52 protein-coding genes and 1 pseudogene are annotated in these 56,919 nt (G+C 56.8%); 27 read left to right on the forward strand and 26 right to left on the reverse strand.

The features are described 5' to 3' along the window. From ACN08V_RS06485 to ACN08V_RS06500, 4 genes are all read right to left on the reverse strand, one after another. Window positions 1-1,064: lysostaphin resistance A-like protein (locus ACN08V_RS06485; protein ID WP_419104942.1), on the reverse strand; the 1,064-nt coding region annotated here is incomplete at its 3' end. A 46-nt stretch (window positions 1,065-1,110) separates the two neighbouring features. After that, complete coding sequence (locus ACN08V_RS06490; RefSeq protein ID WP_419104943.1) at window positions 1,111-2,403, reverse strand: glycosyltransferase 87 family protein; 1,293 nt, start codon at window positions 2,401-2,403, stop codon at window positions 1,111-1,113. A 6-nt stretch (window positions 2,404-2,409) separates the two neighbouring features. Continuing rightward, window positions 2,410-2,892 (reverse strand): hypothetical protein, encoded by a 483-nt coding sequence (locus tag ACN08V_RS06495; protein ID WP_419104944.1) that lies wholly within the window; start codon window positions 2,890-2,892, stop codon window positions 2,410-2,412. 21 nt (window positions 2,893-2,913) lie between these two features. Beyond that, window positions 2,914-3,417, reverse strand: coding sequence for a DUF456 domain-containing protein (locus ACN08V_RS06500; protein ID WP_419104945.1), 504 nt, complete (start codon window positions 3,415-3,417; stop codon window positions 2,914-2,916). 193 nt (window positions 3,418-3,610) lie between these two features. Between ACN08V_RS06500 and ACN08V_RS06505 the strand changes: the two genes are divergently transcribed. The 4 genes from ACN08V_RS06505 to ACN08V_RS06520 all read left to right on the forward strand — a co-directional run bounded on the left by ACN08V_RS06505 (window position 3,611) and on the right by ACN08V_RS06520 (window position 9,090). Then, a complete protein-coding gene (locus tag ACN08V_RS06505; RefSeq protein WP_419104946.1) occupies window positions 3,611-4,885 on the forward strand; it encodes a hypothetical protein in 1,275 nt (424 codons plus the stop codon). Between the two features lie 97 nt (window positions 4,886-4,982). Beyond that, a complete protein-coding gene (locus ACN08V_RS06510; protein WP_419104947.1) occupies window positions 4,983-7,847 on the forward strand; it encodes a multicopper oxidase domain-containing protein in 2,865 nt (954 codons plus the stop codon). 137 nt (window positions 7,848-7,984) lie between these two features. Continuing rightward, window positions 7,985-8,602 (forward strand): lytic transglycosylase domain-containing protein, encoded by a 618-nt coding sequence (locus tag ACN08V_RS06515; protein ID WP_419100291.1) that lies wholly within the window; start codon window positions 7,985-7,987, stop codon window positions 8,600-8,602. Between the two features lie 104 nt (window positions 8,603-8,706). Continuing rightward, window positions 8,707-9,090 carry a cupin domain-containing protein gene (locus tag ACN08V_RS06520; RefSeq protein ID WP_419100292.1) on the forward strand — a complete coding sequence of 128 codons (384 nt, stop codon included), beginning with the start codon at window positions 8,707-8,709 and terminating at the stop codon, window positions 9,088-9,090. A gap of 90 nt (window positions 9,091-9,180) precedes the next feature. Here ACN08V_RS06520 and ACN08V_RS06525 read toward each other — a convergent pair whose 3' ends face one another. Together ACN08V_RS06525 and ACN08V_RS06530 are read right to left on the reverse strand one after the other, a co-directional pair. Then, window positions 9,181-10,674 carry a DUF1846 domain-containing protein gene (locus ACN08V_RS06525; protein ID WP_419104948.1) on the reverse strand — a complete coding sequence of 498 codons (1,494 nt, stop codon included), beginning with the start codon at window positions 10,672-10,674 and terminating at the stop codon, window positions 9,181-9,183. 112 nt (window positions 10,675-10,786) lie between these two features. Further along, the gene (locus ACN08V_RS06530) at window positions 10,787-11,518 is read right to left on the reverse strand and encodes a glycerophosphodiester phosphodiesterase family protein (protein WP_419104949.1); all 732 of its coding nucleotides are present in this window, start codon (window positions 11,516-11,518) and stop codon (window positions 10,787-10,789) included. A gap of 317 nt (window positions 11,519-11,835) precedes the next feature. Between ACN08V_RS06530 and ACN08V_RS06535 the strand changes: the two genes are divergently transcribed. From ACN08V_RS06535 to ACN08V_RS06560, 6 genes are all read left to right on the forward strand, one after another. Then, complete coding sequence (locus ACN08V_RS06535) at window positions 11,836-12,042, forward strand: hypothetical protein (RefSeq protein ID WP_419104950.1); 207 nt, start codon at window positions 11,836-11,838, stop codon at window positions 12,040-12,042. 47 nt (window positions 12,043-12,089) lie between these two features. Then, window positions 12,090-12,311 carry a hypothetical protein gene (locus ACN08V_RS06540; RefSeq protein ID WP_419104951.1) on the forward strand — a complete coding sequence of 74 codons (222 nt, stop codon included), beginning with the start codon at window positions 12,090-12,092 and terminating at the stop codon, window positions 12,309-12,311. A 24-nt stretch (window positions 12,312-12,335) separates the two neighbouring features. Beyond that, the gene (locus ACN08V_RS06545; protein ID WP_419104952.1) at window positions 12,336-12,524 is read left to right on the forward strand and encodes a hypothetical protein; all 189 of its coding nucleotides are present in this window, start codon (window positions 12,336-12,338) and stop codon (window positions 12,522-12,524) included. A 223-nt stretch (window positions 12,525-12,747) separates the two neighbouring features. Next, window positions 12,748-12,939 carry a hypothetical protein gene (locus tag ACN08V_RS06550; protein WP_419104953.1) on the forward strand — a complete coding sequence of 64 codons (192 nt, stop codon included), beginning with the start codon at window positions 12,748-12,750 and terminating at the stop codon, window positions 12,937-12,939. A gap of 72 nt (window positions 12,940-13,011) precedes the next feature. Next, complete coding sequence (locus tag ACN08V_RS06555) at window positions 13,012-14,238, forward strand: MFS transporter (RefSeq protein WP_419104954.1); 1,227 nt, start codon at window positions 13,012-13,014, stop codon at window positions 14,236-14,238. A gap of 5 nt (window positions 14,239-14,243) precedes the next feature. Beyond that, window positions 14,244-14,741: a hypothetical protein gene (locus ACN08V_RS06560; RefSeq protein WP_419104955.1), complete on the forward strand. Its 498-nt coding sequence runs from the start codon at window positions 14,244-14,246 to the stop codon at window positions 14,739-14,741. Between the two features lie 15 nt (window positions 14,742-14,756). Here the strand turns inward: ACN08V_RS06560 and ACN08V_RS06565 are convergent, their stop codons facing one another. The 3 genes from ACN08V_RS06565 to speB form a co-directional block, all read right to left on the reverse strand. After that, window positions 14,757-15,332, reverse strand: a complete 576-nt coding sequence (locus tag ACN08V_RS06565; RefSeq protein ID WP_419104956.1) for a hypothetical protein — start codon at window positions 15,330-15,332, stop codon at window positions 14,757-14,759. Between the two features lie 94 nt (window positions 15,333-15,426). Then, a complete protein-coding gene (locus ACN08V_RS06570) occupies window positions 15,427-16,695 on the reverse strand; it encodes a PLP-dependent aminotransferase family protein (protein WP_419104957.1) in 1,269 nt (422 codons plus the stop codon). Window positions 16,696-16,707: 12 nt separating this feature from the next. Further along, window positions 16,708-17,760 (reverse strand): agmatinase, encoded by a 1,053-nt coding sequence (gene speB / locus ACN08V_RS06575; RefSeq protein ID WP_419104958.1) that lies wholly within the window; start codon window positions 17,758-17,760, stop codon window positions 16,708-16,710. Between the two features lie 300 nt (window positions 17,761-18,060). On the opposite strand from speB, the gene ACN08V_RS06580 reads away from it, so the two are divergent. Then, the gene (locus tag ACN08V_RS06580; RefSeq protein WP_419104959.1) at window positions 18,061-18,594 is read left to right on the forward strand and encodes an HXXEE domain-containing protein; all 534 of its coding nucleotides are present in this window, start codon (window positions 18,061-18,063) and stop codon (window positions 18,592-18,594) included. A gap of 173 nt (window positions 18,595-18,767) precedes the next feature. Continuing rightward, the gene (locus ACN08V_RS06585; RefSeq protein WP_419104960.1) at window positions 18,768-20,189 is read left to right on the forward strand and encodes a sodium:solute symporter; all 1,422 of its coding nucleotides are present in this window, start codon (window positions 18,768-18,770) and stop codon (window positions 20,187-20,189) included. Between the two features lie 100 nt (window positions 20,190-20,289). Here ACN08V_RS06585 and ACN08V_RS06590 read toward each other — a convergent pair whose 3' ends face one another. Next, entirely contained in the window at window positions 20,290-21,258 is a 969-nt protein-coding gene (locus ACN08V_RS06590; protein WP_419104961.1) for a hypothetical protein, read from the reverse strand. 225 nt (window positions 21,259-21,483) lie between these two features. Here ACN08V_RS06590 and ACN08V_RS06595 point away from each other — a divergent pair, with 225 nt between their 5' ends. Continuing rightward, entirely contained in the window at window positions 21,484-23,133 is a 1,650-nt protein-coding gene (locus tag ACN08V_RS06595) for a thiamine pyrophosphate-binding protein (RefSeq protein ID WP_419104962.1), read from the forward strand. A gap of 92 nt (window positions 23,134-23,225) precedes the next feature. Here ACN08V_RS06595 and ACN08V_RS06600 read toward each other — a convergent pair whose 3' ends face one another. From ACN08V_RS06600 to ACN08V_RS06615, 4 genes are all read right to left on the reverse strand, one after another. Next, entirely contained in the window at window positions 23,226-24,524 is a 1,299-nt protein-coding gene (locus ACN08V_RS06600; protein WP_419104963.1) for an ABC transporter permease, read from the reverse strand. After that, window positions 24,521-25,363, reverse strand: coding sequence for an ABC transporter ATP-binding protein (locus tag ACN08V_RS06605; protein WP_419104964.1), 843 nt, complete (start codon window positions 25,361-25,363; stop codon window positions 24,521-24,523). Before ACN08V_RS06605 ends, ACN08V_RS06600 begins: the two co-directional genes overlap by 4 nt. A 4-nt stretch (window positions 25,364-25,367) precedes the next feature. Next, a complete protein-coding gene (locus ACN08V_RS06610; RefSeq protein ID WP_419104965.1) occupies window positions 25,368-26,882 on the reverse strand; it encodes an efflux RND transporter periplasmic adaptor subunit in 1,515 nt (504 codons plus the stop codon). Between the two features lie 385 nt (window positions 26,883-27,267). Continuing rightward, window positions 27,268-28,506 carry an MFS transporter gene (locus tag ACN08V_RS06615; RefSeq protein WP_419100312.1) on the reverse strand — a complete coding sequence of 413 codons (1,239 nt, stop codon included), beginning with the start codon at window positions 28,504-28,506 and terminating at the stop codon, window positions 27,268-27,270. Window positions 28,507-28,594: 88 nt separating this feature from the next. On the opposite strand from ACN08V_RS06615, the gene ACN08V_RS06620 reads away from it, so the two are divergent. Continuing rightward, entirely contained in the window at window positions 28,595-29,356 is a 762-nt protein-coding gene (locus tag ACN08V_RS06620; protein WP_419100313.1) for a LamB/YcsF family protein, read from the forward strand. A gap of 78 nt (window positions 29,357-29,434) precedes the next feature. Here the strand turns inward: ACN08V_RS06620 and ACN08V_RS06625 are convergent, their stop codons facing one another. Further along, on the reverse strand, window positions 29,435-30,331 hold the full coding sequence (locus ACN08V_RS06625; RefSeq protein WP_419100314.1) for a DUF559 domain-containing protein: 897 nt from the start codon (window positions 30,329-30,331) through the stop codon (window positions 29,435-29,437). A gap of 251 nt (window positions 30,332-30,582) precedes the next feature. Here ACN08V_RS06625 and ACN08V_RS06630 point away from each other — a divergent pair, with 251 nt between their 5' ends. Genes ACN08V_RS06630 through ACN08V_RS06640 form a run of 3 tightly spaced genes read left to right on the forward strand, consistent with a single transcriptional unit; the run spans window position 30,583 to window position 34,733 of the window. After that, window positions 30,583-32,256 carry a carboxyltransferase domain-containing protein gene (locus ACN08V_RS06630; RefSeq protein ID WP_419104966.1) on the forward strand — a complete coding sequence of 558 codons (1,674 nt, stop codon included), beginning with the start codon at window positions 30,583-30,585 and terminating at the stop codon, window positions 32,254-32,256. A gap of 8 nt (window positions 32,257-32,264) precedes the next feature. Next, window positions 32,265-34,019 (forward strand): acetyl/propionyl/methylcrotonyl-CoA carboxylase subunit alpha, encoded by a 1,755-nt coding sequence (locus tag ACN08V_RS06635; RefSeq protein WP_419104967.1) that lies wholly within the window; start codon window positions 32,265-32,267, stop codon window positions 34,017-34,019. 21 nt (window positions 34,020-34,040) lie between these two features. After that, a complete protein-coding gene (locus tag ACN08V_RS06640; protein WP_419104968.1) occupies window positions 34,041-34,733 on the forward strand; it encodes a GntR family transcriptional regulator in 693 nt (230 codons plus the stop codon). A 119-nt stretch (window positions 34,734-34,852) separates the two neighbouring features. Here the strand turns inward: ACN08V_RS06640 and ACN08V_RS06645 are convergent, their stop codons facing one another. Together ACN08V_RS06645 and ACN08V_RS06650 are read right to left on the reverse strand one after the other, a co-directional pair. Next, complete coding sequence (locus ACN08V_RS06645; protein ID WP_419104969.1) at window positions 34,853-36,088, reverse strand: NRAMP family divalent metal transporter; 1,236 nt, start codon at window positions 36,086-36,088, stop codon at window positions 34,853-34,855. Window positions 36,089-36,275: 187 nt separating this feature from the next. After that, complete coding sequence (locus ACN08V_RS06650) at window positions 36,276-39,101, reverse strand: choice-of-anchor M domain-containing protein (protein ID WP_419104970.1); 2,826 nt, start codon at window positions 39,099-39,101, stop codon at window positions 36,276-36,278. Between the two features lie 157 nt (window positions 39,102-39,258). Between ACN08V_RS06650 and ACN08V_RS06655 the strand changes: the two genes are divergently transcribed. The 5 genes from ACN08V_RS06655 to ACN08V_RS06675 are packed head-to-tail and all read left to right on the forward strand — an operon-like array spanning window position 39,259 to window position 45,612. Beyond that, on the forward strand, window positions 39,259-41,409 hold the full coding sequence (locus tag ACN08V_RS06655; RefSeq protein ID WP_419104971.1) for a TIGR03773 family transporter-associated surface protein: 2,151 nt from the start codon (window positions 39,259-39,261) through the stop codon (window positions 41,407-41,409). Then, a complete protein-coding gene (locus ACN08V_RS06660) occupies window positions 41,402-42,979 on the forward strand; it encodes an anchored repeat ABC transporter, substrate-binding protein (RefSeq protein ID WP_419104972.1) in 1,578 nt (525 codons plus the stop codon). Before ACN08V_RS06655 ends, ACN08V_RS06660 begins: the two co-directional genes overlap by 8 nt. A gap of 43 nt (window positions 42,980-43,022) precedes the next feature. Further along, window positions 43,023-44,036 (forward strand): choice-of-anchor M domain-containing protein, encoded by a 1,014-nt coding sequence (locus ACN08V_RS06665; RefSeq protein ID WP_419104973.1) that lies wholly within the window; start codon window positions 43,023-43,025, stop codon window positions 44,034-44,036. Next, the gene (locus ACN08V_RS06670; RefSeq protein ID WP_419100323.1) at window positions 44,033-44,755 is read left to right on the forward strand and encodes an anchored repeat-type ABC transporter ATP-binding subunit; all 723 of its coding nucleotides are present in this window, start codon (window positions 44,033-44,035) and stop codon (window positions 44,753-44,755) included. The genes ACN08V_RS06665 and ACN08V_RS06670 overlap by 4 nt, the downstream gene beginning before the upstream one ends. Continuing rightward, window positions 44,752-45,612, forward strand: coding sequence for an anchored repeat-type ABC transporter permease subunit (locus tag ACN08V_RS06675; protein ID WP_419104974.1), 861 nt, complete (start codon window positions 44,752-44,754; stop codon window positions 45,610-45,612). Before ACN08V_RS06670 ends, ACN08V_RS06675 begins: the two co-directional genes overlap by 4 nt. An 82-nt stretch (window positions 45,613-45,694) precedes the next feature. On the opposite strand, the gene ACN08V_RS06680 is transcribed toward ACN08V_RS06675, so the two are convergent. After that, window positions 45,695-46,756 carry a zinc-dependent alcohol dehydrogenase family protein gene (locus ACN08V_RS06680; RefSeq protein ID WP_419100325.1) on the reverse strand — a complete coding sequence of 354 codons (1,062 nt, stop codon included), beginning with the start codon at window positions 46,754-46,756 and terminating at the stop codon, window positions 45,695-45,697. A 513-nt stretch (window positions 46,757-47,269) separates the two neighbouring features. Here ACN08V_RS06680 and ACN08V_RS06685 point away from each other — a divergent pair. Then, window positions 47,270-48,772 (forward strand): hypothetical protein, encoded by a 1,503-nt coding sequence (locus tag ACN08V_RS06685; RefSeq protein WP_419104975.1) that lies wholly within the window; start codon window positions 47,270-47,272, stop codon window positions 48,770-48,772. A gap of 14 nt (window positions 48,773-48,786) precedes the next feature. Here ACN08V_RS06685 and ACN08V_RS06690 read toward each other — a convergent pair whose 3' ends face one another. The 4 genes from ACN08V_RS06690 to ACN08V_RS06705 form a co-directional block, all read right to left on the reverse strand. Next, the gene (locus tag ACN08V_RS06690; RefSeq protein ID WP_419104976.1) at window positions 48,787-49,653 is read right to left on the reverse strand and encodes a hypothetical protein; all 867 of its coding nucleotides are present in this window, start codon (window positions 49,651-49,653) and stop codon (window positions 48,787-48,789) included. A gap of 4 nt (window positions 49,654-49,657) precedes the next feature. After that, window positions 49,658-51,406 carry a hypothetical protein gene (locus tag ACN08V_RS06695; protein WP_419104977.1) on the reverse strand — a complete coding sequence of 583 codons (1,749 nt, stop codon included), beginning with the start codon at window positions 51,404-51,406 and terminating at the stop codon, window positions 49,658-49,660. 125 nt (window positions 51,407-51,531) lie between these two features. Then, entirely contained in the window at window positions 51,532-52,017 is a 486-nt protein-coding gene (locus ACN08V_RS06700; RefSeq protein WP_419104978.1) for a hypothetical protein, read from the reverse strand. A 2-nt stretch (window positions 52,018-52,019) separates the two neighbouring features. Beyond that, window positions 52,020-52,235: a helix-turn-helix transcriptional regulator gene (locus ACN08V_RS06705; protein WP_419100330.1), complete on the reverse strand. Its 216-nt coding sequence runs from the start codon at window positions 52,233-52,235 to the stop codon at window positions 52,020-52,022. Between the two features lie 197 nt (window positions 52,236-52,432). Here ACN08V_RS06705 and ACN08V_RS06710 point away from each other — a divergent pair, with 197 nt between their 5' ends. The 3 genes from ACN08V_RS06710 to ACN08V_RS06720 all read left to right on the forward strand — a co-directional run bounded on the left by ACN08V_RS06710 (window position 52,433) and on the right by ACN08V_RS06720 (window position 54,259). Then, window positions 52,433-52,753, forward strand: coding sequence for a putative quinol monooxygenase (locus tag ACN08V_RS06710; RefSeq protein ID WP_419100331.1), 321 nt, complete (start codon window positions 52,433-52,435; stop codon window positions 52,751-52,753). 461 nt (window positions 52,754-53,214) lie between these two features. Continuing rightward, entirely contained in the window at window positions 53,215-53,814 is a 600-nt protein-coding gene (locus tag ACN08V_RS06715; protein ID WP_419104979.1) for a hypothetical protein, read from the forward strand. After that, a complete protein-coding gene (locus tag ACN08V_RS06720; RefSeq protein ID WP_419100333.1) occupies window positions 53,792-54,259 on the forward strand; it encodes a hypothetical protein in 468 nt (155 codons plus the stop codon). The genes ACN08V_RS06715 and ACN08V_RS06720 overlap by 23 nt, the downstream gene beginning before the upstream one ends. Window positions 54,260-54,283: 24 nt before the next feature. Here the strand turns inward: ACN08V_RS06720 and ACN08V_RS06725 are convergent, their stop codons facing one another. The 3 genes and pseudogenes from ACN08V_RS06725 to ACN08V_RS06735 all read right to left on the reverse strand — a co-directional run. After that, on the reverse strand, window positions 54,284-54,595 hold the full coding sequence (locus ACN08V_RS06725) for a hypothetical protein (protein ID WP_419100334.1): 312 nt from the start codon (window positions 54,593-54,595) through the stop codon (window positions 54,284-54,286). Next, complete coding sequence (locus ACN08V_RS06730; RefSeq protein WP_419105006.1) at window positions 54,592-55,008, reverse strand: primase C-terminal domain-containing protein; 417 nt, start codon at window positions 55,006-55,008, stop codon at window positions 54,592-54,594. The genes ACN08V_RS06725 and ACN08V_RS06730 overlap by 4 nt, the downstream gene beginning before the upstream one ends. Window positions 55,009-55,014: 6 nt before the next feature. Then, window positions 55,015-55,245, reverse strand: a pseudogene (locus ACN08V_RS06735) (replication initiation protein); the annotation flags it as partial. 29 nt (window positions 55,246-55,274) lie between these two features. On the opposite strand from ACN08V_RS06735, the gene ACN08V_RS06740 reads away from it, so the two are divergent. Next, complete coding sequence (locus tag ACN08V_RS06740; RefSeq protein ID WP_419100335.1) at window positions 55,275-55,499, forward strand: putative quinol monooxygenase; 225 nt, start codon at window positions 55,275-55,277, stop codon at window positions 55,497-55,499. 91 nt (window positions 55,500-55,590) lie between these two features. On the opposite strand, the gene ACN08V_RS06745 is transcribed toward ACN08V_RS06740, so the two are convergent. Further along, window positions 55,591-56,502, reverse strand: coding sequence for a hypothetical protein (locus ACN08V_RS06745; RefSeq protein WP_419104980.1), 912 nt, complete (start codon window positions 56,500-56,502; stop codon window positions 55,591-55,593). Window positions 56,503-56,919: the final 417 nt, after the last annotated feature.

Consider the following 56,919-nt stretch of genomic DNA (forward strand, 5'->3'; position numbering starts at 1 on the left):
GCAAGGAGCACAACCACAAGCACGAAAATACCGTTGGTGATCAGTGATGAGGTAAAGCCTGCTAGGTTAGAGCCTTCTTGCAGGAAGGGGTCAGCCAGGCCAAAGACCCCGAAGGTCATAGCGACGAGGTTATTGACCGTGTGCAGGGCGATTGCGGCTTCAAGCCCGCCGGTGCGCCAGGTGATGTAGCCTGCGGCGATCCCCAGTGTCAGGACGGACAGCTGACCCCAGAGGTCGTACATGTGGCCCAGCATGAAGAGTGGGGCGGGCAGGACGATAGCCCAGGCCGGGTGTTTGAGCCAGCGGCCGATGCTTTGCATGAGAAAACCCCGGAAGACCAGTTCTTCGGCATAGGCCTGAAAGGGAACAACGAGGCCAATACAGATCAGGAGCACTATGAGGGTTGTGCCCTGAGCTTGGGGTGCGAGCTGGTAGGTGCTCCCGGTAGCTGCATCAAGGGCCAGGGGGATCAGAACCATGATGAGTGTGGACAGGCCCAGGCATACCATGAGCCAGCCCCAGCGCAGACGGCCCGCAACGGAGTGAATCAGACCCCAGGGCTTGGGGCCCATGATGAGGCGGGCCAACCAGAGGCAGGGGAACATGAGCGCTACCGACCCGAAGAGCACTGTGAAGATAAGGGGGTCTGTAAGGGCCTGGGCTTGGAGCTGGGCGGTCATGTCGCTGGCTGTGGCGGTGGCATCGATGGTCATCTGCCCGGAGGTGGCCTGCTCCTTGAGGGCGCTCATCAGGCTGGGTATGAGCAGGGCTATGCTCAAGATAAGGGCCAGAACAAGGTAGAGGGGAGCACCAATTACTGCCTCAACCAGGGGTTTCCACCAGCGGCTCTTGGGGTCGGTCAGGGCTAGGCGGTGGTAGCCCAGCTCTTGGTGCTCTTGCCGGTAGCCGGGCCGCCAGCCTACCGGGGGTAGGTAGGGTGGCGGCTGGGTGTTCGGGGTCTGCGGAGTGACGGGGGCACACCAAGGCACCGCTTGCTGTGTCTGAGCAGGGGGTGTGGTTTCTTGGGCGGGTCCGTATTGGGGAGGCATCTGCGAACTAGTCATAGTATCTACCCTAGGTATTTTTGGGGAGGCCCGTAGGGGCTTGACCCTAGATTTTGGTTTGGGTGCTCGCTAACTGTTGACGGTAGCGGAAGGCCACCAGAGCCCAGAGCAGCACCAGGGCGCTCAGGCAGATGATGGGCAGGGCGGAGAGGCTCAGCGCCAGGTGGCTGAGCTCGTCCAGGTTGTGGGTGGCCGGGTCCATGCGGATACCGATGCGCATCGGCCCGTAAATCAGACCGGCACAGCCCAGTACCGCTAGACCTGCCGCCAGCCAGCGCACCGGTTTGGTAGCTAGGGCGAAGAAGACGGGGAAGGCGTCCAGCCACAGGCCCGCCATGAGCAGGGGTAGCCAGATGTTGTGGTGGGACCAGGAAATCGGTGACATGGCCAGCATGAGGAAGCCGTTGAGGGCTATCTGTGACAGCACCATGCCCCGGCGGTGAAGAACCGGAATCAGGTAGGCAACCCCCGCCAGTAGGGCCACAATAATGCTGCCGCGCAGGGCGGTCAGCAGGGGGCCTTCGGTCAGACCTAAGTGCAGGAGCCAGCCCAGGGTGGAGATGTTGTCCACGTAGTTGATGTTTCCCACGCGGGAGGGGTCAGAAATGGCGTAGAACCAGAACTCGCGGGCGGCGGCGGGCATAAAGACGAAGCCCGCGGCTACCGTAGCCAGGAAGCTAGCACCCAGGGTGAGCAGGCCCTTGATGTCCCGGCGCATGAGTAGAATCAGCCCAAAAGCCAGCGGGGTGAGTTTGATACCGCCGGCAATACCGATCAGGACACCGCGTGGCAGACGGCTGGCAGGGCGGAGCAGATCAGCCATGACCAAGAGCAGAATCAGGGCGTTAATCTGGGCTAGGCCGATGCTGCGGTCCCAGGGGCTGAACATGGTGATACAGGTAGCCAGAACAAGAACCAGTGAGCGGCTACCGAGGAGGGCCTCACCGGGTACGGTTACCCCGCGTAAGCGGGCGTAGTTGAGCACCAGAACCGAAATCCACAGGGCTGCACTCATGGCCAGGAGCGTCATCACTCCAGCGCCGACGCCCAGGGGCAGGAAAGCAAAGGGGGCAAAGACCATGACCGCAAAGGGCGGGTAGGTAAAGGGCAGGGCAATAGGCTTGCCCTCTTGCAGGTAGTAGTTATAGAGGGTTTTACCCGGGTAAAGGTCGCCAAAGACCACGCCTGCGCCGGTGCGGTAGACCTCGAAGTCCTGGCCGTTGAGAAAGATGGAGTGGCGAATGTGCCACTGCATGACCGCTAGGCAGAAAATAGCGGTCAGGATCGGCCAGATACGGTGGCGAGCCGGTAGCGTGGCGCTCAGGCGAAGAATGTTCACAACTAGCTACTCCTGGGGGTCCGCAGCCGTTCCCCGGTCCCTGGTGGCCGAGTCTTTGCGGACGGCGACCAGCTTGGTTCCCCTGCGGGTTTTGGCTCTACCGGGTAGGCGCTTGTCCACCCCTTCTTTCGTGCTGGTTTCCTTCTTGGGTAGAGCCGCTATGCGCAGGGCTAGTTCTAGCACCAGAAGCCCCAGGGCCGCGTAGAAGACGTAGTAGGAGGGGTAGAAGTAGTAGAGGCTGGCGTTCCAGCCTGCAACCGTTGCGCCCAGGGCAACAACGGCCAGGGCAAGAATAATGATGTGGGCCAGTGAAAACTTACCGGTGCCCTCACGGTTACGCCAGCTGATGTAGATAGACATGAGCGCAAAAAGGACGGGGAAGAAGATTTGGCCAGAAAGCGCCATGGTGTCATCGGTGTACCGGAAGATACCGAGAGCTTGGATGATTGCGGTGGCGGCCAGGATTAGGGAGGCAGGCAGAGTTTTCACGAGAGATTACTTTACCGTTCTTTAGGCAGTGACGAAGTAGATGATGGCGGTAACGGTGAAGATACTGCCGGCGGTGAGGGCGGCGGCTAGTTCGATGAGCATACCTAGACCCATAGATTTGAGGGCGGCCCAGGTGCTTGCCAGCGAGGTAGTAAGGTCACCGCCGCTGCGGGTGGTTTCGCTCAGGAAGAGGGCAAGTGCGAACCCCACGAACAGGCCAACCACGGGGATAAGGAACATGCCGGTTACGGCACCGACCACTCCCCAGAGGATAGATGAGTTGGGGATAGCCCTGCGTTTGAGGGTGCGCCCAGTCAGGAGGGCTTGAGCCATCATACCGGCAAGGACGATGGGTGCGCCCAGCCCTAGAAGCCACCACCCTTCGGGGCTCCGCAGGGTGAGGCTCCAGAGCAGGATTCCTGCCAGGACGGCCAGGGAGCCGGGCAGAACCGGGTAAACAATACCGATACAGCCTAGGGCAATGAGCAGAGCGGCCCCGAGAGTGATAAGGAAAACGAAATACATGCCTCTAGTTTATGGAATTTTTATACAAAAAATCCTAACGTGCGTGGGGTGAGCCCAATTTCCATGATAAAATTGGTGTTTAAAATATACTCCCTCAGCTAGTATTTAAAAAAGATAAAATTAAATTTTTAAGAAATCCCAGCCACCTCCAAACAGCACCTTGAACCCTAAATATAAAACTAAGGATTTTAAATTGAAAAAAACGCTAACAACATTATTCCTCATAACTTCAACTGTCATGGCTACCGGTTGTGGTGCGGAAAATACCAATGTCAACGCAAGCCCTTCAAGCGATCAGAAAATTGGAAAAGAGCAATCTTTCGAGAATAAAAAATATGTAATTTATATTGACGAAGGTAGTATATCGAAGGATGTATCAACCCTAGGCGGTGACTACGATAAATATTATGATAAGTACATTAAATATATTGCTCCAAACGGTAAACCCATTACCATAGTTGCTGCTAGCCAAGTTACAAATGAGCAAGTTCTGAAAGCATACAATATACTGAGTTTTTATCTTACAAATACAGCAAAATACGATAAAACTGCAGTGGCTAATTCCATGGCCGAAAACGGAGCGGTTCTTGTAATGCCAAACGGATCTGATGGGGATGGAAAAACACCTGAAGATGCCCTACTGGGACAACCCCTCTATCAGATGGAAACGCCTACTGCAGGCAGCAAATGGTACATGGACAATGACTATTCACACAGGGATGCCTCCTACGAAGAAATCTTTCATTTAGTCCACGGTGAAGGCATAGGCACAACTACAAGGCCTGCCGCTGAATCTGAACTAGCTCAAAAAATAAAATCGGGAATGGATAAAGCTCTCCCGCAGAATAAAGCAGACTGGGGCCAGAAAGGCCTGTGGGGGCTAAATTCTCTTGACTGGCTCAAAGAGCTAGAGGCCGAGGGTAGCTTGGAGAACGAGTATATAGTTTCTGGGATCGACTCCTATTATGGCCTCTGGGAAGCATATACCGAAAATGATAAGGGGATGTGGGGAATTTACATTCCTAAAAATAGATCTCAAGTACAAGAAAAGGACCCGGCGGCGTACGAAGTCATCACTGATTTTGTCGGCCCAGAGCTATCCTATATGGAAAGAATTTCACCGGATTTTGACGGAACATTCAAACTCTACTTGGATCAGAACGAAACTTACACCTTCAAGTCACAATATAATCAAAATGCTAGACTTACAGGTGCCAAAAATTCTAATCTTGAGGGCAACAACCTAGACAACATCTTATTGGGGAATAAAGGTAATAACATTATCGATGGCAAAGATGGCAATGATGTAGTTCAGCTATCTAGTAAATCGACTGAGTACGTTCTTACCCGAGATGGCGAGGATATCTTAATCAAAGATAAAAAATCTAGAGATGGCGAGGACACCCTCAAAAATATAGAAATTTTAAGATTCACTGATAAAGATATTCCAGTAGATGAAATTTCATAACTAAAAGCCCGCATCAGCCGTAGGGCATAGGCTTCCTATGGCGACGAACCGCCTCCAGTTGATATAATCCGCATAGGATATACGATATTTTGGAGTGATGATGGCGGAGCCCACCCCCCAGCAACCAGAGAACGCACCTAAGCCGCATCAGGCACCAGGCCCGCAGGGGTCAGGGAACTCCCCCACCGCACCCACCCGTGGCTACCGGCAGGAACTCAGCATCGGGACCCGTCCCGTAGATGCACCCGGCGCCCCTATCAGCGAGCGCCAGGCCCGCGATATAGCTACCGGCCGAGCAACATGGCACCGCAAGGCCTCCAAACCCGTCTCCCTCTGGATGTTTGCGCTTTTTGCGGTGCTCATGACCCACCGGTGGATTCCCGAGTCGCTCTGGCTGATGGTGCACATGGTGACCCTGGGGCTGATAACCAACTCTATTCTGGTCTGGTCCCAGCACTTTACCGAGGCCCTGCTCAAAAACAAGCTGCCCGACAGCGCCCGCCCGGTTCAGCTGGTGCGCATCTACACGCTCAACGCTTCGATAGTTGTGCTCATGGTGGGGGTCATCTTCAACCTCTACCCCCTGACCCTGATTGGCTCGACCGGGGTGGGGCTTGTGGTGGCCTGGCACGGGCTGGCCCTACTTCAGCAAATGCGTTCTGCCCTGCCTGCCCGTTTCGGTACCAGCATTAGGTACTACATTGCCGCCTCCTGGCTCCTGCCCCTGGGTGCTACTTTCGGTGCACTCCTGGCCTACGACGGCACCAGTGCCACCTGGCATTCCCGCCTACTTTTAGCCCATGAGGCAGTGAACGTCCTAGGCTTTGTGGGCATCACCGTGGTCGGCACGCTCATGACGCTCTGGCCCACGATGCTCCGCACCGTCATGCTCCCCGATGCTGTGGCACGTTCTTCCCGCGCGCTGGTGCTCATGTGCGCCGGGCTCACGCTCACCGTCACCGGTGCCCTCATGGGGAATGTTCCCCTGGCTACATCCGGCCTGATACTGTACGCCGCCGCCCTGATTCTGGTGGGTGTGCTCATGGTAGGAACCACCGCCGCCAAGAAACCCTCTGACTACCCCACCTTCTCGGTGGCTGCCGGTATGGTGTGGCTGCTGGTGGGTGTCCTGTGGGCCGCCGTACTGGTACTCACCCAGGGCCTAGAGAGCCTGAGCCTACGCCCCATCACCCCCGTCTTTGTGGCAGGCTTCTTAGCCCAGGTGCTGTTGGGCGCCATGAGCTACCTGCTCCCCGCGCGGATGGGCGGTGGGCCTAAGGCTGTGCGTGCCTCTAACCGGGAGTTCAACCGCTTCTCAGCCGGCCGAGTCACCATGATTAACCTGGCTCTTCTGGTCTTTATTCTGCCCGTGAACATCACCGGCTCATGGGTACGCACAGCGGCCTCCCTGCTGGGAGCTTTCACCCTCTTCGCTTTTATCCCGCTCATGCTACGCGGGGTCAAACAGTCAGTAGCTATCCGCAAAGCCATGATTCAGGCCCGCGCCCGGGGTGAAGCCCCCGTCCCAGACCCGGAAGCCCAGCACCCCCAACCGGTACCCCACCTGCGCCATGCCCTCATCGGTGCGCTGGCAGTGGTGCTGGTTGTAGGCCTGGGAGTGGCAGCTGATCCCGCCGCACGGGCACGACTGGCGGCAGACGGGACCGGTTCCGCCGCTACCGGCCAGACCACCACCCTGACCGTTGAGGCAACCGCCGACATGCGCTTTACCCCCAACACCGCCGAGGTACCCGCAGGCAACCGGCTGGTCATCGAAGTCCACAACACCGATACCAAGAACGCCCACGACCTGACCTTTGCCAACGGCACCTCCACCGGGCGCATCAACCCCGGGGAAACAAAGACCGTAGAGGTCGGCACCATCACCCAGGATCTGGAAGGCTGGTGCTCCGTCATGGGCCACCGGGCTATGGGCATGACCTTTCAGGTAACTGCCACCGGCGCTACCAGCACTCAGGGCACCGGCGGTCAGCAGGCCGGGCACACCGCCGCAGGCCAGGTACTCTCCCCCACCGACATTGACCTGCAAGGCGACATCTCAGCAAACTACCAGAGCCGGGACGCCGCCCTAGCACCCGTCCCCGAGGGCGAAAACATCGACGGGCGCACCGTCCACCGCCAAACCTTCGAGGTCCAAGAACTCACCCGCGAAATAGCCCCTGGCACCACCCTGAACGCCTGGACCTACAAGGGCTCCTACATGGGCCCCACCCTGCACGGCAAAGTCGGCGATATTTTTGAAATTACACTGGTCAACAAGGGCAGTATGGGGCACTCCATCGACTTCCACGCCGGCACCGTAGCCCCCGACCAACCCATGCGCACCATAGCCCCCGGTGAAACCCTGGTCTACCGCTTCGAGGCTGCCGCCTCAGGCATCTGGCTCTACCACTGCTCCACCATGCCCATGAGCACCCACCTAGCCGCAGGCATGTTCGGCGCGGTAGTCATCGACCCACCGGATCTGCCCCCGGTAGACCGGGAATACCTGCTCGTCCAAAGCGAAGTCGCGCTCACCCAGGCCGGTAACACCCCCGAAGGCATACTGACCAACATCTCACCCGAAGGCCTGGCGGCAGGCACCCCCACCCTCACCCTCTGGAACGGCCACGCCACCCAATACCTACGCGACCCCCTGACAGCAAAAACCGGCGAGCGCGTGCGCATCTGGGTACTCAACGCCGGCCCCGGAGGCGACCTCAGTTTCCACATAGTCGGTAGCCAATTCGACACCGTCTACAAGGAGGGCGGCTACCTACTCCAAGGCGGAAGGGACGCTTTCGGCACCACCAAGGGGGCCTCCCAAGCCCTCGACCTAGCCCCCGCCCAAGGTGGCTTCGTGGAGATGACCTTCACCGAGGCAGGCACCTATACCTTCGTCAACCACGACTTCGCGGCCGCCGAACGTGGCGCTCGCGGTCAGATTAAGGTCACCGACTAGTCATTCGATAAGAAACCTGATGCCCCCGGCTCTACTAGAGCCGGGGGCATCTTGTGGGGGTTGGGTACGTCACCTTCGGGGGTATCAGGGGGCTTTTGGCCCGCTCTCAGGGTCGGTTTTCAAGTAGGCTGTTACTAATGACTACTGAACGCACCAAGCCCAAAATCGCCCTGCGCATCGGCGCGGGGTTGCTTGCGCACTGGCACATTCTTTCATCAGCGGTGCTGATGGGTGTCGGTGTCGTGGGGCTTTCTGCTACCTACGAGGACTACTGCGGGCGCACCGATTTGACCTACGCCCCCACTGAGCTTCGTGATGATATTGAAGGGGCCGCTCAGGTAGCGGGTTTGCGACCGGGTGTTTTAGCGGCCCAGCTCGAAACCGAATCTGGTTGGCGGCTGACCGCGCGTTCCCACGCGGGTGCGCACGGCCTGGCCCAGTTCACCCAGGACACCTGGGACATCTGGGGCAAGGGCGATATTGATAGCCCCGAAGATTCCATTGCCGCGCAGGGCCGCTACCTGGCCTATCTTTCAGAGCGGCTAGCTCCTTACGCTAAGGACCAGACTCCTCTGCAAGATCTCGTCTTAGCTGGCTATAACGCTGGCCCCGGCGCGGTAGAAGAATACGAGGGTATTCCCCCCTACTTTGAAACCCAGAACTATGTGGCAAAAATTGATGAACTGGCCGCCACCAAATATGCAGTGACCTGCTCCCCCTCCCCTGAATTTACACAGGCCAGGCTGGTTGGCTAAAACCTGCCGCACCTGCCTGCAGAACACACTGAGCAGAGCGAAATAGAGTGCCTAGGCTAAGTCAGCGCGGGATAATGGAGCTAAACCTACTGTAAGGAGATCCCATGACTGATTCCCTCTTCCCCCTGGGCAAGCCCGCACCCGAAGGCGCTTTTACCGGCAAAGCCTACATGCACCCGCTGGCCCCCAGTAGCCAGCTCCAGTCACTAGCCGTCACCTTTGAAGCTGAGGCCCGCACTAACTGGCACACCCACGATGTTGGCCAGCTCATTGTGGTGACCTCTGGAAGCTGCATCTACCAGCTTGAGGGCCAAGAACCCCGCACCCTCACCCCGGGCGAGGCTTTCTTCTTTGAACCCGGTGTTAACCACTGGCACGGGGCCACCGCAGAAGGGCCCATGACCCACATTGCGGTGACCCCCTTCAACCAGGCCGGTGAGTTCGTCACCTGGGGTGAACCCGTGGACGACGCCACTTACCGGGGTTAGTTATACAGCAAAGGCCCCGCCCGGTCTTCTGCACCGTGCGGGTGCCAGAATAAGGGGCGGGGGCCATTTCACTCTATGAGCGCTCAGAATCTAGCGCTTCTGGTAGAGCGACTTCTTCTGAAACTTAGGGTCGCTGGTCACCAGCATGCCCAAGGAACGGAAAATACCCTCATCCACAGACCCAAGAATCGTGGTGGTGTGAACATCCACCCCACGCAGGTTCTTAAGCTGCTCTAGGGCGGCGCGGGCATCCTCATCATGGGCCGCTGACGTTGAGAGAGCAATCAGCACCTCATCGGTATGCAGGCGCGGGTTCTTGCTACCCAGGTGCAGGGTCTTGAGACGCTGGATGGGTTCTAAAGCCTCGTTGGACAGCAGGTGCTTGTTATCGTCCAGCCCGGCCAGGTGCTTAAGAGCGTTCAGCAGGGCAACAGCCGAACAGCCCAGCAGATCGGTGGTCTTACCGGTGATGATGGTGCCATCGGACAGTTCCAGGGCGGCGGCGGGTGCGCCGGTGGACTCCTGGCGGGCACGGGCAGGCTCTACCACCGGGCGATCGGTAGGCTTAAGCCCGGCCTTAGCCATAACCACAGCGGCACGATCCGACTGGGTGGAGTCCAGGCCACCGCGAGCCTCATCGACCAGGGCCTTAAAGTAGCGGCGGATAATCTCCTGCTCCGAAGCGTAGCGGCAGGCGGCATCGTCAGTGATGCAGTTACCGGCCATATTCACGCCCATGTCGGTGGGTGACTGGTAGGGGCTGGTGCCGGTCATTTTTTCCAGGAGCACCTTCAGCAGGGGGAAGGCCTCAACGTCACGGTTGTAGTTAACCGTGGACTGGCCGTAGGCGGTCAAGTGGAAGTGATCAATGACGTTAGCGTCATCAAGGTCCACAGTGGCGGCCTCATAGGCCAGGTTGACCGGATGTTCTAGGGGCAGGTTCCAGATAGGGAAGGTTTCAAACTTGGCGTAGCCCGCCTTAACCCCACGCCTGTTCTCGTGGTAGACCTGCGAGAGCGCGGTAGCCAGCTTGCCAGAACCAGGGCCGGGTGCGGTGACAACCACCAGATCACGGGTGGTTTCCGCGAACTCGTTACGGCCCAGCCCCTCTTCGGACACAATCAGGTCGGTGTTGGTGGGGTAACCGGGAATGACGCGGTGGCGCGAGACCCTCAACCCCAGTCGCTCTAGGCGTTGCTTGAAGGCAAGAGCCTGGGAGTTATCGTCCTCCATCTGGGTCAGCACAACGTGCTCAACCAGAAAACCGCGGTCGCGGAAGACATCGACCAGGCGCAGAACATCGTCCTCGTAGGTAATGCCCAGGTCGGCGCGAATCTTGTTGCGTTGCAGGTCCTTGGCGTTGAGGCAGATCAGGATTTCTACCTCGTCGCGTAGCTGCTCCAGCATGGCAATTTTGTTGTCCGGGGTGAAGCCCGGCAGGACGCGGGAGGCGTGCATATCGTCAAAGAGTTTGCCGCCCATTTCTAGGTAGAGCTTGCCGCCGATGTGCTCGCGGCGCTCCTGGATATGCCGGGACTGCATCTCAATGTATTTTTCACGGTCAAAACCAATTTTGTTCACCATGGAATTCAAGCCTAGCAAGCCCGCACCGCCCAGGGCAGGGACGGCGCGGTGAGAGTAGGCACTCTAACCCCGTGGGGGGTCGGGACTAAGCTAACCTCATGCCTGTTCCGACCTAGCTTTCCAGGTGCAGAAGCCTCTCCGGGTAGTCGGTGAAAACGCCCGTGGCACCCCAGTTTTTGAGCTCATTGGCGCGAGCGGCGCTATTGACCGTCCACACATTGACCCCGTAGCCGGCCTGGCGCAGGGCTCTCACGCTTGCGCGGGTCAGACCCCGGTCTTCCAGGTGGGCGGCTTGAGCATCAATTAGCTCTAGGACCGATAGCCAGTCAGGTTGGAAGGTCTCGGCAGTTAAGAGTGCCCCCACGGCGTACTGCGGGGCGCGGCGTTTGAACTCAGCTAAGAGCAGGTGATTGAAGGAGGACACGATAACCTGCCGTGCGGGGGCAAGGTGAGCCAGCTCAGCAATGACCCGGTCAATGAGCAGGTGGGAGCGTTCTGCCCCCTGTTCGTTGGATTTAAGTTCGATGTTGAGGCTCAGCCCGCGCTCGTTAGCCAGGGTGACGAGCTGGTCCAGGGTGGGTACAGGCTCACCGGCGTAATCGGGGCAGAACCAGGAGCCGACGTCTGCGGTGGCAAGCTGGGCGGCGGTGTAGGTGTAGAGGGAGCCGGTCAGGTTGCTGGTGCGGTCTAGGTCGGTGTCGTGCAGGAGGACGGGGGTGCCGCAGGCGGCTAGGTCTACGTCGGTTTCGACCCAGGTGGCACCGGCGTCAGCGGCGGCGGTGAAAGCGGTGAGGGTGTTTTCGGGGCGGGTTCCGGAGGCTCCCCGGTGGGCAAAGATACGCATAGCACCATTATGGGGCAGGGTGGCCGCGGGGACGCTCACGTACGGGCAAAGCGCGGGTAACGGTGGGTGGCAGTTCAGTGCCGGAGCCACCCCTTGCCGGCCCACTCATACCCACATAGCTCATCTACGTCTCCTTGCAGGCTTAGCCTTCCCCCCACCCACCACAAACTGAATGCGGTGAAAACCTTCACCAGCGTGTTCAAAGCACACGCGCATGAAGGTTTGCGCCGCACACTAAGCACCGGGTCCGCAGATCAGAGCTTCGCCACGGCATCAACATGCCACAAACGAGACCCAAGTCACGCCATACTGTAGGTATGGGATCAAAAGTATCGCGTGTTCTAGCAGTTGCCTGGGTCCTCTCACTGGCTGGCATATCTGCAGGGTTCAGCTTGCTGAACCGGCCGGATGCCGACCCGAGCCTTGGCTCTTTCCTCGCTGTAGCCTCATTTGGCCTGGCTTTTGCCACAACCCTGGCGGTGGCCTTGGTCGCCCGATCATCACACCAGGCTCCGGAGCTGTAAGCTCCCAGAAACCCAGGTGTCTTCCCCTCTTACGAAAGGTTGGCCTCATGCATCAGAAACTGGATATGGGCCACATGTTTACTTACTCAGCTTTTCTTGCGGCCGCAGTGATTGCGCTACTGGCGGTTGAGTGGCTGCTTATTTCTGCCATAGCCAGTGACCCGGTCGCTATTTTTACCCCCGTCTCGGTCATCTCTGCGATGGGGCTGGGGGTTGTCTTTGCTCCCTCTCTCCGGAAGCACGCGCAGAGGTCGGAGCGGACTCCTTAAAACACCGCATGAAAGGATGTAGGTATGCGCAAACCGTATATGTTCTACGTTCTCTGGACTGCCTTCATTTTGGCAGGCTTTTCACTCCAGATGATTATCCGCGACCCCGGCCACGGGCACATTATTTTTGGGATTCTCATGACGGCTGCCGGAACCGCAGTTGTGTATGCCGTTGGCAGGCTATCAAGCAAAGTAAGAAACCGGGACTCATAAAATGTTAGCGGTAGCTCCCGCCCTCCCTTTACCTGCCGCTACCTAGAGCCAGCCCTTCACATAGGCCATCAGACCCAGAACTGCACCGACTGCCATACCGAAGTAAATCGGGCCGTTACCTTCCCCGTGAGGCTCTTTTGGGGTGACCTCCGGCGTTTCTGTTTCAACAATCCGGAGGTAATTTTTTACTCCCCCAATAGCGCTACCCGATAACATGCTAGGTATGAATGAAAAGAATCGGGCCAAGATCAGCAATAGTATTGTTGCCTGGGTTCTTATTACCCTCCTGGCAATAATCTTTGTCGTTCTTGCTTTTGTTGACCAAAGCTACAAGTCTGTTGTCCTGTATGTTGCCTGCCTTGCCTCTCTTGTTGCTCTAGCTTTCATTGCTTACCGGAACCGGCAGGACACCTAGCAGGTAAGCTACGGGAGCTCTGGGCTCCCCCGCTCTTTGAAGTTTGCGTTGCCCACGGATATGGAGGTCCTCATGGGTGCTCCCACCGCTGCCTCCCGCGTGTGGAAAGACCGTTCCCTGCTACCTATTGCCCTAGCAACTGTCGCAGCGGGATTTTCCTTCTACGTCCCGGTCAGCGCCCTGTTCCTGACATCCAGGGGGCTGTCCCTAGAGGATATTTTCCTGCTGGAAAGCATCCTACTGGCCAGTATTCTCGTAGCCGAGGTGCCTTCTGGCCTGGTGGCAGACCGGGTAGATCGGCGTTGGGTCATCCTGACCGGTTTTGTGTTCAACGCGGTGGCCGAGATACTTTTTGCCGCTGGGCACTCCCTAGGCGCTTTTGCCTTATCCTTCGTATTCAGTGGGCTGGGCATTGCCATGCTCACCGGTGTGCAGGACGCCTATATTTATGACTCGCTGGGTGAGACCGCCGACGATATTTCGGTAGGTGTATGGGGTCATTTGAGTTCCTTAGAACTGGGGGCCGGGGTGGTTGGGTCTGTTGCCGGCGGTTTGATGGCGGCGCATAGCCTTTGGCTACCGGCTACCGTCAGTGCTGTCTTTGCGTTTGGTGCCGCTGTGGCTGTTGCTTTCCTGCCCGGCCAGCAACCTACAAAGGCTAATGGCCCGGAGCCTGAGAACACTTGGGCAAGCCTTAGAGGTGGTGCCGGCTTGCTTTTGACCAACCCTGTTCTGCTCTATACGGCGGTTGCTTCCAGCGCGGCCTTCGTCATTTTTAACGCTGTTTTTACACTCAACCAGCCACTGTTCCAGGCTGCGCAGGTACCGGTCGCCACCTGGGGAATCATCGGCGGTTCGGCACAGTTGCTGGCCGCTCTCTACAACCACTATGCCAGTTCGGTGGTTGATCGTTTGGGCCGCAGGAACAGTCTGCTCTTGGCTATGGGCTACGGGGTTGCAGGGTTCGGTTTGATGGTTGTCCCGCACCCTGCTGCTGTGATTGCGGGGTTTGTGCTGGTGGTTCTTGGTATGCACGCGCGAGGCCCCATCACACGGGCTGTGGCTAATAAGGTTATCCCGGCGCACCGTCGAGCCACGGTACTCAATGTTGCTAGCACTCTTGGTAGCCTGGTGGGTATAGCTGTGAACCCGCTGATTGGGTGGGGTGCCGGAGCCAGCCCGGGCGGTACTGTTGCCGCGCTTGCGCTTGTGCTGGCGCTCATGGCGCTCCTGTGGCTACCAATCGCTCACCGCTACCTTGATGAGGACACTAGCACCCCCGGGACTACCGAAAGTTGAGTGACATGGGTAAAAAGTACCTTGCCCGTCCGGGCACCATGGTTATAGCCTCCTTAGGTCTTGTATCTCTTGTCCTTGTACTATCTCTTGGACTTCCCTTATTTCTGACGGACAGGACGGGGAACATTTTGCCCGCCCTGTTGTCCTCTATCTTTGTGCTAGTACTCCTGGATGCGGCCTACCTTTCGCTCTTTAAGGTGCAGGTGCACCTCGGCTCCGCCCTGGAAATCAGGGCACCCCTGTGGCGCAGGGACATAGCCTACTCGGATATCGTGGCCGTCCAGACGGAAGAAGATTCTGGGCTCAATTCCGGGGCTATTAACTGGCCTGTTGTCAAGACCGCGCAGGGATACCGGGTCAATATGGGCGGAAAGTTCCGTGTGAGTCTCACCGTGAAGGACGGTAGCGCCTATGAGGTTGTCATGAAGGATCAAGCGCAGGCCCTAGACCTCGTGCAGACCCTGGAGCAGGCCAGAAAAGACAGCGGCCACACGAGCGTGTAGAAACCCTATAAAGTCCTACCTCAGCCCCAGGAAGACAGCCGCGAGCGCGACCCCAAAGAGCGTGCCCAGGGCCAGCTCAGGGACGGTGTGTTTGCGCAGGTAGTAGCGGGAGTAGACGGTGCTAGCCCACACTCCTGCACCCACCAGGTAACCCAGGGTGGGCAGGGGTATGTAGAGCGGGAAGACCAGGGCGAAGAGGGCGGCCACCAGTGCGTGCATACTGGCCTTAATTTTGAGGTTGACCAGGGCAACGACCAGCAACATAGCCACCGACAGGTTGAGGGCCAGGGGCACCTGGCTACTGGTATCCACGAAGTTCAGGGCCAGCGCCCCGGCGGTGAAAGAGAGCAGGGTGCCCGCGTAGAAGGGGGTGCGCTGTGCCCGGTCTTGGATGAAGCGGTCCCCTACCCTGCCGGTGCGGTGCATCCAGAGGGAAAGGGCCAGGGGGATAGCCACGATAAAGAGGAGTGAGAGCGCCACGGGTACGACCCAGGTGGGGTCTGTGGCGATCGCAATGATGGCCAGCAACAACCCGGAGAGCACAAAGGGCGAGAAGATTTCGGTAGCGGCTTTGCTGGCTTTCTCTAACATAGGCTCCACCTCTTCTCCTGCGATCTGCTACGAATATAAAGGTGCGGGGCGCAAGCCTCACCCTGCGCCGCGCACCTATTACCCTCGGCGGGGATTACCCGGCAAGCACCTCAGCCAGCCTCTTGACGCCCTCGGTCAGAGCCTCTGGCTCGATAGCGGAGAAAGCGATGCGGAGCTGGTTAGCTCCGGGATTGACCAGTTTCCCCTCGTTTTCTACCGGCTCGTAGAAGGCTGAACCGGGGATAAAGACCACACCGGCCTCAATGGCCGGGGCTAGGGCGTCGGTGGCATCGGCGTACTTGCACCCTTGGGGCAGGGTCAGCCAGGTGAAGAAGCCACCCTCAGGCACTGTCCAGGTGGTGCCTGCGGGCATGTACTTCTGGCAGGCATCCAACACAGCCTGGCAACGGGCCTGGTAGAGGGCGGCGGTGCGGCGGGTATGGGACTCCCACAGGCCCTCACTCATAAAGCCCAGCACCAGGCGCTGAGAGAGCACCGAAGGGCAGATGGTGACGGCTTCACCGGCAATCTGCAAGAACTTGCGGACGCGGAAGGGCGCGACCATCCAGCCCACGCGCACACCGGGCGAGAAGACCTTAGAAAAGGAGCCCAGGTAGAGCACGTTCTCGGGGTCCAGGGAGTAGAGAGAGCGGCGGCGCACCCCGTCAAAGGAGAGCTGGCCGTAGGGGTTATCTTCCACAATCAGTACGTCAGCTTCGCGGCAAACACGCACCAGCTCTTGACGGCGCTCATCCGAGAGGGTGATGCCGGTGGGGTTCTGGAAGTTGGGGATGGTGTAGAGGAACTTGACCTCTTTACCCTCAGCGCGGATGTCAGCAATGGCCTGGGCGACAGCGGCGGGGTCCAGCCCGTCCTGGTCAAGTGCTACCTGGCGCACATCAGCCTGGTAGCCCTCAAAAACACCCAGGGCACCTGTGTAGGTGGGGCCTTCTGCCAGAATGACATCCCCGGGGTTGACGAAAAGTTTGGTGGCCAGGTCCAGGCCCATCTGGGAGCCTGCGGTCATCTGAATATCGTCCACGGATGGGCGGGCACCTTCAGATTCCATGAACTGGCAGACCAGCTCAGCCAGTTCTTCCAGGCCCGCGCCGGAGCCATACTGCAGAACTTCTAGGCCCTCTTCTTGAATGATGCGGGCACTCATAGCACCGAGCTGTTCCAGCGGCAGCAGGTCCAGGTCGGGGTTTCCACCGGCCAGGGAGATGATGCCGGGGCGCATGGCGACCTCAAAAACATCGCGCACTGCCGAGGGGCGGAAACCGGCGGCACGGTCGGCAAAGTGGTGCATGATGCGGGCTTCAGCGGGGGTCGCTTCTGCCAGCAGGTTAGCTATTTTACTCACGGGTCTGCCTTTCTAGCCGTTGTAGGTAGTGCCAGCTACACCAGCGGCCGGGGAGGCGGGCTGGTCGGTGGCACCGATTGCGTGCAGGCTGATGAGTTCGTAGACCACGTGGGCGGCGGCGATGCCGGTCAGTTCGGCGTGGTCGTAGGGAGGGGCTACTTCAACAACCTCAGACCCGACCAGGTTGAGCCCGCGCAGACCGCGCAGGATTTCCAGGAGTTCGCGGGAGGTGATGCCGCCCGCTTCGGGGGTGCCGGTGCCGGGGGCGTGGGCGGGGTCGAGCACGTCAATGTCGATGGAGACGTAGAGGGGTCGGTCGCCAATGCGCTCACGGAGCAGTTGGACGACTCTCTCAACACCCAGGTAGTAGACGTCGGCGCTGGTGACGATGCCAAAGCCGAAGCGGGCATCGTCTTCTAGGTCTTCGGTGCCGTAGAGGGGGCCGCGAGTACCTACGTGGCAGAGAGCGTCGGTGTCCAGTAGTTCTTCTTCAAAGGCGCGGCGGAAGGGGGTGCCGTGGGTGTATTCGGCCCCGAAGTAGGTGTCCCAGGTGTCCAGGTGGGCGTCAAAGTGGAGCAGGGCGATTTTGCCGTGTTTCTTGTGCAGGTTGCGCAGGTTGGCCAGGGCGATGGTGTGGTCACCGCCGATGGTCACGAGCTGCGCGCCGTCCTTGGTGAGTTCGTGGGCACCGGCCTCGAACATTTCGAGGGCTTCTTCAATGTTGAAAGGGTTGCCGATGATGTCCCCGGCATCTGCTACCTGGGCTTCTTTGAAGGGGGAGATGTTGGCGGCGGGGTTGAAGGGGCGGAGCAGGCGGGAGGATTCGCGCACGTGGTTGGAGCCAAAGCGTGCGCCGGGCCGGTAGGAGACACCGGAGTCCCAGGGCATACCGGCGACTACGATATCTGCTTTTTCTACCTCGTCCAGGCGGGGTAGGCGGGCGAAGGTGGCAGTTCCGGCCCAGCGGGGTACTTCTGCGGCGTTGACGGGGCCAAGGCGTTCTACGCCGTCAGCGCCGGTGGCGATGACGCGGTTGGGTTTGGACGAGAAAAAGGCTTCTGCCATGGTGAGGGCTCCTTGGGGCAACGGAAGAGGGGGTCAAGCAGGCTCCTGTGAGCGCTGACACGAGATTTCACTCAACTATAACCCGTTTGCGGGAGCCTTTTGAGCTGTTTGCCCTGATTATTTATACCGGCGCTCATACATATACAGGTGGGGGCAAACCTAATACACGACGGCTTTGAAGCACTGCTCCCTGGCACAAGGGGGGCCGTATCTTTTTGCACCGAAGGTCTGCAAAAATGAAAGCTAGGTAAGACGCTTACGCAGGAAGCAGTTCAGCGCAAGCAGATCCCCCGAGAGGTTATGACCATGCAACCACGCAAGACAGCGCTTACAGCTTCACTGCTTGGGGTCTTTGCCGCCCATAATTGCGAGGAAGTAGCGCACTTTTACCAAGATATCGAAGCTCTCCCCCACCGCATTAGAGAGTGCGGTCCCTGGTCAAGCCAGCAGGATTTTGCCCTAGCTACGGCCCTTCTCACCGGAGCATCTGCTCTTGCACTGGTAGCAGGGGCCTGTCTGCCCCACGGTAAACTTCAGCAGGTTCTCGTGCTAGGCCCCCCATCTGCTCTGGTGGGTAACGCGATGAGCCATATCTGCCGGGGTCTTATCCAGCGCCGCTATAACGGTGGGCTGATGACCGCACCCCTCATGGCGGGCATAGCGGGTCGCTTGATCACCAAGGCTGGGGCGGGGCTTCCTGCCCGCACCCGCTGGGGCATCTACATCGGGTCTAACGCAGCAACTCTTCCCTTGATTTTTGTGGCTCTTGCAGCGGGCAAAAGAGTCCGCCCGCTCTTACCAATAGCCCTTTCGCCCCAGGCCTATTCAAAGTAGGTAAAAGGTATCCCATACCGCCCCTCCCCAAAGTACGGGCCGGGGTCAATGTGCATGTTTTTTCAAGAGACGGCTACAATAAACTGTGGCCTGCAACTCACCACCGTGAGGGCTTAGCCACATCAACGAACCCACTGGTCAAGCACACACGGCCTCAACACAAAGGAACACGCATGAACCTGGCCATTATTCTGCTGTATTTGGCAGCACTGATCCTCTTTGGCTACATCGGCAAACGAAAAGCCAAGAACGCCGAAGACTTCCGAGTAGCAGGCCGCAGGCTGGGCCCCGCACTCTACACCGGCACCATGTGCGCCGTTGTCCTGGGCGGCGCATCCACTGTGGGCGGAGTGGGCCTGGGCTACAAGTTCGGCATTTCAGGCATGTGGCTGGTTGTGGCTATCGCGGTCGGTGTACTCTTACTGTCCCTCATCTTTGCACCCATCATTGCCCGCCTGAAAATCTACACCGTCTCCCAGATGCTCTCCTTGCGCTACGGTGTGCGGGCTACCCAGGTTTCCTCCATCGTCATGCTGGCCTACACCGTCATGATTGCCGTGACCTCCACTGCAGCCTACGCCACCGTCTTCAGGGTCCTCTTAGATATGGACCGTACCAGCGCTATCTTATTGGGCTCCCTGGTCGTTATCGGCTACTCCCTCTTAGGCGGTATGTGGTCCATTACCCTGACCGACATGATGCAGTTCGCCATCATGACCGTGGGTATTTTCTTGCTCATGCTCCCCTTCTCCCTGAACAAGGCCGGTGGCTGGCAGGGCCTGACGGAACGCCTGGACTCCAGCTTCTTTGCCCCCGGGGCCATGGGTATGGATACCATTATCACTATGTTCGTGATTTACACTTTGGGCATCCTGGTGGGCCAGGACATCTGGCAGCGAGTTTTTTCCGCTCGCTCACCGCAGGTAGCCCGCTGGGGTGGGGCCGGTGCTGGTATCTACATTGCCCTCTACGGTATTGCTGGCGCTGTCATCGGTATGGCTGCCGCCGCCCTGGCTCCTGGGCTTGAGAGCAAGGACGACGCTTTTGCCACCGTTGCCCAGAACTTCCTGCCCGCAGGTATCGGCGGTATTGTCCTGGCGGCAGGTGTTGCTGCCATGATGTCCACCGCATCCGGCGCTCTGATTGCAGCAGCTACCGTAGCTCGGGTCGATGTCATCCCCTTCCTCACCGGTAAGCCTGCCATGCAGGAAGAGGACCCCGAAAGCGATACAGCCCTCAAGGCTGACCGTATCTACCTGCTCATCCTGGGTGTCATCACCACCGCTCTTGCTATTGCCCTGACCGATACGGTCACCTCCCTGACCATTGCCTACGACATCTTGGTTGGAGGGCTCATGGTAGCTATCCTGGGTGGCCTGCTCTGGAAGCGGGGTACGGGGGTAGCTGCAGCCCTGTCCATGGCGGTTGGCTCCCTGGTGACCCTAGGTTGCATGCCGATCTTTGGGGTACTGGCTAACGAACCTATCTACTACGGTATCGCGGTGTCCCTGGTGGTCTATGTGGTGGCCTCGCTGGCCACCAAGCCCACCGATCCTGCTGTCATCAAGACCTGGCAGGAGCGCCTGAAAGCCTAAGGTCCTGGGCGAACTGCCCCCCGCACCCTAGCTAGCCCGGCTTACCTTCTCACATGGCCATCTTAGGCCTGGGGAAGGCATAGGCCGGGCTCTTGCTTTCTTACTGGTAGGTCACCACAAAGGGTTTAGGTTCCAGGGCGTAGGTTTCTGCCGGGCTTAGCATGGGGGTATCTTCGTCATAGAAGTTTTTCCAGGAGGGCTTAATCTCGGGGTTCAGACCGGCTAGTAGCTGCTGATAGGTTGCCTCTTTAAGTTCGGGGCTACCGTGCCCATCGGCGTGGAGGGTCAGGGCCAGCTCAGGGTGCTTGCTCTCAAGCTGGGATCTATGAGCGATCATGGACAGGGTGAACTGGTGCAGAACCACCATTTTTTGGGGCAGGTGATTTTGCTGGGTCAGCTCAGCTAGATAGTCCAGGGTCTCATTGATTTCGCTGGCATCTACGCTCCCGATCTGTTGCAGGTGCACCTGGCCGGGGTAGATTCTCCATTCAGCATCTATACCAATGCCCACGTGAGGTTCTTTGAGCAGTTCTTCATAGTCTTTGACCTGCTCTGTAAAACTGCTATACCCGGGCTGGAAATCAAGAATGACGTAGATCCCCTCCTTGGCGGCCAGGTCTACGAGGGGGCGCAGGCTCTCCAGGCTGGCTTCGTCTGAATAATCGCCGTCCACACCCGGTGCCGAGCTGGCGACGGTAGCAATGATCTCAAAGGCCGGGATAACTTTCTCCTGGCTGTACCCCTGGTATTGGCTAGCTAAATCTTTGACTCTTGTAACCGACTCTTCTGGGCTTTGCTCCCCCAATGCCCCCAGAGAGGGGCCGCTGGGGTTGCCGTAAAGGGCAACATAGCGGTGAGCAAAGATTTCTTGGCCACCGCCCATGACTTCCTGGGGTTGGGCCTGCGGTCTTGGTGATGTTTGCTGGGCTTTCTGGGTGGAAGGCGCCGGGCCCTGAGGGGTTGAGGGATCTTCTGTTCCTTGCCCAGGACCACCGCAGGCGGCCGCGGCTAAGAGCGTGCAGGTGGTAAGGGTGAGTATCCTGAGACGACGTGGGGTGGAGAGGGGCATGGCATCCTGGCTATCTTGGGGGAGGGGGACCTATTTGACCATTTTCATAAGTCTACTTAATATTTTATCCCTCTCTGCCGCCCACCTGCCTCACTCACCCCACAGAACCTCATAAGAATACTGTGCTGTGCATAACATTTCACAGGTCAGCCTCCCGCCCCGAGACCTTAAAAACCCGTATGCTAGAGCGGACGTTAAAAGAATATTTCAAGCTGAAAGGTACCCATGACCCACCCCTCCCTGCCTGACCGTAGCACCGAAGTAACCGAGCCGCGCCGCAACGCTGGCTACGCCATCCTGGCAACCCTGCGTAACTACGGCGTCGATACCGTCTTTGGTATTCCCGGCACCCACAACTTAGAGTTCTACCGCCATCTCGAAGAACTCGGCATCCACCCGGTCACCACCCGCCACGAGCAGGGTGCCTCCTACGGTGCCGATGGCTGGTCACAGACCCGCAACCTGCCCGGCGTTGTCATTACAACCTCCGGCCCCGGTCTCTTGAACTCCCTCTCGGGAGCCGCAACCGCCTACGCAGAGTCCCGCCCCATGATTATCCTCTCCCCCGGCCGCCCGGTAGGCCAGGAGTTCCGCGATATCGGCGCCCTGCACGAGACTAAAAACCCCACCGGTGCCGTCAACTCCATTGTGGAGTTCTCCCGCCGCGTGAACTCAGCAGAAGAAGCGGTAGATATTATCCACAACGCTTTCCGCTCCTTCACCCACAACCGCCCGCGCCCCATTCACATTGAGGTGCCCCTGGATGTCCTCGAAAGCGAAGTTGAGCTTGACCCCGCAATTCTGCAGGCCCGCCCCCTGGGCAAGCCTCAGCCTGCACCGGTCGATGATGTGCGCGAAGCCGCCCGTATTCTGGCAGAAGCTAAAGCGCCGCTGATTGTGGCCGGTGGCGGTTCTATCTCTGCCGCTGATGACCTGCTTACCCTGGCTGAACTTCTCGAAGCACCGGTTATTACTTCCGTCAATGGTAAGGGCGCTATCCCCGAGAAGCACCGTCTTTCCTTGGGCGCTGACCTGCGCCTGAGCGCCGCTCACGCTTTCTGCCGGGAAGCCGATGCCATGCTTATTATTGGCTCTAAGATCGGTGAAGCTGAGCTCTGGGACGGCGATATCCGCCCCGCAGGCCCGGTCATCCGGATTGATATTACCCGCGACCAGATGCTCACCAACATCACCCCGGACCTTGAGCTACCCGGGAACTCTCGGGCTGTTATCCCCCAGCTCCTCGAAGCTCTGGCGGAGCAGGGTGTCACCCCCGGTTCCCGCCAAGAGCGCAATCTCCAGGGCATCTTCGATGCCCTGGATAACGAGGGGCGGGCTATCGCCCCCGAGCTGGCAGAGCTTAACGAGCGCATCATGGAGATTCTGCCCCAGGACACCATCATTGCCGGTGACTCCTCACAGGTAACCTACATGGGCACCACCACCTTCTACCGGGCACCCCGGCCTAATTCCCTGCTCTACATGGCAACCTACGCCACCCTGGGCTACGGCCTGCCTGCTGCCATTGGCGCTAAGGTGGCAGCGCCCGAGCGTCCGGTGGTCTGTCTGCTCGGTGACGGTGCGCTCATGTTCGCTATCCAGGAGCTCATGACCGCTGTTGAGCAGCAGTTGGATCTGCCCATCATTTGTGTAGAGAACGGTGGCTACGGTGAGATTCGCCAGAACGAACGCGACCGTGGCATCGCGCCGGTTGCGGTAGACCTGGTTCAGCCTGATTGGGTCAAGCTGGCTGAGGGCTTCGGTGCCACAGGTTTCACCGCCACCATGGACACCCTTACGGATACTGTTCAGAAGGCCCTGGAAACCCGCGGCCCCTCGGTGGTTCACCTTAAGATCGGTGAAACCCTGCGCTAAGGCAGATACTCTCAGCGCACAAAAGCACCCCCTGTTCTCTTTGGCAAGTATGCGGAAGAGAGCAGGGGGTGCTTTACACTGCGGCTAGGGATCTATTCGTATCTCAAGGCGTCAATGGGGTCCAGCTTAGCCGCCTTATTGGCCGGGTAGTAGCCAAAGAAGAGGCCGATAGCTAGCGAGAATCCCAGAGACAGGGTGACAGCGCTCAGCGGCGGGAACACAAAGGTCCCCAGCATATTTGAGCCCAGCATACCGAGCCCGCCGCCGACCAGTACGCCCAAGATGCCACCGACCAGGCAGACAATCATGGCTTCCACCACGAACTGCAGACGGATAGCTCCCCGGGTAGCGCCCAGGGCCTTACGGATGCCAATTTCACGGGTACGTTCGGTCACGGTCACCAGCATAATGTTCATGACACCGATACCACCGACCAGCAGTGAGATACCGGCAATAGCCGAGATAGCTGCACTAATACCGGCCAGCACATCGTTGAAGGACTGTGTGGCCGCTGAGTAATCCATAATTTCAGCCATGAACTGCTCATCGGAACGATACATATTGGTGAGGTGCGCCTGAAGCAGAGCCTTGACCTGGGCCAGGTCTTTACCCTCCGCCGGGCGTACACTCAGGTAGGACCAGCCATCTGCATTCATGCTGCTGAACTGACCCTCAAAGGTGTAAGGCATCAAGACCGCGCCTGGCACCGACATGCCCAAAAGACCGCCAGTATTATCAGGTTGGTAAACACCTACAACAACAGCATAGATGGTGCTGGAGCCACCCGAGCTAACCTCTACTTCTTGACCCACCGCCTGAACAGGGTCGCCTCCCAGAAGTGACAGCTGGTCGGTAGAAATCATGACGACCGGTCGCTTGTTATCAATATCGGTCTGGGTGATAGCCCGGCCGGCCACCAGGTTCTTGGGGTTAAGCTCCAAGTAGTCCATATTGACGAAATTTATGAGACTCTCCGAGTTGGTCTGCCCCTCATAGGTAAGCTCAGCACCATATGAGGCTGAGTTCCCCAGGGGAATACCGGCGATATTATCACCCATAACCTCTTTGAGGGTGTTAATATCATCAATGCTGATAAGGGAGTCCCCGGTGGGCATTTGGCCTGAGCTACCCATCATTCCATAGGGGCTAGATATGTTTGCAGAAGTTTGGCCTTCGTCCTCACGGGGCCGTTCTTTCACCTGGATATTGAGGTCATTGGCTCCCGAACTCACAACAGCTTGGTTAGCCTGGGTTTGCAGGGAGTGACCCAGGGTCAGAATCGCAATCACTGAGGCGATACCCATGATGATGCCCAAAAGGGTCAAGAAAGAGCGCATTTTATTGTTGCGCAGGCTACCTAGCGCTAGGCTGATTGACTCTTTGATGTTCACGGCTGGACCTCCTCGGGGGTGGGCTCAGTGCCGCCCGGTGCGGGCGGAACTACCGCTGCGCTAGCCACCGGAGCCGATAGAAGACCGGTAGGGTCTGTAAGTCCATTGGCGCTCATATAAGGGGCGGCGGCCTCTTTACCGGCGACGATACGGCCATCAACCATGGTGACAATGCGGTCAGTTTCTGCGGCCAGCTCGGGGTTGTGGGTAATAAAAACGATGGTCTTACCCTGCTCTTTGTTGAGCTGATGAAAGAGGTCCATGACCATGCGCCCGGTCTGGCTATCGAGAGCACCGGTAGGCTCATCGGCCAGGAGCAGGGGCGGGTCATTGGCCAGGGCACGGGCAATGGCTACACGCTGTTTCTGGCCGCCGGAGAGGGCCGCTGGGCTGTTCTCCATCCGGTCAGCTATGCCCATCTGCTCCAGCAGGTAGGCGGCTCGTTCCCTGCGGTCACGAGCATTCATGCCCGCGTACATCATAGGCATCTCAACGTTCTTGAGCGCCGAGATGCGCCCAATCAGGTTGAAGCTCTGGAAGATGAACCCGATATTCTGGCTCCTGTAGAAAGCCAGTTCATCATCGCTCAGGTTGGGGATGTTCTCGCCATCAAAGGTGTAGTAGCCGTAGGTGGCCCGGTCCAGCAGACCAATGATGTTCATGAGGGTGGTTTTACCGGAACCGGACTGCCCTACAACCGATACGAACTCCCCACGATTGACGTGAAAGTCAATGCCAGGTAGAACGGTGATTTCGCTGGGGGTGCCCTGGTTAAAGGTTTTGACGATGCCCCGCATATCCAGCAGGGTTTCTGGGGGCTGTACTAGTTGCTGGCTCATGGTTTTACCAGCCGTAGCTCACGCCGGCGTCCAAAGTCACTGTCTCGCCCACACGGTAGCGGTAGTTCTCACCATAGGTCAGAACCATATCCCCTTCGGCCAGCTCACCGCCGGTGATAGCAATATCGATGTCGTTGGCAAGGCCGGTTTCTACAGTGCGTTCTTCAAGGACGTAGTTCCCGCCGTCCTGGGGTACAGCTACCACGACACTCTTGGCCCCCAGGTCATTGGTGTACACGGCGTCTACGGGTACAGCCAGAGAATCAGTTTCCTCGGCGGTAATGATGTTGGCCTTGACGCTGGAGCCCAGGTAGAGGCCCTCGCGGTCGCCGGTGACCTCGATAGTGACGGTGAAGGTGGGGCTACTGCCGGTACCCACACCGCTTACGGCAGTGCCTGCGGCTTCGCTACCGGCCTGCTGGGCTGAGTCCGCAATAGAGGCTACCGAGGTAACAGTTCCGGTGTATTCTTTGGTGCCACTTGAGCCTGCAGTGAAAGTGACCTTGTTGCCTTCTTTGACCTTGGGGAGGTCAGATTCGCGCACACTTGAGGTAATGGTCAGTTTTGAATCGTCGCCGATAGTGACTACGGGGCCGGTTGCGGGGGCACCGGGCTTAGCAACGGTCATGACTACACCGTTAATGGGCGAGGTGATGGTTGCGCCATCAATGTCTTCTTGCAAGGAGGTAAGTGCCTGGTCGCGGGCCCTTTCGGCGCTGGTTAGGGAGGTCCGGGCGTTACCCAGTTCCGCTTCGAGGGTTGCAAGCTGGGTTGAGGCGGCGTTACGGGCAGTGCTAACACCGGAATCCGCGTCGGACTTTGCGCCAGCGGCCAAGCGCTGGGCTGACTCGGCGGCTGCGAGATCGGCGTTTAGAGCGGTCAGGTCAGCACCTTCGGCGGCTGCTTGGTCGCGTAGTGCCCGAGCAGTCGCCAGGCTGTTATTAGCCTGGGTGAGCTGCTCAGCCGCAGTGCGCTGGGCGGCGAGTGCAGCAAGGATTTCGGGGTTGGTACCGTTGTTGATGCCCTGGTTGTGCTGGTCGTAGGCGGTTTGTGCTGCCTTAAGCGCCGTCTGGGCGGTGGTGACCGCTCCTTCAAGCTGAACGCGCTGGGTGTCTAGTTCCCCTTGCAGAGTCGAGGTATCAATGGTGGCTAGGGTCTGGCCCATCTCAACCCGGTCGCCCACAGCCACGTTGACGGCGCTGATGGGTGAGGTCAGGTGGGTGGTGACGCTACGGATTTCACCGGGCTGGATTGTGCCCTCCACACGAACTTTGTTGCTGACCCCTTCTTTGCTCAGAATCATGTAGTCGGTGGCGGGGATGGCTCCGCCGGAGGCTGTCGAGCTAGCACCGAAAAGACTGCTGAAGACGAGAACCCCAACCAGGATGAGGGCCACGACACCGGCTGCGATAGCGATGAGGACCTTGGTGAGAGTAGACATCTTCTTTTTCTTGCGTGGCCGGTGGGCGGGAACCGGAGGGGCGGGAGGCTGATCCATTGGCAGGGTAGGAGTGTCCATCGTCTGACCCTTCTGAGCGGGGGTAAATGTGGTGTATCTATCTTTTAGTGTAGATTCCACCTACCCAGAAAACACCGAGTGGATACTCAGAAACCCATAAATCATCCCGCAGAATGATTTATGACGTGAGACGCCCACCGAGCTCCGGCTGAGGGCATAGAAAAGGGCGGGCTCTTTCCGGCCCGCCCTCAACACGCACTCCTTGCCCCCTCACGGCTAGCGCCCTTTGCAGAATGAAACACATTTTTCTAAGGCAATAGGTACACACATCTGGAGTTCTTCGCTTATCTCCGCCCGACAACTACTCTTAGTACCAGTACGGCCCAGCAGTCTATGCCCTAACCCTGCCATGCCTGTAGGTAGGATGTGGGTTTTGGAGCGGTCGCTAGTCCATAGTTCTTCCGGCGGTTTCGGGCACAGCGCGGCGGGTAAAGGCAATCAGCCCCACACCGATGACCGCAAAGACCGCAAAAGTTGCCCCCAGCCCCAGGGCAGCAACCATCTGGGGGAAGAAGAGGGAGACGCAGAAGTTCGCCATCCAGGAGACAAAGGTGGCAACACCCATACCGGCACCGCGCACTCGGCCCGGGAAGAGTTCGCTCATAAGCACCCAGGTTACAGGGGACACCGCCCCCTGCTGGAAAACAAGGAAAATAATCGAGATCAGCAGGGTAGCCCAGGGGCGGGCAGAGGCATCAAGGAACTGAGAGGTCAAGGCCAGCAGCATCAGAGACACCGTGGTGCCTGCCAGACCCAGGGTGAGGACGAGGCGGCGGGGGAAGCGGCCCACGAACCAGAGCCCCACCGCCGCACCAATGACAGAAAGAACACCGTTAGAGATGTTGGCGGTCAGGGCGGCATCGGTAGAGAACCCGGCTTCGCGGAGTACCTGGGTGCCGTAGTACATCAGGGCGTTCACGCCGGTTGCCTGCTGGACGATACCGATAGCGCAGGCCAGAAGCAGGGTGGTACGCAGGGCCGGTTCTTGCCAGAGCTGGCCAAGTACCCCCCGGGCGGTAGCCGTAGACTTCCTATAGCCGGGCGACTCGGGAACTAGGAGCATACCCAGGAAAAGCACTAGGGCAGGGACCACGGAGATAGCGAACATGACCCGCCAAATCATGACGTTCTGGGCAAAGAGATTACCCAGTACGGCGTTCATAACGTAGGCAGCAAGCTGGCCGAAAACAATCATGAACTGGTTACGGGTAACGATAGCCCCGCGCCGGTTAACGGGGGAAATCTCTGCCAGGTAGATAGGAACCACCGCTGAGGCCGCACCGACAGCCAAGCCCACCAATACACGGAAAGCGATGAACACCGCCAGGTTGGGGGCAGATGTCAGCCCCAAGGAACCAGCCGCAAAAACAACCGCCAGCACCAGCAAAATACGGCGGCGGCCGAACCGGTCAATCAGCTGGCCCGCAGTCAGCGCACCAAACGCCGCGCCCAGCGTCAAGGCGGAGGTAGCCAACCCTTCAGCCGCCGGGGACAGAGTGAAATCCTGCTGGAGGAAGGGCAGGGCACCGTTGATAATGCCGGTGTCATATCCGAAGAGGAAACCACCGACCGAGATGATCCAGGTGTAAAGGGTGACCCGGCGGGGGTCGGCAGTCTGTTTCATGTGCACTCCTTGGTAGAGACCAGAGCAATTCTAGCCCCTACGCCCCGGTGATAAAAGAGGTAGCTTGTGTGCCAGGTAGGCTAGGAGTATGACTGCTCTTTCCATTGACCTCAATTCTGACTGCGGGGAGTCTTTTGGCTCCTGGGTCATGGGCGATGACACTGCAATGATGCAGACCGTCTCCTCTGCCAATATCGCCTGCGGTTTCCACGCGGGCGACCCCAGCGTAGCCCGCTCCACCGTCCGAGCCGCCCACCAGAAAGGGGTAACCATTGGGGCTCACGTTTCCTACCCCGACCTGGCTGGCTTTGGCCGCCGGTTTATGGATATGACCGCCACCGAACTCACCGATGCCGTCATCTACCAGGTGGGGGCGCTCCAAGCTATCGCGCAGGTGGAGGGCGCACAGGTGAGCTACTGCAAGCCGCACGGGGGCCTCTATAACGCCATCGTTCACCACACAGCACAAGCACAGGCGGTTGCCACTGCCCTGCACGAGCTGGGAGACCTGCCTATCCTCTGTCTGCCCGGTTCTGCGGTAGCGAGCGCCGCCCGCGCCTTGGGCCTACCTGTCTTCTATGAGGCTTTTGCCGACCGGGGCTACACACCCGAAGGCAGCTTGGTGTCCCGGAGGGAACCGGGTGCGGTCATCCATGACCCCGAGGTGGTTGCTGAGCGTGTGGTCCGTATGGCCGTTGACGGTGAGGTGATCGCTGTGGACGGCTCACGCGTGACCCTGGATGCCGCCAGCATCTGCGTCCACGGGGACACCCCTGGGGCTGTGGCTATTGCCCAGCAGGTACGGGCCGCCCTGGAAGGGGCCGGGGTCCGTATCGAGGCCTTCGTCTAAGCCTCAAGTGCGGCGCAAACCTTCATCTGCGTGTTCTTTGAACGGCATTTGGAAGGTTTGCGCCGCGTTCACGAGCCATCAGCGCACACCGGCCCGCACTAGCTTTGCCCGCAGATTCTCGGGGTTACGGGCAACATCCTCCCACTGGACTCGGATAACCGTATACCCCAGCAGCTCCAAATGGTGCTGACGACGGCGCTCTTTCTGAATGACCTCAACGGGGCTCCCATAGGTTCCTGAGTATTTGACCATTCCATCTACCTCCAGAATCACCCTGGTATCCTCCCACAGAAAATCCGGTCTATATACATTCCCCTTAACCCAGAGCTGAGCCTGCTCTACAGGGGCAGTAAAACCCCAGAGCAGAATCCAGTAACGGGCTAAGGACTCCGCAGGTGATTCGGCTTTCGCGCTCATATATTTAGCGATCTCTCGAGCTCTCAGAGCACCCCTCCCCTCCAAAGTTTTCAGAGCTTGAGATAGTTCCCCTTCCTGCACAAGATCGCGGTGAAGCAGATCATCAATGATGCACAGAGCATCGGGGCACGGGAGCACCCGCGCACAGTCCAGAGCTGTTTGCAGAGGGGTTGTGACAAAAGCACCTGACCGGAAAACAGCTTGCTCACATACCTGCAAACGGTTACGGCTCAAATGCACATTCCCTGCAACCTTGGCTGACGGGTGAGGGTGGCTTACCCAAACTTTTAGGGGCAGATCTAGGGTAGGTGCCCGCCACCAAAGTGCCGCTGAAACATGGCTCAGCACATATCCTCGATGAGTTTTGAGAAAACCCACATGACGAGCCAAGCAACGGCGAGTGGCATCCCATGTTTTCCATTGGTTGGCTTCAACATAGGCGTTGAAGCATATTTTGATGAGCTCGCCGTTTTTACTTTTTCGTGTAATTGCGGCGGAGCTTACGCCTTGATGCCGTAGCTCAGCCGATGTTTTGATGGTGGTAAAGAGGTCTTCCATAGGACCCAAAATTGTTCAGAAGATGTGCCTTGACAAGGGGTCTGGAGGAAACTGTGGATAAGTCTGCCCTGGTGCAGTAGCTTGTGCGGCGCAAACCTTCATCTGCGTGTTCTTTGAACGGCATTTGGAAGGTTTACGCCGCGTTCACTCCGTATTAGGTACCGCATGGGTAGCTGGCCTTGCGTGGGCAGCGCCACACCTGCCAGAATTGTTGAACAATCTACGGTTTTGACGGACGTAAAGGGGTGCCCATGATTCACCGCCCACACGACGGCGCAGACATCTACACGGTCAAGCCCTTTGGCGCCCTCGCAGCCCTGGTGGACTGCCGCACCCTCGAAAATGCCCTGTACCTGCACCTGCACCTCAGCAGGTACCCCGCCGCAGGCCAAACTGAGCTGATTCCGGCCGCCCGCACCGTCCTAGTTCGCTTTAGCACTTACGACTACACCGCCGCCTTTCTGGCCGCTCCCGACCTGCCGCCGGTAATCGGTCATGTGCGCGCCCACGGTCGCACGGTCACCATTCCCGTGATCTATGACGGCCAGGACCTGGCCGATCTTGCCGCCCACCTGGGTATGAGCGAGCAGGCTCTTATCTACACCCACACCACGGGCCGCTGGTCGGTGGCCTTCGCGGGTTTTGCTCCCGGCTTCTTCTACTTACACCGGAACGATAAGGTGCTGGATGTTCCCCGCCGTGCCAGACCGCGCACCTGCGTCCCGGCGGGTTCGGTGGGGTTGGCCGGTGATTTTTCGGGTATCTACCCGCGCTCTTCGCCGGGTGGCTGGCAGTTAATCGGGCACACTAATGCGCCCCTATGGAACTTAGCGCAGAACCCTCCGGCGCTTTTGGAGCCGGGTATGCAGGTCCAGTTTGAGGCGGTCCGGGAACTGATTACGGTAGCCGGTAGGTCCCCAGCAGAAGAGCACCCGGGTAAGCCTGCACTTAGCGAGCTGGCTGCGGGCTTGAAGGTGCGCTCCCCCGGTATGCTTACCCTTTTTCAGGATGCCGGCCGCAGCGGCCTGAGCCACTGGGGTGTTTCCCCATCAGGGCCGGTGGACCGCGCCGCCGCTGCAGAAGCTAACCGGCTGGTAGGTAACCAGTTGCAGGCAACCGTCCTGGAGAATCTTGCCGGTGGGCTGGCCCTTACGGCCCACCGCGATGTGGTTCTTGCCCTTACCGGAGCGCAGGTTCCTGCGCGGATCAGCGAAGATAACCCGGTAGATGCAGAAAGCCCTGCCCAGGAGGAACCGCTAGCTGTCACCTCCTACCGCCCCTTTGCCCTCAAACCGGGGCAAACTCTGACTCTAGGGGCTACCGAACGCGGCCTGCGCACCTACCTGGCTGTGCGTGGGGGTTTTGCGGCGCCCCAGCAGGCGACAAGTTCTTCCCGCGATACCCTAGCTGGCCTGGGCCCGGAGCCCCTAGCCCCCGGTGACCTACTGGCCCTAGCAGCAGAAAGTTCAGCGCTAGTGGGCAACCCCGTTCCCCCGCTCCCTCTACCCGGCGAGCAGATATTAACGATTCGTGCGGTGCCGGGGCCCCGCCAGGACTGGTTCACCCCGGAATCGCTGACCCGTTTCACAGAGGCAATCTGGGAGATTTCGCAATCCAGCGACCGTATCGGTGCCCGCCTGGTGCTATCCGAGTCTGAGGGTGGCGGTGAAAGGCCAGAACCCACCGAGGTCCTGGCCCGTCTCAGCGACAAGGAGTTACCGAGTGAGGGCATGGTGGCGGGAGCTATGCAGGTTCCCCCCAGCGGGGAGCCTGTTATCTTCCTGGCCGATCACCCGGTTACTGGCGGCTACCCGGTGATTGCAACGGTTCATCCCGATGACCTGCGCCTGATAGCCCAGGCCCCTCCCGGCACTAAACTCCAATTCTGCCTCGTTCCCTTTGACCATCTGACCCCACAGAAGTGAGTTCTACAATGCGTAAAGTTTTGATTGCTAACCGCGGCGAGATTGCCGTCCGTATCATTGGCACCTGCGCGCAGCAGGGGATCGCTTCTGTGGCTATCTACGCAGATTCCGATGCCGAAGCTCTGCACACGGCTTTGGCTGATGAGGCCTACGCCCTAGAGGGGTCGACACCGGCTGAAACCTATCTGGATATGCATAAGGTTCTACAGATTGCCCGTATTTCTGGGGCCACCGATGTTCACCCCGGCTACGGTTTCTTGGCTGAGAACGCTGATTTTGCCCGTGCGGTCATTGACGCTGGCCTCACCTGGATTGGCCCGGCCCCCGAGACTATTGAAGCTCTGGGCGATAAGGTCAAGGCCCGTGAGCTGGCGCTGTCGGTGGGTGCGCCTTTGGCTCCGGGGTCAGACGGGCCAGTAGCCAGCGCGGCAGAAGCCCGTGCCTTTGCGCAGGAGAACGGCCTGCCTTCCATCATTAAGGCGGCGCACGGTGGCGGCGGGCGCGGTATGCGTATCGTGCGGCACCTGGATGAGGTTGAAGAGGCTTTCACCTCTGCAACACGCGAAGCCCAGGCCACTTTTGGCAATGGGGAGTGCTTTATTGAGCGCTTTTTGGAGAGGCCCCGCCACCTTGAGGCGCAGGTGGTTGCTGACTTCCAGGGCAACGTCCTGGTAGTGGGCACCCGCGATTGTTCCCTACAGCGGCGCAACCAGAAACTTATTGAGGAGGCCCCGGCCCCCTTCCTGACCGATGACCAGCGGGCCGCTATTGAGCGGGCTTCTGCCGATATCTTCCGGGCGGCGGGCTATGTGGGTGTGGGTACAGCTGAGTTTATGGTGGCCCAGGACGGCACTATTTCCTTCCTTGAGGTCAATACCCGTATTCAGGTGGAGCACCCCGTGACCGAGGAGGTCACCGGCCTAGACCTGGTGGCTCTCCAACTGTCGGTGGCCGCCGGGGAGCCTCTGCTCATGACCCAAACCCCTGTAGCACACGGGCATGCTTTTGAATTCCGTATCAACGCGGAGGACCCGGCCCGGGGGTTTCTACCTGCCGCTGGCAGAATCGAGTCCATCAGCTTGCCCTCTGGTCCCGGTATCCGCTGGGACGCCGGTGTGCGCCCGGGTTCTGTAGTCAGCGGGGATTTTGATTCTATGCTGGCTAAGCTCATTGTTTCTGGTGCTACCCGCGAGCAGGCGCTACGGCGGGCGCGGTTTGCCCTGCGTCAGCTTGAGATTTCTGGGGTGGCTACCGTGCTTCCCTTTGATCGGCAGGTCTTAGAAGCGCCGGCTTTTACCGCCGAGGGCGGCGAATTTGGGGTCTACACCACCTGGATTGAGGACGTCTTCCTGGCAGAGGGTAGCGGTGAGCCAGATGTAGCCTACCACCAGCCCCTGCTGCCGGTGGGTGCTAGGACCTTTCCGGGGAGCGGGGTCACCCGTTTTACCCTGGAGATCGACGGTACTCCGCACCGGGTGGGCCTACCCGATTCTGTTTTTGCGTCCCTGGGGAGCGCAGGGGCACCGGCAGGTACAGCCGAGGTAGAAGGGCCCGGTCAGGTTCTTGCACCTATGAGCGGGTCGCTTTTGCGCTTTACCGTGCAGCTAGGAGACCGTGTGGGGGCAGGCACCCAGGTAGCTCTGCTGGAGGCCATGAAAACCGAGGTTCCGGTGCTGGCGGAGTCTGCGGGAACCGTGGCTGAGCTACTGGCTGAGCCTGGTGAGCGTGTCAGCGCGGGTTCTGCTCTCATCCGTTTTGACTAGGGGCACCCGTAGGATAGTGCTGTGACTTCCCAATCCCTTGATGCCGCCTTTACCCCGGAGCTGAGTACCCTAGCGACCCATCGGCCCGCCGATATGCAGGCTCCCCAGTGGGCGGCTTCTGCTTTGCGTTCCGCTATGGATGCCGCTGCGCTGACCCCCGGCACCCAGTTGGTCGAAGAACAGCTAGCCGCCCTGCTCGATGTTTCCCGCAATACCCTGCGCCAGGCTTTTACTGAGCTTGAAGCTGAGAACCTGGTGCAGAGGATCCCCTACCGGGGAGTCTTCGTGATTCAGCCGGATGCTGAGCAGGTGCGGGAGCTCTTTATTGAGCGGTGGGCTGTTGAGTCCGCCGCGATTGGCCTCGCCCCGCTTGGGGAGAACAGTGATGCCCGTGCAGCTATTGACCGGGCCCGTACCGCCCAGGCCCGGGGGCAGGTGCCCCAAATGGCGAGCGCTAACCAGGATTTCCACCGTGCTCTGGTGGCTTCGGCCCGGTCGCAGCGGCTGAATCGGGCTATGTCCCGTATTTTGGCGGAGATGCGGCTAATTTTCTTTGAGTTGTCACACGATATGGGTTTTCATGCGCCTTTTATCGAGAAGAACGCCGAGTTGCTTGCCCTGGTTGAGGGTGGGCAACGGGAGGCGGCGCATCGGGCTTTGCGGGCCTATTTGGATCTTTCGCGTGACCGTTTTTTGCAGGAGCCTGTACTCTAAGGGCTTGTGCCAAAGCAGTGCTACAGGGTTTAACTCAATCAGCCTTTTTAACACAAAAGCACCGTGCCTGTCGGCTAGTTGAGCGCTGACAGGCACGGTGCTTTTTGAGCGGGTTGGTTTTAGCCGGCCCAGAGCTTGGCGATACCGCTGAGTGAGTTGAAGCCCAGGTAGATGGTCAGGAGCCAGGAGGCCCAGCCAATCACAATCAGCCAGATGGGGTACTTGTAGCCGTCTAGCAGGGTCTTGGCACGGAAGGTTGCCACAAAGAGGATCACACCAAAACCAAGGGGCAGAATCAGACCGTTGACGGCACCGGCCACAATCAGCAGGGTGGAGGGTGCTTTACCGGCAATGATAAAGACGACGGTTGAAATAACGATAAAACCGATGGTCAGCGCGTTCTTGACGGTGACGGAGGTCTTAGAGCTGGTCACGAAGGACACGGAGGTGAAGGCCGCACCGATGACCGATGAGATAGCGGCTCCCCAGAGAATTAGGCCGAAGATGCGGGTGCCTATTTCGCCTGCCGCGATGCCGAAGGCTTGGGCGGCAATAGATTTTTCGGTGTCCATGGCAACGCCGGTGGCGACGACACCCAGGATGGCGAGGAAGAGCAGGAAGCGCATCACACCGGTGATGATGATGCCGGTGACCGATGAGCGGGAGATGTCTTTGACGTGTTCTGCGCCGTGGATTCCGGCCTCCAGCATACGGTGGGCACCGGCGTAGGTGATGTAGCCGCCTACGGTGCCGCCGACCAGGGTGGTGATGACGGTGAAGTCAACCTGTTCGGGCAGTACGGTGTTTTTGAGGGCGTCCCCTACGGGCGGGTTGGAGACAGCGGCAACGTAGAGGGTTGCCAGGATCATGATGGCACCCAGAATAACCACGATACGGTCCAGGGCCATACCTGCCCGCTTGGAGAGGAAGACACCGATAGCGAGGACGGCGGTGAGGATGCCGCCGGTGGTGGCGTCCATGCCGAGCATGGAGTTCATGCCCAGGCCGCCACCTGCTACGTTGCCCACGTTAAAGACGAAGCCACCCAGGGCTACCAGGATAGCTAGGAAGCTGCCCAGGCCGGGGATCAGGGAGTTAGCCAGTTCTTGGGCTTTGCGTCCGGAGACACCGATGACGCGCCAGACGTTGAGCTGAACGGCGACATCGATCAGAACTGAGATCAGGATGGCAAAGGCAAAAGCCGCGCCCATTGTGTAGGTGAATTGCCCGGTTTGGGTGATGAAGCCGGGGCCGATGGCGCTGGTGGCCATGAGAAAGAGTGAGCCGAGTAGGGCGGTGCGGCGGCCCTTGGCGGCTTGCTCTTGGTCAGTGATCAGGGCTTGTGCATCTGCCATGTCTCTCCTTGGAGGTTGTCATGCCCCGGTAAGGGAGGGCATGAGTGCTCGGTTTATAGACATAGATTACAGAATGACTGCTTATTGGCGTGGGAGAAAGCTGCGAAAGCCTGGACCCGGAGCTGCCGGGCGGTCTGTTTCTTAGCGTGTAGCCACCCCTGCTCAGGGGTGGCTACATGCTCTGGTTTTATCTTGAGGGTTTAGTCTTGCGGTAGCTTCGGCATACTGCTCCTGTGAGCAGGGCCAGGGCGGCAAGACCCACCAGGAGCCCCACTGCTGATACGCCTGTGGATGCTAAGGATGGTGGAAGCTGAGCTCCCCCTTCTTGAGCTTGCTGAGCCGGTTCCTGCTCCTTATGAGGGGCCAGCAACTGTGTCTTCCCGGGTTCGCTTGGGGCTGCGGGGGACGTGCTGGTTGGTTGCTGATTCATAGTGCCACTGGTCTCTAGCTGGTGGAATTTATGGTGACTTTCCTCCTTGGGGCTGGGGCTTTCGGGTCCGCTAGCTCCTTGGGTTTTACCGCTGGGGCCTTCCCCCTTGTCCGCGGGGCCTTGCAGGGTTTTGGTTTCGCTTCCCTGCTCTGGGGTTTGGGCTGAGGGGTCAGAAGACGGAGCTGAGGGATCTGGAGACGGGGCTGGTGCGGTAGCTCCCTCAGAAGGAGCCGGGTCCGTGCCAGTTTCGCCCGGCTTTCCATCCTGCTGGCAGTCCTCAATAGCCTGATCCCCTACAAGGAATACAAGCTTTTGGGGTTGGGATGCTTTCTGCTCACCGTCAAGGGTTCTGGCACTGTAGTAGGCCTCAAATTCATAGATGCCGGGGGCCGTGAACACCCAGTGAGCGTGTACGTGGGTGGGGAAGTCTACCGGGATGAGATAATCACCTTTACGGGAATCCGCAAGTAGGTTCACCCCGGTAAAGGGGGACTCTTGATAGATAGCGAAGTTGCTACCGTCCGGTTTGTGAACCGGGTTCAGGTGTAGCTCAACCGGGCCTTCAAGACGTGAGTAGTCAATATCTTGTGTATTCCACCCTGGCCAGATGATGCCCGGCTCTTGATTTTGGGGTAGGCCATAGAAGGAGTCTCCAGCTTTACCCAGAAAATCTAGCTCCGGGGCTGTGAGCGGTCCTTGACGTAGATTTCTTGCCTGGTTACCTACGGCAAAGACGACCTCATCAAGTGATCGCTCAGTTGCCTGACGGGAGATCTGTCGGGTTTCATCTTTTAAGAATGTCTTGAGTCCCTGCTCTCCGAGCTGAGCCTTAATATCTACATGGCCCTCTGTCAGGATGTACCTTCCCTTGTAGGGTTCTATGGAACATTGTGGGGCTGAAGCTGGGGTCTCGGGGGCAGGGTCAGCCGGCGCAGGATCAGCCGGCGCAGGATCAGCCGGCGCAGGATCAGCCGGCGCAGGATCAGCCGGCGCAGGGTCAGCCGGGGGTGCCGGGTCTTGAGGTTCTACCGGGTCTGGCTCATCAAGCAGGGTAATACTTCCTTGAGCCTGATAGCTCTTCCCCTGGGCATAGGAGTCTGTTACCTGAATACTTGCTGCCTGAGCCTGCATATCGGGGTGGGGGATAATTTGAGCAATAACACTTTCCCCATCATAGAACCAGCTATCTTGGTAAACGTATTCAGCGATACCGTTGACAAAATGCCCCTCAAAAGTGGAGTCATAGTATTGGCTGTCAGCCTCCTTAAAACCACCAGCTAGGAAGCCTCGGAAGTTGGGGTCTTTCGCTTGCACTATCAGCTTGCTGTACCCCTCCCGCTCTGTAGGCTCAAGGGTAAGGGTAAAGTCCCCGCTACTGGGTCGGTAAAGTTCACCGGTCATCGTGAAGTTATCTGGGTCCCTGTGCTCTTGCGGCCAGCTCCCTTCTCCTTCCGAGGAATCTCTGGAGGCTTCTACACCGGGGGCGTAGTCAAGAGGCTGAGAGATCCAGCGCGCCGCCTGATCATGCTCACTACTTGGGGTAAAGACAGCCTGTAGCTGCCCAGGTGTGCTCCCCAGAAGCTCATCCCAGCTGGCCCTACCCTGCGAAACCGGCAAATCCGTCAAAAAGTATCCGTTGTTAAAAAGCGTTAAAGTCCCTTCAAGAGAGCTGTTATCAGCCTCAAAAGCAATATGGGTGAGGTTCTGATCGCCGGAGCGTTGGCCTTCCCTGTAGGGGCGAATGCTGAGCCTGTAGTCCATATCTGCCAGCTTGCCTTCTGGAGCCTGCTGGTAGCGTTCGAGGGTGCTGAGACCCTGGGGGATGCCATCTCCCGGCTGGGGGGATCGGCCTCCGACCTGCCAAATAATTTTGGTGGGTTCTGATTGAATTAGCTGGCCCTCAAGGCCACGGGCAACGGTCCGATAAGTCACCTCATAGCGACCAGCGGTCGTAAAGGTGGTTGCGTTGTGGGTATGGCTACCGGGGCGAAGCAAGGACGAATTAAGGCCGGGAGTTTTGGAGCTCATCATACGCCTGAGAGCAGATGGATCCCACTGATGGTGGTAGCGGAAGAGTTCCATTTCGCCCGGGCCGTTAACATCCATGATATCCAGGGCGAAAGTTCCATCTCTAAAGTCCTCTACGGGGATATCAGTCTCTGCACCAAAACCAACCCAAGCAGGGTCATGGTTCCCCTCCGGCAGGCCCGGTGCCATGTAGAGAGTATCGCCTGGCTTACCCAAAAAGCTCTGCTCTGCCGATTCATCGACGGTAAAGGTGTACTGGCTCCTACCTGTCATTTCTGACCAGCCCTTGCCTAACCAGATGATGCTTTCATCAGCGCTATAGGGGCCCTCTTTATCCCCTTGAGCAGGGGCTTCATTACGGAGCACAAAATGGTTATCGATCCAGGCTGTCTTGGGGGCATCAATGTGTGCCCGACTTGTAATAATTTTTCCGTCATCAGGCCCGGCTGTAGCCGGGAGCGAGCCTGCCACAAGAGAGGCCAGCACGAGTGAGGACAGGGTCAGAAGACGGGCCTTAGAAAGGCTCTTGCGAGGTGTATGTTTCTTGACTATCACGGTGTATTTTCTGTGTCGCTTGCCGGGAGGGTGTATCAACAACCCACCCTTATTTGAGAATGATTATCATTAAAGATAAACTGACTTCTGATAAAAATCAAATGATTTCCCCTCAGAACCCATCCGTCCCATACTTAGGCAAATAGAAAGCACACCCATGTACCGCCCTCAAAGCCCCCTCTCTGTAACCGCCCTGGCTCTTGCCCTCAGCCTGAGCCCTCTCGCCCCAGCACTTGCCCAGGATCAACCTTCCCCCCTAGAAATCAACAGCTCATCTTCCATCCAGGGACAAGACATAAACCAAGCATCGAAGACCGTCCTGCACACTGAACATACGGATGCCCTGGCCCTAGCTCTAGGCCAGGACGGCCTTGATATGTTTACCTACGCAGACCTCCCCCAGGCCCCCAGAAGTAGGCTCGACCCTGCAAGGACAGTTTTTAACCTTGAAGATAGAGAAGAGACGCGCTTACCCATCCCTGAGGGGTTCGACTTTCTTGGAAAACCGGGTGAAACTATCTGGCTAGCCCCCCAAACCCAGGTCAAAGGTGTCCTCTGGCCCGGGTGGAACACTGAAGATATCCGCCCCGGGCAGCTCTCAGGGGATAAGCTCAACCTTGAACTTATCCAGGCGCGGACCCCTGAAAATGGTGCTGTAGAGGTCTTCCAGTCATCACTCACTGGAACCACCCGAATATTTAGCTCCCAGCAGAGGCTAGCTGCCCACCAGCAAGCTGTCGGCTCCCATGTTCATGCCAATTGGGCCTTTACCACCCCCGGAACCTACCAACTAACCTTCCGGGCCAGCGGCTCCTACCCAGACGGTAGCCCTGTTTCTGCAGAACAGACATACACCTTTGTCGTAGGAGAACTTTCAGCAAATCCCGAAGGGGAAGATGCCAAGGACCACAGCACTCCAAGAAAACCTGACCCCTCACAGCCGGCAACCCCAGAGCCCACCAAGCAGGTAGCTGAACCCGCTGCAGTTGAACCCCCTGTAGCTGCCGCCGCTCCACCTCAGTCTGAAACTGGTGAGCAAGCAAGCACCACCGCCGGCCAGAAAGAAGCTAGCAGGCTCCCGGCAGCCAGCCCACAAAGCATGGAGAAGGATCTTGCCGATCCCCCGGCACCCCACCCGGCACCCCAAACCCAAGAGCGCGTTGACGAGGAAGCTACAGTCTCCCAGCAGGCCAACCCGGCCGCCCAGCCCTCCCCTGCACAAACATCCCATTCCCAGCCAAGCGCTCAGGAGCAAGGAACTAGAGCTGACAGGCAACAGGCCACGATCGCGCCCCAGTGCTATGCCACTGAGGAGCAGGTTCATACAGCAGTAGCATCCAAGGGTAGGCCAACCTCTGCACAAGCTAGGGCCTCTTCTACCTCACCCCAGAAGCCAGCTCTTAGTGTGATGCGAGCTGTGAACACTAAGGCCGACCGCGTTTCAAGCGGGCATTTCGATTTTGGGCCGGTCTTAAAGTCAGGTAGCCTCTCTGCCCGCGTCAAAGATGACCGCACCTCCCCTGCCCGCTGGAAAGAACCCGCCGCTCTGACCTTTATCCTTGGTCAAGATGCCAAGACCTCCTTACCTGCCGGGATGGAACATATCGCCCCAGCAGGCAGTGAAATTTACCTAATCGGTGCCACCCAAGAACCCCATGTTCCCTGGCTAGGTTGGAACACCCAAGACCCTGAGCTCGTCGCCCAGGCCGCCGGCCCCGTGGAGCTAAGGCTCAGTGAGCTCCAAGGACCTGGACAACTATCAGTCTTCCTCTCGGGCAACTTCGGGGCCGCGGGAACCACCGTCTTCAACAAGGTGGGGGACACATATTCGGTGCCACTCAACACCCACCAGCACGGTAACTGGATCTTTACAGAAGAGGGTGTGTATACCGCCACCCTCACCTGGTCAGTACCACTCAAAAATGGGCAGAGGGCAACAGCCTCCGGCACCTTACGCTTTGAAGTAGGTGATACCTCACAGAGTGCAGATCAGAAACCAGAGCAGCAAGCCGATCAGAAGACAGAGCAGAATAAGAGCTCAGAGGCCATCAAGAATGAGACAGCTATCGTCACCCGCCCCGATGGAACCAAGGTACGCATTGTAGGCAAGACCGCTCAGGGCGAAAACTGTGATCTAAGCGCCGAACAGCTAGCGAGCGCACAGCGAAAATCTGCCCGCGGGGAGTTAGCCTACACCGGCTCCACAGCCAAGAGCTTGCTAGCGGGTGGGCTTACAACCGTAACCTTGGGCACCTTGCTACTGCTGATCAAACGCCGTTCAGCCCGCCGGGTCAGCACCCATGAATAGGTCCTACCCTGTGGTAGCTAGCATCCTAGCTCTGCTCCTGCCCTTAGTGGCAGGATGCAGCGCTGGGGATGCTGGGCAGCAAAAAGGGTTCCATATAGTAACTTCAACGCCCATTATGGCTGACTTGGCTAGAGCCGTGGCCGGCGATAGGGCCCAGGTTACTTCACTGATTCCGGCGGGGGCTGACCCCCATACCTATGAGCCCTCCTTGAGGAACGTGCGCGATATAGCCTACGCAGATGTAGCTTTTACCAATGGCCTGCTTCTTGAGCAGCAGAAACTCGTCCGTACTATAGATGCCAACCTGCCTGCAGGAGCCACTTCGGTAGCTGTAGCGGAAAAAATTGAAAGCTACGGTGGGACCCTGCTGCCTCTGGTAGAAGATGCTTCGCTGGATTCCATCTGGCTGGGGCTACGCACATCAGGATCACCTAAGGATCTAGACCTGGCAAGAGATGCGTCTGTCGCCTTCCGGGCAAGTCGCGCTCAGGGTCCCGGGCAGTTAGCTGCTTTTATTACCGGCACCTTTGGGTCGGTAGAAATGGTGGCAGACTCAACCCATATGGAGGCATCCGACGAGAACCGGCAGTTGGAGACCACCCTCCCCTTGCAGGCCCACACCCACCTGTCATGGTCATATGCAGAACCTGGTATATATGAGCTTGATCTTGAAGCCAGCGCCCACACAGCCCAGGGGGAAAGCCTCACCGGCCTCAAAGAAGTACCTGCCACCACTATTCATTTTGCGGTGGGGGTTGACCCCCAGGAGTTAGCTCAGCAACTTCAAGAACAGACAGGTAGCCCCGTGACCGTACTCAATAATGGCCATGCCGACCTGAATGCTGATCTGGCCACCGGAACCCTAACAATACGCACAGATTCAGATGGCCAGATAGAGAACCATGATCCGGCAACCACTGTTATCGCGGTACCTTCACGCACTTTGCAAGAAGTACCCGCTGGCAGCCAGTACCGTTTTCTTGGCAAGCCGGGGACCAAGGTGTACCTGCTGGCCCAGGCTGTACTCGGCAAGCATGTTCACGGTGAGATAGACCCCCATATCTGGCATTCAGTACCTAACGCCATGGCAGCTGTTGAGTTGATGCGAGACACCCTCAGCACAGCAGATCCAAGCGGTGCCTCCACCTACCGAGCTAATGCCCATGCTCTTCTCGAAGAGCTCTCCTCCACCCACCAGGAACTCACAGCAATCTACGGAGGGCTTAACAGTAGCCAAACTAACTTGGTGACCACCCACGACGGCTACCGTTATCTTGCCTCAACCTACGGCCTCACCGTAACTGGGTATGTCTCTGCCGGCCCGGGGGTAGAACCCAGTATCCAGCAACGAGAACGTCTCCGCCGCACTATCACCGACTTAGGAGTACCGGCCCTTTATACAGAACACAAAAACCTTACAAGGACGCCGGTACTCCAACAGGTCAGTGAAGAGCTAGGGGTAAAAGTATGTGAACTCTACTCCGACACCATAGACTCTGCCGCCCCGACCTACAGCCACATGATGTTAAAAAACGCACACACAATTGCTCAGTGCTCCGCTAGATCCTGAGCCTTGCACCACCAGCCCACCTGCACCCCTACCGAGGACAGTTATGAACCGTATATCTCGTCTCGCTACAGCGCTCACTCTTACTACTTTTCTCCTCCTGCCAGGCACACCTCTAGGATCAACCTCCTTTGCCACAGAAGATAACAGGAGCGCACAGGAGCGCGCACTAGAACAGACCCTTTCGTCCGATGAACCCACCGTGACAGGCCAACACGAAATTTCGGAAGGTCATATCGACTTAGGCCCTACTTTATTTGACGGTTCTTGGGAACTCATGTTTCGCGATGATTCCGGTCTCTCACCTGTCTGGCGTGATCCGGCAGAGGTGGTGCTTCGTGGCAATGACACTTCTCTCATGGCTGTACCCGATGATCCCCGCTATTCTTTTGTCCATGCTCCACCGGGTGAGCAGGTCTATGTCATCCCCCAAACCGAAGCGGCTGGGGTAGTGTGGCCCGGCTGGAATACTCAGAACCCGCAGGTTGTGGAAGAGCTTGGGCGCGGGGTCACCCTCACCCTGGAAAAAGTTGAGGGCCCTGGAGATTTTTTCCTCTACCTTGAGAACGGTAATTTTGCCGCTCCCGAGGTCCTCTGGGACTCAAACAGTGCAGGACCTCAAGATATTTTTGTGGAACCGAATACTCATGTTCACGCCAATTGGGTTTTTACCCGCCCCGGTGCCTACTACCTTACGGTGCGGGCGCACGCTGAACTATCAGATGGAAGGCAGGTTAGCGATACCGCCCATCTACTCTTTGCAATTGGCTCCGAGGTAGAGACAGAACAGGTATTCTCTGGGGCGAGAGTCCTCAGCACAAAAGACCAGCATAAAGATTCGGGCACCGACCTAGCAGCGCCCTCAACTGTACCGGCTCAGGCTAGTAAGACCCCTAGAGAAGATAGCTCTGTCAGCCCACAGCAGGCTCTTTCCCCAGCGCTCCTTACCGGCATAGGGATGCTGGTGCTCTTCCTGCTTGCTGGCTCACTCTACCTGCTCCGGCGCTCTGTAGGTGCCCGTTCAAGGGCCCTCAGTGAGAACTCTGGGGAGCGATCATGACTCTCCCTCTATCCATCCGCAACCTCACCGCAGGCTACCCTCAGCAACCGGTCTTAGAAGGTCTTAACCTGGATCTGGAAGCCGGTGAATTTGTGGGTCTTATCGGCGCTAACGGTGCGGGCAAGACCACCCTCCTGCGCTCAATTTTAGGTTTGGTACCAATCCACTGTGGCAGTATCCAGGTACTCGGGAAACCCCCCATCACAGCCCGCACCCAGATTGGTTATGTGCCCCAAAAGCATCTCTTCCAGTGGGACTTCCCCATCACCGTTGAGCAAGCTGTACTCAGCGGTCGCACCAAAGCTATAGGTTGGTTCCGTAGGGCAGGCACATCTGACTGGCGGGCTGTCTACTCGGCATTAGATCGGACTGAACTGACTCCTTTGAGGAACCGGGTTATTGGTGAACTCTCAGGCGGGCAAAAGCAACGTGTTCTGCTAGCACGAGCGTTAGCATCCGATCCGCAATTACTTTTACTGGATGAACCTTTTACAGGGATTGATGCCCCCACCCAGACCTGTCTCAACCGTCTCTATCAAGAACTAGCCGCCAGCGGGTTGGCTATTCTCATGTCCACTCATGACATGGTGGCAGCCCGCGCCTACTGCTCACGCATTATTGGGCTTCAGCGGTGTCTCGTTCTTGATGCTCCCGCCTCCCAGCACAGTGTAGAAGAACTCTATACCTTCCTCCATCACGACAGAGTGAGCCCAGCATGATTAGCCCCTTTGAGTTTGTCCAAGATCTTTTTAATCCAAACTTAGCCTTTTTAACTCGCGCCTTGGCCGCAGTGGTTATCGCCTCGGTGGTAACCGGAATTGTTGGTTGCCATGTGGTCATGCGCGGCATGGTTTTTATTGGTGATGCAGTGGCGCACTCTGTCTTTCCCGGCCTAGCTATTGCCTTTGTGATGGGAGGCTCTTTAGCTCTGGGGGGCCTGCTAGCTGGGGTTATTACCGCAATAATGGTCGCGCTTTTTAGCCAGAATCAAAAGCTTAAAGAGGACTCGGTCATCGGTATCTTCTTTGCCGGTTCATTTGCTTTAGGTATCACGCTTATTTCGCTGGCACCGGGGTATTCAGGATCGGTTCAGGATTTTCTCTTTGGTTCAATCGTAGGTATTTCAGGGTCAGATGTTGCTCAAGCAGCCGGTATTGCAGCTACGCTCATACTGGTCCTAGGTGTTTTTCATCAGGAGATTGTGACGGTATCTCTCGATAAGGAGAGCGCGCGGGCAGCAGGCCTGCCTGTCCTGGCCCTCGATGTCTTGCTCTATGTGGTGGTAACGGTATCTGTAGTTATTTCCTTGCAGATCCTGGGCAATGTCTTGGTTCTAGCTCTGCTAGTAATCCCTGCGGCCAGCGCTCGACTGGTCTGCCGAACGCTGGGGCGCATGATGGTTTTTGCGCCGCTCTTTGGCGTGCTGACATCAGCTACCGGGCTTTACTTCTCTTGGGCTTTTAACCTGCCAACCGGAGGCGTGATTGTACTGACCATGATTGCAGGGTTTTTGGTGAGCTCTGCTGTCAGCGCCTTGAAAGGAAAACTAAAAGGGCCAGCGCTCATGACGGGCTGACCCTTAGCCTGTGACCGGTATGGAGATGGCTACCCCGCTTTCTCCGCGGGGTAGCCATGAGCTACAGACACCCGGTGAACTGTTATTTCAAGGCTTCACGGGAGATGACAACCTTGACGGCCTTGTTCTCCGCAGCATGAGCAAAGAGGTCGTAGGCTTCTTCGAACTGGTCAAAGGTGAAGTAATGGGTGGCCATAGCCTTAGCGTTCAGGCGACCTGAGCGCACCATGTTGAGCAGGTTTTCCACGGTATTGCAGTTAACCAGGCCCATGTTGATGCAGACGTTGGAGATCCACATGTCCTGGATGGGTAGTTCCACAGCCTTACCGTGGACGCCGGCGTTAGCGATTGTTCCATAGGGCCGTACGATTTCGGTGCAGGTTTTAAAGGTTGCGGGTACACCCACGGCTTCAACAGCAACGTCCACGCCTAGGCCATCTGGGGATAGAGCCTTGATTTTTTCGACAGCATCGGGCTCTGAAGCATTAACCTTATGGGTTGCCCCCAGTTCTAGGGCGGTGTCCATACGGTTTTCATCCATGTCCACGGTAATAACGGTACCGGCACCGGCCAGGTTAGCGGTCATGATCGCGCCCAGACCAACAGGACCAGCACCAACAACAGCCACGGTGTCACCGGGCTTGGTGTTGCCGTTGAGGATTCCAATTTCAAAACCGGTGGGCAGGGCATCGGTCAGGAAGAGTACTTGGTCATCGGCCAAGCCTTCGGGAACCCGGTAGAGGGAGGTCTCTGCGTAGGGTACGCGGACATACTCAGCCTGAGTGCCATCAATCAGGTGCCCAAAGATCCAGCCGATACCGCCCACGGTCTGGCAGTGGGAGTACTGGCCCTTCTTGCAGTAGGAGCACTTGCCGCAGTTGGTGACGGCGGGGATGATAACGCGGTCCCCGACTTTGAGCTCTGTGACGGCGGAGCCGACCTCGGTGATGGTTCCTACAGCTTCGTGGCCTAGGATTCGACCGGGCTCGACGGCGGGTACGTCGCCTTTGAGAATGTGCAGGTCGGTTCCGCAGATGGTGGTGGTATCTACTCGTGCGATGACGTCAGTAGGTTCAATGATGGTGGGGTCGGGTACTTCTTCCCAGCTGCGCTTGCCGGGGCCGTGGTAGACGAGGGCTTTCATGGGTTCTCCTTTGAATATTTATGGGGGGTAGGAATGTGCTCCCAATCACCATCATACGGGTAAGGTTTCGGGGCCTTCAAAAAACACGGCTCCGTTAAGGAGGTCTTCACCCAAAGAACACTCAAGAGAAGATTGACGCCCATTCACAAGGTAGGGCGCACTATAAATAGCTATATAAGATGGCGATACAATAAAATTTAAACCGCGCAAGTTCATGGGAGAATGAGGGAATTAGTCTTATCGAAAGGCCCGGTATTTACGTTGTCACGGTTTAACCCTCCACCCAACTGGCCACGATTCCCCGAAGGCTGGGTGCCGCCGGAGGGCTGGGAGCCTCACCCTTCATGGGGTACCGTTCCTCCCGGCTGGCAGCTGTGGGTTCCAAGCGTTGACCAGTCTCGCTCAAGCGAGCGTAACAAAAACCTACCAGACTACGGTTCCACACCCCGGAAGCAACAAAAATCTAGGCGCTTCGGAGCCTACTCCTCTATCATTACGGCTGGCTCCATAACCTTGAGTACAGCTGTAGTCGCTTTTGCAACTTTGGGTAATGGTGTTGACGAGATCCTTTCTCCTGAGTACGTTCAAGCCCTCGACACCCTCAGCTTCTGGAACGGTCACAATAAGACAGTTGATTTCTCTAATACGGCCACTTGGCCAGCCCACACTCTCTACCAAAACTATAGTGAGGTAGGTAGCAACTCACCCACCATAACCTCAACTCAAGAGTTATCAGGAACCGGTGAGGCTCTCCTCGATCTTTCCCGCCCCGATGGACCAGTTGAACCTGCCTGGGTTGAGTATGAAATTATCCCCTCTGATACCAAGGACCCTGAGGTAACTTTTCTGGGTGGGAGCCAGGAGCAGTATATTAATGTCACCGCTTCAGCTAATAAGCAGGAGGAACCGGTGAAGGGATCAATCTGGCTAGATGCTAATGTCAGCAAAAGCAGTCAGAAGGTTCAGGTAAGCACTCGTGGGGAATGGAAGATTACAGTGCATCCGGTTTCTGATGCCCCCTTGTATGATTCCATCAGTCAGCTAGCCGGAACAGGGCAGCAGGCCTTTATTTTGCAGCAGATTCAAGGAGCGCACCTTGTATACGCGCCACAGTCAGAAGTATCTGCACAATCTTTGAGCCCTTTTAGTGTTACTGTCCCCGATCAGCTCGGCAGAGAAGATATACAGCCGACGCAGGTTTTTACCTCCGCCTTACCAGCCCAAGACACCGATTTTAAAATACCGTCTTCCCCGTGGTTTGTTACGGTAGACGGCCAAGGCTACGAGTGGTGGATAGGCTTTAACCATGAGGCTATTTCTCCAATCAGGGCACTCAATGCTCAGCCGTATAAGTTCCTCCACGATGGGGGCCAGGAAATCGCAGCGTCAGACAGATCGCAGATTTTTACACTTGAAAATACGAATCCTATGATTCTGACGTATACGACCGCACCCACAGAAGATACGAAAAGAAGAAACCGATACCCGAAATACGGGCCGGAAGCTATTGATTTCTCCGAAGCTCAAAAATTTGCGGTAACCAACCCCGATAAGGACCTTGATGAGCCTGGGGCAATTCGCGCTAAAGAGTTCGGTCACGACGGAACCGTATATGACCTTGTCAATATGACCTCAGATCCCGTAAACCGCCTGGAGGTCTTGACCCAAAACCAGGAAAGCTGGCAGGTCAAAGCCTACCCTCTTGATGCAGCGCCTGAGATTAAACCGGGAGATGCATTTTACGGCAGAAGAGGAGACGGTGCAGGGGTCTTCTTCTGGTCTGGAGGAACCGAGGCAAAACTTGAGTTTTACCGAGAAGTGCAGGTGAGCTGGGGATTTGAGGAGGCCTCGATAACTTTCTACCGTCCGGATGGAACAGGGCACTATCGGTCACAAACGGTCTTCGCCTCAGATCTCTCAAGTACCAAAATATCTGTGGATCTCCCCGCGGAACCACTCTATATTGATGTTCGGACTCCCCTAGCCAGTAGCTGGTCTGTGTATGTGCCTCAATAAGATTTTCCGCAAGCCTATCTAAAGGTTAGAGTCCACTCTGACTCGGCTTGGACAGATACATATTCTGCATCGGAAAGCTCGATGGATTCTGTCCGGTCCGCAGATGATGGGGGGATTATCGAGCGTTCGGTAGAGCCAAAAGGCCCTGCTGTATAAAGCGCAAGGCCTAGGCGATCTTCGGACGGCTTATCAGTGGAGTAGCTAATATCTACTGCGGTTGCACCAGGCGGAATCCGGAAGGCTTGGTGCCCTAGCCCCTGTATCGGTTCGTTAAGGCCATGAATGGGTATCTGAGATGCCGGATGAACCCTCACCTGCCAGCGTCCTTGAGTCTCGATTCTGAGGGCGTTTATACCCCTATCGATGTCTTTTAACGGCGGAAGGTAGGGATTTACGAGTAGAGAATACGTGCCAGCTTTAGGGATATCTATTGTTCCGTATCCCCACAGTAAATCGTCCGATACCAGCCGGCTCTCTAAAAATATGCGTACCGTATCTTGGGCATGGGCAGGCTCGTATTCAACCTCTACCCATATAGTGCTTTGGTCACCGCTGGGATCTTTAATACGGAAGTCACTGTTGCCGGTGCCAGAATACTCTGCTCCGCCGTCCTCCAGGTCAGCTACCGAGACAGGTTGAGGGTCCAAAGGTTGGGGGACGGACGGTGTCGTTGCCTCCGAGATAGCGGGGGATTCTGCAGAGACATTTGAGTCCATACTCCGGGAAGTGTATGCCTGGCCTGATTGAACAGAATTATCTGTAGCCGATTCTCTGTTCATAACCCCAAGCAGAACATAGATTAGTGCGGTAGATAGCGCCACAAAAACAACTACGATAGCTGCCAGTACTCCGCTGGATGAGCTAAAGCCTATCTTTTTCATGGTTTCAGCTATTCCTCATGCTTTGAGAGGTATCTGCCGGCTCTAAATCCTGATTGTATTCGTGAAGGAAAGCAATGAGCTGAGATGTCTCTTCAATAAGCCGGTCTTCATAGCCCAGGGCAAGACCCATTCCGGTATTCCGTTCAAGTTCTTCTACATCCCGAAGCGCCAGGGCTAATGCTCTCTCATAAAGTCGTTGAGACAGTGAAGAATAGGCAGACTGTGAATGTTCGATAATAAGTTTATTGAGCCTTGTACCGTCCAGATTAATCATGAACGTTTCAAGCTGGGAACGTAGGGCTTTCACGCGCTTACTCTGCAGTCCGATTGTTGCTAAGGCGCCCCGGTTCACGGCTTTTTTCCACGAAAGATAAAGGGCTACCATAGCGCACGGTATAAAAAGTATCGTGAAGCCAAGCATAAAAGATGTTGGAACAATGAGCAGTAGGTTGAGAGCAGTGTGCGCACTACTGACAAAGTTAATAGAACTCACAAAAAACCAGAGAGTAACTAAACCCAGGCCTATTCCACCCGCGATACCAACCGTTAGCGCCTTCCTGGGAGCACCACTATCCGTGTATGTTGCTTCTGTGACAATTTGGTCCAGCCGACTAAGGATTGAATGAGCTTTGAGAGTATCCGGTTGGGTGAGAAGCTGCCGCGCATAGTCTCTTTGGGCTTTGAGCAAACGGAATGTACCTATTTTTTGTCTAGGTGCTGGCCATAGAGCTTTTGGCCGCCAGTCTGTTCTGATGTATGAGTAGGACAGAGCAGTAGACCGTTGGAGCATGTATTCGACACTGGTCTTCACATCAACGGGCAGGCCAAGGGCCTTTCTCAGGGTCAATAAGCTGGCCCCCTGCGGTGGTACGGGAACAGGGTAATAGGATACTTCTTCGGGGTTTCTGGCAGCACTAAGCCCCCTATATATCTTCTGCGCGGCCCCATAGACTGCCCCTTCAGCTTCTTTCCATTTCACAAGGTGATGCCGGAGGGTAACTAGATCAGCCTCTTGCTGTGTACGCGGTAAAGCCTGGCTACCTGGGTTCATATTGTTGGGCTGTTGGTGGGGCGGAAAGCCTGATGTGAGACCCTCATCAGCTAATGAGACAAGTACCCCATAAGCCCTACGGAGTTCCGTTGCCCATTCCTGTTCCATATACTCGCCCGGAATGTCCTCTATGTAGAAAAGTTGTTCACGAACAAGCAGGGTAATTGGCCGGAGTAAAGTGTCAAAGACCGATTGTGCTGTATCGCCTGATATCCATATCGCCCCTGATCCCATAAGCCCCTGCGCTAAATCCTCTAATCGTGCTATTCCGCTCTCATACTCAGTGAGTTCATTGCCTAAGAGGTCGCTGGCTACAGGCAAGGTTTCAACATATTCCTGATGTTTGAGCATGCTGTAGGCAAGGTTTTGGAGAGAGTCCCACGCTACCTCTAGGTCTGCGAGACGTAATTCCACAGGAATAGTTTCGTAGGTTACCTCAAAGCTGTCCATGTCTAGGACAACCCTCGCAAGAGAACGCTTAATACAAACCCACCGCCTATAGCGCTGAGCTTTCCGCGTGTAAATGCTCCACTGCCACCACGAAGTAGCACCGAGAATAAACACCGCAGGAAAGATAAGAACAAGCGCATTCAAAGAGGTGCGGGAATCTGGACTGGCCACTATCCATACCACCGTTATCGCAAGAATAAGTATGGTTAGAAGGCTCGTAAGAACGGCCAGGTAGGGGCGTGGTTTGCGCACTACGGTAGCTTTCGTCAGGTACAGGTCTACCCCAGTTTAGCGCGCTAAAAGAGTCACCCCTGGTTCGTATGACTCATTATTGCGTTATGCATCTACGCCCACACTCTAAGCGCACATGTTTCCAGCTAGTCGTCCTCTCCTAGTTGGGCATCCAGGCGTTGGCGGTCACGCTGGCGTTGCTTGGTAGAAATATCACGCAGTATGAAGAGGCTAGCTGTCGCGCCCACTACACCACCAACAATCATTCCGCGTGACATATCGGGGTCTACAAGCCCCAGAATGTTGCGGTAGATTCCGCCCATCATGAGCATGGAAACCACAAGGGCGAACACCAACCCAACTTTTGAGTATGGGGTAATTCGAGGCCTGGGAGCGTGCTGACGTAGCCAGAAGTCTCTGATCGTCATTGAGAAGATAAGCACCCCCAGGGGGAGCACAGCCCACATGGCATACCAACCGGGCAAGACCCAGGCCAGAACTGCGCAAGCCCCAAACATTAAGTTGATGACCCAGGCATAGGAAATTGCGATAGCCCTATAGAGGGCCTGCCGCTCAAATTCATCATCCATAGATGCGTCATAGCGGTCCAAGATTCTCTGGTTGATACTCATGTTTAGTCACCTTCTCGGGGGTCAAAGATGTCCTCCACCGACCTGCCCAGAATCTTTGAGATCATCAGGGCTAGGTAGACCGAGGGAGCATAGTTGCCCTTTTCAATATTGGCGATGGTCTGGCGGGACACCCCTGCCCGTTGGGCAAGTTCTGCCTGCGATAGTTCCTTCCACCGCCGGTACTTTCGCACCAGGTTGGTGCTTGGTTGTGGTGTCATAGTGTTCTTTCGGGTTGAGGCCTCCCCTTAAATGTAAACTATTCTTTACATAAGAACAACTATCTTTGACTGAGAGGTGGCGGGCTCCCTCAGCGCCTGTAGCCTTTCCCCACACCCCCGGCTTAAGGCTTGAGCCAGATACCCAGTAGATCTAGGGTTAAAGGTGCAAGACACCATCAAGCAAAGGACAGCCGAGCATGATTTTTATTGTGGTTAAATTCCAGGTTAAAGACGGCAAGCGTGAAGAATTCCTAGAAGCCGCCCGCGACTTCACCCTGGCCACCCGCGCAGAGCCGGGCAACAAGTGGTACGAATGGTCCCTGAGCGTTGAGAACCCCAACGAGGTAGTCCTGGTCGAAGCCTTCAAGGACGACGCAGCAGAAGCCCACGTTAAGTCCGAGCACTTCGCCAAGGGCATGGAGAGTATGCGCCCCTGGCTGGCCGAGACCCCCAAGATTATCTCCCGCCTCATTGAGGGCAATGATTGGGACCGCATGGGCGAACTCACTATCGATTAATCCAGCACACCCCAACACAGGCAAGGGGCGACCACCGCATGTGGCAGCCCCTTTTGACCTGGCTCCGTCAGAAAATTACTGGGCGCAGGCGTCACAGCTTAAGCAGTGCTTCAAGGTCCAGGACCTCAACAGTAAAAGGGTGCTGGTCGCTGGGGGTCGCATCACCCACACGGAGTAAAAATACAGTGCAGCGCACTTCAATGCCACAAGTATGTAAGAAAAAAAGTCCCTAGAAATCAGGTCAGAGCTGATCGGTAAGTGTGTGGGTCTAGCTGCTGTTGGCTGGTTATGTATCCGTTGTGTGAATATTACGGAGATTTTCAAAGTGGTTCTGGTTAGGCATTTTATCGGATATATCATCTAATTGTGGTGTAATAAGTTGACTTATTTAAAGCGTATATGGTTAGTTTGATGTGTCGCTAGTCACCAGAGTAAAGATGCTCTATACAAAAGGAAGAACAATGTCTCTTGCAAAGAAGTGTTCAACAGGATTTGTAACCGGTACGCTAGCTCTAGGAGCGCTTGGAATTGCCCCTGCCCATGCGAATAATCCAGTGCATGAAGAAAGTGCAGAAAGAACTTTGGCTACCAACAGTACGTTGCATGAAGTAGCAAATGATTCTGGTTATAACTATCGCCATGAGTACTCTATTACACCCACATACGCTGATACTCTGCCTGGCCACGAAATATGGAAAATTGTTACTAAACAATTTAGTAATGTTTTCCCTATACCTGGAATGGTTGATAATCCGCAGCCAGGTCAGGAAGTTATCCTGCTAGGTAACAACCCTATTCGGATCCTGGAAGTCGGGGACCGTCACATAAAAATTCTTTCGCTTGAAAGTCATAGGCTTGGGCCTGACAACATCGTTACTTTAGGCGTCAGTGCTGACGGTAGAACTCTTGTAGCAGAAGCCCATGGGCCTCATGATCCTGGTTTCCCTGACAGCTTCATTGCTTGGCCCACGTGGAACGCATTTTCGAACAATATTGTTCATGCTGTATATGAAAGCGAACCTGGAGGAGTGATTCCCAGTGACATTGATGCACAGCACTAAACTCTCTAGCAACACCAAAATATTTCTGTTAATTTCTGTACCTATCATGATTTTTCTCACCGTAGTGCTCGCGTCGTTGCCAGTTCTTTCTCATGCTGGACTATGGGGAGAAGTATCATCTAATCCACAGAAATTCGGTCAATTTTTCAATATATACGGTCTTATTCCCGCTGCTATTTATGGTTTGGCTTACTTTGCCAACTCTATTCTTTCCAGAGGTTCTCAGCGAGAAGGCGGTTTTCCTATGATTAACTGGGGAATTTTTGGAATTAGTGCTTACCTCGTTGCTTTCCTCTTCTACCTCTGGCTAACGAAAAGTGCTGAAGCCATTAACTCTATTTCTTGGATTATTCCTTTAGGCATCACGTCTGTCTGTGCTATTCACTTTTTTATGGTTCACAAGGCCGTTTTGCATATGCGTGTGCATAAGCTAAAGACCGCTTAATCTTATAGGAACCCAAAAACATATTTATTTTCTATTTGGATAATTTGATTTTTTGGTACTTTCCTTACGAGCACGATAAGCACCCTCTTTCACAGTCGAAACTGCAAGCTTAAAGTGCTTGGTGGTCTGAGTCCACGAGTCCCCTAAATCGTCATGATAGGCGCGGATCTCTTCTCGCTCTTGGGCTTTTTCAGTCAGCCAGTCAGTACGGCTACGAGAAGTCCAACGTTGTGCAGTGCGTTCAGAAACACCTACACGTTGTGCAACTTGTTTAGCCGTCTGAATTCCCCGCGAATAGCAAGCATAGACGCTAGGGGGCAGTTCTTCAGTGTTCACAGAAGCCAGTTCCTTTCGCGTGCTTTAGTAGCTCCTACATTCCCGCTTTTTATTCCACCTTTGCGTCCCCGTGCGAACTGGATAGCCGTAAAAGTTGCTTCATAAACAGCTTCCCCGTCATTCCACAACCGAGACTCAGCCACAACCCACCGCACAATGCTGTTAGCAATTTGCTGAGCTTCTTGCTCAGGTAATGGGTCTTTGAAATCAGCATTTAGACCGTGCACATGAGCCGTCACAGCCCTTTCTAAGCTCTCAGGACTGCCGAAGTGGTTCCGTACCTCTCGATAAGCCCACAGGCGCGCAGAATCGAAAATAAGGCAGTTTCTGCCTAGACCGGCGGCGTAGCGTCGTTTAGTTTTACGCCAGGAGGGGCTAGGAAGGCAGCTATCAGCTTCTAGAGCCGTTTTCAGCTCGTCTAAGGCATAGGCGTGGGTGTGGAGCTGGTAAGCCTCCCAGGAAACATGTAACGGGTTTTTAGTGATAAGCCCGGCATAGCCTTTATCTCCGTCTACTGCGATTCTTAGGCCTTCGGTAATGGCATGGGCGTAGGCGATTGGCTTGCGGTGGGCATACTCGGTGCGAGGAATGGGGGAAGCTAGGAGCCACAGGGCATGTGCGTGACCGTTGGCAGGGTTGGCTACGACCCAGTTAGGCCGGTAGCTCTCGCACCAGGTTGGTGCTTGGTTGTGGTGTCATAGTGTTCTTTCGGGTTGAGAACCCCAACGAGGTAGTCCTGGTCGAGGCCTTCAAGGACGACGCAGCAGAAGCCCACGTTAAGTCCGAGCACTTCGCCAAGGGCATGGAGAGTATGCGCCCCTGGCTGGCCGAGACCCCCAAGATTATCTCCCGCCTCATTGAGGGCAATGATTGGGACCGCATGGGCGAACTCACTATCGATTAATCCAGCACACCCCAACACAGGCAAGGGGCGGCCACCGCATGTGGCAGCCCCTTTTGACCTGGCTCCGTCAGAAAATTACTGGGCGCAGGCGTCACAGCTTAAGCAGTGCTTCAAGGTCCAGGACCTCAACGGTAAAAGGGTGCTGGTCGCTGGGGGTCGCATCACCCACACCAGGTACGGTAGCGCGTGATTCTAGCTGCTCAGTCTCTAGGTTGTAGCGGTAGATGGTGGTCTCCCCCGAAAGGTCTAATATAAAGCGGAAGAGGTATTTATCTTCTTGCACCAGGTAGCCGATATCCTTACTCGGATCGAAGTCGCCCAGGTCGAAAGCTACCGTGTTCTGGGCGGTTGCCAGGTCGGTTTTCACCACTTTGCCGTACCCCGATACCCACCACAGGTGCCCATCGTATAGGTAGAGCGGTGAGAGGGTGGGGCTCCATATCTGGTCATTTAGGCGGGTGGCCAGGTCCCCGCTTATGTCCTGCTCCCGATACTCGCCGGTCTGCGTGTCATAGGAGACCAGCTTTGACCCGGTGTAGTGCTCGGGGCCAGCGTAGGCCAGGCCCTCAGCAGGCGGGGTGATGCTGTCAATAATGTAGTAGATGACATTGTCAGAGCAGACAAAATGCTGGGTAGTGTTCGCCGGCTGCTCACTCTTATATTCGGCAACAGGGGTAGCTGAGAACTCTGGGTAGAGCTTATAAAGCCGATCCGGTGGGTACGCTGACTCAACGGGGTCTGCCTTCATCTCCCCGCTTTGGCCCATAGCCCACACCGTACCGTCGGGGCAGGTCGCCATCATGGAAAGAGAATCAGCTACCTCGTGGAGGGTGCGTTCTTGGCCCTGTACGGTAATAATTTGGGTGGGGTTCCCTGAATTTACAAGGGCGATAGATCCAGTTCCTTCACCGGGTAGGGGTATCTGTTCAGAGATAGTAAGCATTTCTTGTTGGGGGTGCTCTATGGTTTTTACCCCATCGGCGCTCAAGATGTAGTCGTTCACCTTATCTTTGTAGTGAAGCTCTTGACCATCAAAACTAAGGGCCCCACCGTCCAGACCTTTAAGGTCCAGCCGCGACCACTCCTGTTTTTCGGGGTGGTAAAAGAGGATCCCGCTCCCAGGATTTTGCGACAGCGGCGAATCATACCGCCCCGCGAGATACACGGCGAAAGCCCCATCGGACAGTTGTTCCTGAGGCGAATACTGGGGCATGGTCGGTGAGAACAGGCCACACCCAGTCAGGAGGGCAATGGCTGAAAGACAAGAAAATAATTTTATTTTTTCATCATTTCTCAACTTCTTTGTTGATACCTGTCCCCATTATTTTTGTGGAGTACCTTCCCCAGAAAATTCACCACGATAAAACAATGCGGATTATAAATTAATAATAATTATATGTATCTGCTTCACACAACCCTG

It is taken from the genome of Rothia sp. P5766, from assembly GCF_048513555.1.
GTDB lineage: Bacteria > Actinomycetota > Actinomycetes > Actinomycetales > Micrococcaceae > Rothia.

What these genes read in the sequence shown, in the direction of transcription:
- ACN08V_RS06500 (WP_419104945.1), bottom strand. Translation starts at nt 3,417, where the DNA reads ATGTATTTCGTTTTCCTTATCACTCTCGGGGCCGCTCTGCTCATTGCC.
- ACN08V_RS06510 (WP_419104947.1), top strand. Translation starts at nt 4,983, where the DNA reads ATGATGGCGGAGCCCACCCCCCAGCAACCAGAGAACGCACCTAAGCCG.
- ACN08V_RS06515 (WP_419100291.1), top strand. Translation starts at nt 7,985, where the DNA reads ATGACTACTGAACGCACCAAGCCCAAAATCGCCCTGCGCATCGGCGCG.
- ACN08V_RS06520 (WP_419100292.1), top strand. Translation starts at nt 8,707, where the DNA reads ATGACTGATTCCCTCTTCCCCCTGGGCAAGCCCGCACCCGAAGGCGCT.
- ACN08V_RS06525 (WP_419104948.1), bottom strand. Translation starts at nt 10,674, where the DNA reads ATGGTGAACAAAATTGGTTTTGACCGTGAAAAATACATTGAGATGCAG.
- ACN08V_RS06530 (WP_419104949.1), bottom strand. Translation starts at nt 11,518, where the DNA reads ATGCGTATCTTTGCCCACCGGGGAGCCTCCGGAACCCGCCCCGAAAAC.
- ACN08V_RS06535 (WP_419104950.1), top strand. Translation starts at nt 11,836, where the DNA reads ATGGGATCAAAAGTATCGCGTGTTCTAGCAGTTGCCTGGGTCCTCTCA.
- ACN08V_RS06540 (WP_419104951.1), top strand. Translation starts at nt 12,090, where the DNA reads ATGCATCAGAAACTGGATATGGGCCACATGTTTACTTACTCAGCTTTT.
- ACN08V_RS06545 (WP_419104952.1), top strand. Translation starts at nt 12,336, where the DNA reads ATGCGCAAACCGTATATGTTCTACGTTCTCTGGACTGCCTTCATTTTG.
- ACN08V_RS06550 (WP_419104953.1), top strand. Translation starts at nt 12,748, where the DNA reads ATGAATGAAAAGAATCGGGCCAAGATCAGCAATAGTATTGTTGCCTGG.
- ACN08V_RS06555 (WP_419104954.1), top strand. Translation starts at nt 13,012, where the DNA reads ATGGGTGCTCCCACCGCTGCCTCCCGCGTGTGGAAAGACCGTTCCCTG.
- ACN08V_RS06560 (WP_419104955.1), top strand. Translation starts at nt 14,244, where the DNA reads ATGGGTAAAAAGTACCTTGCCCGTCCGGGCACCATGGTTATAGCCTCC.
- ACN08V_RS06565 (WP_419104956.1), bottom strand. Translation starts at nt 15,332, where the DNA reads ATGTTAGAGAAAGCCAGCAAAGCCGCTACCGAAATCTTCTCGCCCTTT.
- speB (WP_419104958.1), bottom strand. Translation starts at nt 17,760, where the DNA reads ATGGCAGAAGCCTTTTTCTCGTCCAAACCCAACCGCGTCATCGCCACC.
- ACN08V_RS06580 (WP_419104959.1), top strand. Translation starts at nt 18,061, where the DNA reads ATGACCATGCAACCACGCAAGACAGCGCTTACAGCTTCACTGCTTGGG.
- ACN08V_RS06585 (WP_419104960.1), top strand. Translation starts at nt 18,768, where the DNA reads ATGAACCTGGCCATTATTCTGCTGTATTTGGCAGCACTGATCCTCTTT.
- ACN08V_RS06590 (WP_419104961.1), bottom strand. Translation starts at nt 21,258, where the DNA reads ATGCCCCTCTCCACCCCACGTCGTCTCAGGATACTCACCCTTACCACC.
- ACN08V_RS06595 (WP_419104962.1), top strand. Translation starts at nt 21,484, where the DNA reads ATGACCCACCCCTCCCTGCCTGACCGTAGCACCGAAGTAACCGAGCCG.
- ACN08V_RS06605 (WP_419104964.1), bottom strand. Translation starts at nt 25,363, where the DNA reads ATGAGCCAGCAACTAGTACAGCCCCCAGAAACCCTGCTGGATATGCGG.
- ACN08V_RS06610 (WP_419104965.1), bottom strand. Translation starts at nt 26,882, where the DNA reads ATGGACACTCCTACCCTGCCAATGGATCAGCCTCCCGCCCCTCCGGTT.
- ACN08V_RS06615 (WP_419100312.1), bottom strand. Translation starts at nt 28,506, where the DNA reads ATGAAACAGACTGCCGACCCCCGCCGGGTCACCCTTTACACCTGGATC.
- ACN08V_RS06620 (WP_419100313.1), top strand. Translation starts at nt 28,595, where the DNA reads ATGACTGCTCTTTCCATTGACCTCAATTCTGACTGCGGGGAGTCTTTT.
- ACN08V_RS06625 (WP_419100314.1), bottom strand. Translation starts at nt 30,331, where the DNA reads ATGGAAGACCTCTTTACCACCATCAAAACATCGGCTGAGCTACGGCAT.
- ACN08V_RS06630 (WP_419104966.1), top strand. Translation starts at nt 30,583, where the DNA reads ATGATTCACCGCCCACACGACGGCGCAGACATCTACACGGTCAAGCCC.
- ACN08V_RS06635 (WP_419104967.1), top strand. Translation starts at nt 32,265, where the DNA reads ATGCGTAAAGTTTTGATTGCTAACCGCGGCGAGATTGCCGTCCGTATC.
- ACN08V_RS06645 (WP_419104969.1), bottom strand. Translation starts at nt 36,088, where the DNA reads ATGGCAGATGCACAAGCCCTGATCACTGACCAAGAGCAAGCCGCCAAG.
- ACN08V_RS06655 (WP_419104971.1), top strand. Translation starts at nt 39,259, where the DNA reads ATGTACCGCCCTCAAAGCCCCCTCTCTGTAACCGCCCTGGCTCTTGCC.
- ACN08V_RS06660 (WP_419104972.1), top strand. Translation starts at nt 41,402, where the DNA reads ATGAATAGGTCCTACCCTGTGGTAGCTAGCATCCTAGCTCTGCTCCTG.
- ACN08V_RS06665 (WP_419104973.1), top strand. Translation starts at nt 43,023, where the DNA reads ATGAACCGTATATCTCGTCTCGCTACAGCGCTCACTCTTACTACTTTT.
- ACN08V_RS06670 (WP_419100323.1), top strand. Translation starts at nt 44,033, where the DNA reads ATGACTCTCCCTCTATCCATCCGCAACCTCACCGCAGGCTACCCTCAG.
- ACN08V_RS06675 (WP_419104974.1), top strand. Translation starts at nt 44,752, where the DNA reads ATGATTAGCCCCTTTGAGTTTGTCCAAGATCTTTTTAATCCAAACTTA.
- ACN08V_RS06680 (WP_419100325.1), bottom strand. Translation starts at nt 46,756, where the DNA reads ATGAAAGCCCTCGTCTACCACGGCCCCGGCAAGCGCAGCTGGGAAGAA.
- ACN08V_RS06690 (WP_419104976.1), bottom strand. Translation starts at nt 49,653, where the DNA reads ATGAAAAAGATAGGCTTTAGCTCATCCAGCGGAGTACTGGCAGCTATC.
- ACN08V_RS06700 (WP_419104978.1), bottom strand. Translation starts at nt 52,017, where the DNA reads ATGAGTATCAACCAGAGAATCTTGGACCGCTATGACGCATCTATGGAT.
- ACN08V_RS06705 (WP_419100330.1), bottom strand. Translation starts at nt 52,235, where the DNA reads ATGACACCACAACCAAGCACCAACCTGGTGCGAAAGTACCGGCGGTGG.
- ACN08V_RS06710 (WP_419100331.1), top strand. Translation starts at nt 52,433, where the DNA reads ATGATTTTTATTGTGGTTAAATTCCAGGTTAAAGACGGCAAGCGTGAA.
- ACN08V_RS06715 (WP_419104979.1), top strand. Translation starts at nt 53,215, where the DNA reads ATGTCTCTTGCAAAGAAGTGTTCAACAGGATTTGTAACCGGTACGCTA.